The sequence below is a fragment of the Bacillus sp. MM09(2025) genome (assembly GCF_050496725.1).
In the GTDB taxonomy this organism is placed as follows: Bacteria; Bacillota; Bacilli; order Bacillales; family Bacillaceae; genus Bacillus; species Bacillus pumilus.
On record NZ_JBNWEN010000001.1, the window covers coordinates 692,058 to 748,199 of the forward strand.

66 protein-coding genes, 1 other RNA gene and 1 pseudogene (2 of these 68 running past the window's edge) are annotated in these 56,142 nt (G+C 40.8%); 20 read left to right on the top strand and 48 right to left on the bottom strand.

What is annotated here, in order from left to right:
- The 4 genes from prpB to ACQYAC_RS03485 all read right to left on the bottom strand — a co-directional run.
- Positions 1–429, bottom strand: the 5' portion of a protein-coding gene (prpB, locus tag ACQYAC_RS03470) for a methylisocitrate lyase (protein WP_058014912.1). Its footprint begins 489 nt before the window's first position; 429 of the gene's 918 nt are visible here — the first part of the coding sequence; it begins with the start codon at positions 427–429; the stop codon falls past the left edge of the window.
- 14 nt (positions 430–443) lie between these two features.
- The gene (locus tag ACQYAC_RS03475) at positions 444–1,880 is read right to left on the bottom strand and encodes a bifunctional 2-methylcitrate dehydratase/aconitate hydratase (RefSeq protein ID WP_169057168.1); all 1,437 of its coding nucleotides are present in this window, start codon (positions 1,878–1,880) and stop codon (positions 444–446) included.
- A gap of 2 nt (positions 1,881–1,882) precedes the next feature.
- Positions 1,883–3,025 carry a citrate synthase gene (mmgD, locus tag ACQYAC_RS03480; protein ID WP_429942729.1) on the bottom strand — a complete coding sequence of 381 codons (1,143 nt, stop codon included), beginning with the start codon at positions 3,023–3,025 and terminating at the stop codon, positions 1,883–1,885.
- Positions 3,026–3,193: 168 nt separating this feature from the next.
- Entirely contained in the window at positions 3,194–3,733 is a 540-nt protein-coding gene (locus ACQYAC_RS03485; RefSeq protein WP_012010243.1) for a DUF420 domain-containing protein, read from the bottom strand.
- A 198-nt stretch (positions 3,734–3,931) separates the two neighbouring features.
- Between ACQYAC_RS03485 and ACQYAC_RS03490 the strand changes: the two genes are divergently transcribed.
- Complete coding sequence (locus tag ACQYAC_RS03490) at positions 3,932–4,444, top strand: hypothetical protein (protein ID WP_257474632.1); 513 nt, start codon at positions 3,932–3,934, stop codon at positions 4,442–4,444.
- A 152-nt stretch (positions 4,445–4,596) separates the two neighbouring features.
- On the opposite strand, the gene ACQYAC_RS03495 is transcribed toward ACQYAC_RS03490, so the two are convergent.
- From ACQYAC_RS03495 to ACQYAC_RS03530, 8 genes and pseudogenes are all read right to left on the bottom strand, one after another.
- Positions 4,597–5,388 (bottom strand): LysM peptidoglycan-binding and 3D domain-containing protein, encoded by a 792-nt coding sequence (locus ACQYAC_RS03495; RefSeq protein ID WP_007500712.1) that lies wholly within the window; start codon positions 5,386–5,388, stop codon positions 4,597–4,599.
- 256 nt (positions 5,389–5,644) lie between these two features.
- Positions 5,645–7,426 carry a DNA helicase RecQ gene (gene recQ / locus ACQYAC_RS03500; RefSeq protein WP_144462892.1) on the bottom strand — a complete coding sequence of 594 codons (1,782 nt, stop codon included), beginning with the start codon at positions 7,424–7,426 and terminating at the stop codon, positions 5,645–5,647.
- Between the two features lie 133 nt (positions 7,427–7,559).
- Positions 7,560–7,745, bottom strand: a non-coding RNA gene (gene ssrS, locus ACQYAC_RS03505) — 6S RNA.
- 132 nt (positions 7,746–7,877) lie between these two features.
- Positions 7,878–8,378: a TraR/DksA family transcriptional regulator gene (locus ACQYAC_RS03510; protein ID WP_429942730.1), complete on the bottom strand. Its 501-nt coding sequence runs from the start codon at positions 8,376–8,378 to the stop codon at positions 7,878–7,880.
- Between the two features lie 92 nt (positions 8,379–8,470).
- Positions 8,471–9,117 (bottom strand): annotated as a pseudogene (locus ACQYAC_RS03515) (SDR family oxidoreductase).
- Between the two features lie 177 nt (positions 9,118–9,294).
- The gene (locus ACQYAC_RS03520) at positions 9,295–9,633 is read right to left on the bottom strand and encodes a PH domain-containing protein (protein ID WP_024422682.1); all 339 of its coding nucleotides are present in this window, start codon (positions 9,631–9,633) and stop codon (positions 9,295–9,297) included.
- A 277-nt stretch (positions 9,634–9,910) separates the two neighbouring features.
- Entirely contained in the window at positions 9,911–10,048 is a 138-nt protein-coding gene (locus ACQYAC_RS03525; RefSeq protein WP_223250615.1) for a DUF4025 domain-containing protein, read from the bottom strand.
- Between the two features lie 49 nt (positions 10,049–10,097).
- A complete protein-coding gene (locus ACQYAC_RS03530) occupies positions 10,098–10,310 on the bottom strand; it encodes a DUF6501 family protein (protein WP_429942731.1) in 213 nt (70 codons plus the stop codon).
- Between the two features lie 212 nt (positions 10,311–10,522).
- Between ACQYAC_RS03530 and ACQYAC_RS03535 the strand changes: the two genes are divergently transcribed.
- The 4 genes from ACQYAC_RS03535 (at position 10,523) to ACQYAC_RS03550 (ending at position 15,895) form a co-directional block, all read left to right on the top strand.
- Positions 10,523–12,007, top strand: coding sequence for an aldehyde dehydrogenase family protein (locus tag ACQYAC_RS03535; RefSeq protein ID WP_058014905.1), 1,485 nt, complete (start codon positions 10,523–10,525; stop codon positions 12,005–12,007).
- A 102-nt stretch (positions 12,008–12,109) separates the two neighbouring features.
- On the top strand, positions 12,110–13,984 hold the full coding sequence (locus ACQYAC_RS03540; protein WP_429942732.1) for a terpene cyclase/mutase family protein: 1,875 nt from the start codon (positions 12,110–12,112) through the stop codon (positions 13,982–13,984).
- Positions 13,977–14,798, top strand: coding sequence for a superoxide dismutase (locus ACQYAC_RS03545; protein WP_429942733.1), 822 nt, complete (start codon positions 13,977–13,979; stop codon positions 14,796–14,798). Before ACQYAC_RS03540 ends, ACQYAC_RS03545 begins: the two co-directional genes overlap by 8 nt.
- A 146-nt stretch (positions 14,799–14,944) precedes the next feature.
- Positions 14,945–15,895: a bile acid:sodium symporter family protein gene (locus tag ACQYAC_RS03550; RefSeq protein ID WP_061408216.1), complete on the top strand. Its 951-nt coding sequence runs from the start codon at positions 14,945–14,947 to the stop codon at positions 15,893–15,895.
- A gap of 34 nt (positions 15,896–15,929) precedes the next feature.
- Here ACQYAC_RS03550 and odhB read toward each other — a convergent pair whose 3' ends face one another.
- The 7 genes from odhB to cdaS form a co-directional block, all read right to left on the bottom strand.
- Positions 15,930–17,186, bottom strand: coding sequence for a 2-oxoglutarate dehydrogenase complex dihydrolipoyllysine-residue succinyltransferase (gene odhB / locus ACQYAC_RS03555; RefSeq protein ID WP_058014901.1), 1,257 nt, complete (start codon positions 17,184–17,186; stop codon positions 15,930–15,932).
- Positions 17,187–17,200: 14 nt separating this feature from the next.
- Complete coding sequence (gene sucA, locus ACQYAC_RS03560) at positions 17,201–20,035, bottom strand: 2-oxoglutarate dehydrogenase E1 component (protein WP_058014900.1); 2,835 nt, start codon at positions 20,033–20,035, stop codon at positions 17,201–17,203.
- 224 nt (positions 20,036–20,259) lie between these two features.
- A complete protein-coding gene (locus tag ACQYAC_RS03565; protein ID WP_429942734.1) occupies positions 20,260–22,176 on the bottom strand; it encodes a vWA domain-containing protein in 1,917 nt (638 codons plus the stop codon).
- Positions 22,177–22,187: 11 nt separating this feature from the next.
- The gene (locus ACQYAC_RS03570; protein WP_306010761.1) at positions 22,188–23,066 is read right to left on the bottom strand and encodes an ATP-binding protein; all 879 of its coding nucleotides are present in this window, start codon (positions 23,064–23,066) and stop codon (positions 22,188–22,190) included.
- Positions 23,067–23,155: 89 nt separating this feature from the next.
- The gene (locus ACQYAC_RS03575) at positions 23,156–23,734 is read right to left on the bottom strand and encodes a superoxide dismutase family protein (RefSeq protein ID WP_058014898.1); all 579 of its coding nucleotides are present in this window, start codon (positions 23,732–23,734) and stop codon (positions 23,156–23,158) included.
- A 76-nt stretch (positions 23,735–23,810) separates the two neighbouring features.
- Positions 23,811–25,136 (bottom strand): LysM peptidoglycan-binding domain-containing protein, encoded by a 1,326-nt coding sequence (locus ACQYAC_RS03580; protein WP_429942735.1) that lies wholly within the window; start codon positions 25,134–25,136, stop codon positions 23,811–23,813.
- 405 nt (positions 25,137–25,541) lie between these two features.
- Positions 25,542–26,168 (bottom strand): sporulation-specific diadenylate cyclase CdaS, encoded by a 627-nt coding sequence (cdaS, locus tag ACQYAC_RS03585; RefSeq protein ID WP_058014897.1) that lies wholly within the window; start codon positions 26,166–26,168, stop codon positions 25,542–25,544.
- Between the two features lie 78 nt (positions 26,169–26,246).
- Here cdaS and ACQYAC_RS03590 point away from each other — a divergent pair, with 78 nt between their 5' ends.
- Complete coding sequence (locus ACQYAC_RS03590) at positions 26,247–26,372, top strand: hypothetical protein (protein ID WP_003215647.1); 126 nt, start codon at positions 26,247–26,249, stop codon at positions 26,370–26,372.
- Between the two features lie 58 nt (positions 26,373–26,430).
- Positions 26,431–27,792, top strand: a complete 1,362-nt coding sequence (locus ACQYAC_RS03595) for an MATE family efflux transporter (RefSeq protein WP_429942736.1) — start codon at positions 26,431–26,433, stop codon at positions 27,790–27,792.
- 45 nt (positions 27,793–27,837) lie between these two features.
- Here the strand turns inward: ACQYAC_RS03595 and bshB2 are convergent, their stop codons facing one another.
- The 4 genes from bshB2 to rarD all read right to left on the bottom strand — a co-directional run bounded on the left by bshB2 (position 27,838) and on the right by rarD (position 30,134).
- Entirely contained in the window at positions 27,838–28,503 is a 666-nt protein-coding gene (gene bshB2, locus ACQYAC_RS03600) for a bacillithiol biosynthesis deacetylase BshB2 (RefSeq protein ID WP_012010261.1), read from the bottom strand.
- Positions 28,504–28,521: 18 nt separating this feature from the next.
- Positions 28,522–28,872: a YojF family protein gene (locus ACQYAC_RS03605; protein WP_012010262.1), complete on the bottom strand. Its 351-nt coding sequence runs from the start codon at positions 28,870–28,872 to the stop codon at positions 28,522–28,524.
- Positions 28,869–29,150, bottom strand: coding sequence for a hypothetical protein (locus tag ACQYAC_RS03610; protein ID WP_058014895.1), 282 nt, complete (start codon positions 29,148–29,150; stop codon positions 28,869–28,871). Before ACQYAC_RS03610 ends, ACQYAC_RS03605 begins: the two co-directional genes overlap by 4 nt.
- A 78-nt stretch (positions 29,151–29,228) precedes the next feature.
- Positions 29,229–30,134, bottom strand: coding sequence for an EamA family transporter RarD (rarD, locus tag ACQYAC_RS03615; RefSeq protein WP_081106454.1), 906 nt, complete (start codon positions 30,132–30,134; stop codon positions 29,229–29,231).
- Positions 30,135–30,229: 95 nt separating this feature from the next.
- Here rarD and ACQYAC_RS03620 point away from each other — a divergent pair, with 95 nt between their 5' ends.
- A complete protein-coding gene (locus tag ACQYAC_RS03620) occupies positions 30,230–30,703 on the top strand; it encodes an Hsp20/alpha crystallin family protein (protein WP_034660938.1) in 474 nt (157 codons plus the stop codon).
- Positions 30,704–30,743: 40 nt separating this feature from the next.
- Here ACQYAC_RS03620 and ACQYAC_RS03625 read toward each other — a convergent pair whose 3' ends face one another.
- A complete protein-coding gene (locus ACQYAC_RS03625; RefSeq protein ID WP_003215921.1) occupies positions 30,744–30,962 on the bottom strand; it encodes a hypothetical protein in 219 nt (72 codons plus the stop codon).
- A gap of 75 nt (positions 30,963–31,037) precedes the next feature.
- Positions 31,038–31,370, bottom strand: a complete 333-nt coding sequence (locus ACQYAC_RS03630) for a winged helix-turn-helix transcriptional regulator (RefSeq protein ID WP_169057149.1) — start codon at positions 31,368–31,370, stop codon at positions 31,038–31,040.
- Between the two features lie 139 nt (positions 31,371–31,509).
- On the opposite strand from ACQYAC_RS03630, the gene ACQYAC_RS03635 reads away from it, so the two are divergent.
- The 3 genes from ACQYAC_RS03635 (at position 31,510) to ACQYAC_RS03645 (ending at position 34,061) form a co-directional block, all read left to right on the top strand.
- Positions 31,510–32,127 (top strand): nitroreductase family protein, encoded by a 618-nt coding sequence (locus ACQYAC_RS03635; protein ID WP_058014891.1) that lies wholly within the window; start codon positions 31,510–31,512, stop codon positions 32,125–32,127.
- A 237-nt stretch (positions 32,128–32,364) separates the two neighbouring features.
- A complete protein-coding gene (locus ACQYAC_RS03640) occupies positions 32,365–32,568 on the top strand; it encodes a DUF3311 domain-containing protein (protein ID WP_003215965.1) in 204 nt (67 codons plus the stop codon).
- Positions 32,568–34,061, top strand: a complete 1,494-nt coding sequence (locus tag ACQYAC_RS03645) for a sodium:solute symporter family protein (protein ID WP_180310640.1) — start codon at positions 32,568–32,570, stop codon at positions 34,059–34,061. The genes ACQYAC_RS03640 and ACQYAC_RS03645 overlap by 1 nt, the downstream gene beginning before the upstream one ends.
- A 40-nt stretch (positions 34,062–34,101) precedes the next feature.
- Here the strand turns inward: ACQYAC_RS03645 and ACQYAC_RS03650 are convergent, their stop codons facing one another.
- Positions 34,102–35,487 (bottom strand): S41 family peptidase, encoded by a 1,386-nt coding sequence (locus ACQYAC_RS03650; RefSeq protein ID WP_144462872.1) that lies wholly within the window; start codon positions 35,485–35,487, stop codon positions 34,102–34,104.
- Between the two features lie 151 nt (positions 35,488–35,638).
- Between ACQYAC_RS03650 and ACQYAC_RS03655 the strand changes: the two genes are divergently transcribed.
- Positions 35,639–36,337, top strand: coding sequence for a class I SAM-dependent methyltransferase (locus tag ACQYAC_RS03655; RefSeq protein ID WP_180310638.1), 699 nt, complete (start codon positions 35,639–35,641; stop codon positions 36,335–36,337).
- Between the two features lie 92 nt (positions 36,338–36,429).
- Positions 36,430–36,681 (top strand): hypothetical protein, encoded by a 252-nt coding sequence (locus ACQYAC_RS03660; protein ID WP_003216113.1) that lies wholly within the window; start codon positions 36,430–36,432, stop codon positions 36,679–36,681.
- 50 nt (positions 36,682–36,731) lie between these two features.
- Here ACQYAC_RS03660 and ACQYAC_RS03665 read toward each other — a convergent pair whose 3' ends face one another.
- The 5 genes from ACQYAC_RS03665 to ACQYAC_RS03685 all read right to left on the bottom strand — a co-directional run bounded on the left by ACQYAC_RS03665 (position 36,732) and on the right by ACQYAC_RS03685 (position 39,640).
- Positions 36,732–37,562 (bottom strand): M15 family metallopeptidase, encoded by an 831-nt coding sequence (locus tag ACQYAC_RS03665; RefSeq protein WP_429942737.1) that lies wholly within the window; start codon positions 37,560–37,562, stop codon positions 36,732–36,734.
- Between the two features lie 68 nt (positions 37,563–37,630).
- A complete protein-coding gene (deoD, locus tag ACQYAC_RS03670; RefSeq protein WP_429942738.1) occupies positions 37,631–38,326 on the bottom strand; it encodes a purine-nucleoside phosphorylase in 696 nt (231 codons plus the stop codon).
- A 113-nt stretch (positions 38,327–38,439) separates the two neighbouring features.
- Positions 38,440–38,757: a YodL domain-containing protein gene (locus tag ACQYAC_RS03675; protein WP_058014886.1), complete on the bottom strand. Its 318-nt coding sequence runs from the start codon at positions 38,755–38,757 to the stop codon at positions 38,440–38,442.
- Positions 38,758–38,812: 55 nt separating this feature from the next.
- A complete protein-coding gene (locus ACQYAC_RS03680; RefSeq protein ID WP_429942739.1) occupies positions 38,813–39,421 on the bottom strand; it encodes a phosphatase PAP2 family protein in 609 nt (202 codons plus the stop codon).
- Positions 39,422–39,469: 48 nt separating this feature from the next.
- Positions 39,470–39,640, bottom strand: coding sequence for a YozD family protein (locus ACQYAC_RS03685; protein ID WP_012010277.1), 171 nt, complete (start codon positions 39,638–39,640; stop codon positions 39,470–39,472).
- A 119-nt stretch (positions 39,641–39,759) separates the two neighbouring features.
- On the opposite strand from ACQYAC_RS03685, the gene ACQYAC_RS03690 reads away from it, so the two are divergent.
- Entirely contained in the window at positions 39,760–39,894 is a 135-nt protein-coding gene (locus ACQYAC_RS03690) for a hypothetical protein (RefSeq protein ID WP_429942740.1), read from the top strand.
- On the opposite strand, the gene ACQYAC_RS03695 is transcribed toward ACQYAC_RS03690, so the two are convergent.
- From ACQYAC_RS03695 to cgeC, 7 genes are all read right to left on the bottom strand, one after another.
- On the bottom strand, positions 39,891–40,571 hold the full coding sequence (locus ACQYAC_RS03695) for a hypothetical protein (RefSeq protein WP_012010279.1): 681 nt from the start codon (positions 40,569–40,571) through the stop codon (positions 39,891–39,893). The two genes, ACQYAC_RS03690 and ACQYAC_RS03695, sit on opposite strands and share 4 nt — an antisense overlap.
- Before the next feature lie 144 nt (positions 40,572–40,715).
- The gene (locus ACQYAC_RS03700) at positions 40,716–40,940 is read right to left on the bottom strand and encodes a YozE family protein (RefSeq protein WP_044141194.1); all 225 of its coding nucleotides are present in this window, start codon (positions 40,938–40,940) and stop codon (positions 40,716–40,718) included.
- A gap of 79 nt (positions 40,941–41,019) precedes the next feature.
- The gene (locus ACQYAC_RS03705; protein WP_012010281.1) at positions 41,020–41,301 is read right to left on the bottom strand and encodes a YokU family protein; all 282 of its coding nucleotides are present in this window, start codon (positions 41,299–41,301) and stop codon (positions 41,020–41,022) included.
- A gap of 2 nt (positions 41,302–41,303) precedes the next feature.
- Complete coding sequence (gene ablA / locus ACQYAC_RS03710; RefSeq protein ID WP_058014884.1) at positions 41,304–42,704, bottom strand: lysine 2,3-aminomutase; 1,401 nt, start codon at positions 42,702–42,704, stop codon at positions 41,304–41,306.
- A gap of 117 nt (positions 42,705–42,821) precedes the next feature.
- A complete protein-coding gene (locus tag ACQYAC_RS03715; RefSeq protein WP_429942741.1) occupies positions 42,822–44,198 on the bottom strand; it encodes a sigma-54 interaction domain-containing protein in 1,377 nt (458 codons plus the stop codon).
- Between the two features lie 158 nt (positions 44,199–44,356).
- Positions 44,357–45,652 (bottom strand): glycosyltransferase family A protein, encoded by a 1,296-nt coding sequence (locus tag ACQYAC_RS03720; RefSeq protein WP_429942742.1) that lies wholly within the window; start codon positions 45,650–45,652, stop codon positions 44,357–44,359.
- Positions 45,653–45,669: 17 nt separating this feature from the next.
- Positions 45,670–45,990 carry a spore maturation protein CgeC gene (cgeC, locus tag ACQYAC_RS03725; protein WP_429942743.1) on the bottom strand — a complete coding sequence of 107 codons (321 nt, stop codon included), beginning with the start codon at positions 45,988–45,990 and terminating at the stop codon, positions 45,670–45,672.
- 207 nt (positions 45,991–46,197) lie between these two features.
- On the opposite strand from cgeC, the gene ACQYAC_RS03730 reads away from it, so the two are divergent.
- Positions 46,198–46,599: a hypothetical protein gene (locus ACQYAC_RS03730; RefSeq protein ID WP_065098203.1), complete on the top strand. Its 402-nt coding sequence runs from the start codon at positions 46,198–46,200 to the stop codon at positions 46,597–46,599.
- A 15-nt stretch (positions 46,600–46,614) separates the two neighbouring features.
- Complete coding sequence (locus ACQYAC_RS03735; protein ID WP_429942744.1) at positions 46,615–47,577, top strand: CgeB family protein; 963 nt, start codon at positions 46,615–46,617, stop codon at positions 47,575–47,577.
- Between the two features lie 34 nt (positions 47,578–47,611).
- Here ACQYAC_RS03735 and ACQYAC_RS03740 read toward each other — a convergent pair whose 3' ends face one another.
- Complete coding sequence (locus ACQYAC_RS03740; protein WP_429942745.1) at positions 47,612–48,328, bottom strand: cytidylyltransferase domain-containing protein; 717 nt, start codon at positions 48,326–48,328, stop codon at positions 47,612–47,614.
- Between the two features lie 244 nt (positions 48,329–48,572).
- Here ACQYAC_RS03740 and ACQYAC_RS03745 point away from each other — a divergent pair, with 244 nt between their 5' ends.
- Positions 48,573–49,601: an SDR family NAD(P)-dependent oxidoreductase gene (locus ACQYAC_RS03745; RefSeq protein ID WP_169057136.1), complete on the top strand. Its 1,029-nt coding sequence runs from the start codon at positions 48,573–48,575 to the stop codon at positions 49,599–49,601.
- Positions 49,602–49,652: 51 nt separating this feature from the next.
- Here ACQYAC_RS03745 and msrB read toward each other — a convergent pair whose 3' ends face one another.
- Positions 49,653–50,084 (bottom strand): peptide-methionine (R)-S-oxide reductase MsrB, encoded by a 432-nt coding sequence (msrB, locus tag ACQYAC_RS03750; protein WP_012010290.1) that lies wholly within the window; start codon positions 50,082–50,084, stop codon positions 49,653–49,655.
- Complete coding sequence (gene msrA / locus ACQYAC_RS03755) at positions 50,081–50,617, bottom strand: peptide-methionine (S)-S-oxide reductase MsrA (RefSeq protein WP_044141185.1); 537 nt, start codon at positions 50,615–50,617, stop codon at positions 50,081–50,083. The genes msrB and msrA overlap by 4 nt, the downstream gene beginning before the upstream one ends.
- Positions 50,618–50,772: 155 nt before the next feature.
- Between msrA and ACQYAC_RS03760 the strand changes: the two genes are divergently transcribed.
- The 3 genes from ACQYAC_RS03760 (at position 50,773) to ACQYAC_RS03770 (ending at position 52,285) form a co-directional block, all read left to right on the top strand.
- The gene (locus ACQYAC_RS03760) at positions 50,773–51,186 is read left to right on the top strand and encodes a MarR family transcriptional regulator (RefSeq protein ID WP_370339267.1); all 414 of its coding nucleotides are present in this window, start codon (positions 50,773–50,775) and stop codon (positions 51,184–51,186) included.
- A gap of 54 nt (positions 51,187–51,240) precedes the next feature.
- Entirely contained in the window at positions 51,241–51,501 is a 261-nt protein-coding gene (locus ACQYAC_RS03765) for a hypothetical protein (protein WP_061408261.1), read from the top strand.
- Positions 51,502–51,619: 118 nt separating this feature from the next.
- Positions 51,620–52,285, top strand: coding sequence for a DUF4397 domain-containing protein (locus ACQYAC_RS03770; protein ID WP_429942746.1), 666 nt, complete (start codon positions 51,620–51,622; stop codon positions 52,283–52,285).
- A gap of 31 nt (positions 52,286–52,316) precedes the next feature.
- On the opposite strand, the gene ypmT is transcribed toward ACQYAC_RS03770, so the two are convergent.
- The 7 genes from ypmT to ilvA form a co-directional block, all read right to left on the bottom strand.
- Positions 52,317–52,514 (bottom strand): protein YpmT, encoded by a 198-nt coding sequence (gene ypmT, locus ACQYAC_RS03775; RefSeq protein ID WP_144462855.1) that lies wholly within the window; start codon positions 52,512–52,514, stop codon positions 52,317–52,319.
- Positions 52,515–52,536: 22 nt separating this feature from the next.
- Complete coding sequence (locus ACQYAC_RS03780; RefSeq protein ID WP_044141181.1) at positions 52,537–53,103, bottom strand: YpmS family protein; 567 nt, start codon at positions 53,101–53,103, stop codon at positions 52,537–52,539.
- A gap of 9 nt (positions 53,104–53,112) precedes the next feature.
- Complete coding sequence (locus tag ACQYAC_RS03785) at positions 53,113–53,874, bottom strand: SGNH/GDSL hydrolase family protein (RefSeq protein WP_306010771.1); 762 nt, start codon at positions 53,872–53,874, stop codon at positions 53,113–53,115.
- Between the two features lie 69 nt (positions 53,875–53,943).
- Complete coding sequence (locus tag ACQYAC_RS03790; RefSeq protein ID WP_058014966.1) at positions 53,944–54,498, bottom strand: SCO family protein; 555 nt, start codon at positions 54,496–54,498, stop codon at positions 53,944–53,946.
- A gap of 60 nt (positions 54,499–54,558) precedes the next feature.
- Positions 54,559–55,401: a DegV family protein gene (locus ACQYAC_RS03795; protein ID WP_012010299.1), complete on the bottom strand. Its 843-nt coding sequence runs from the start codon at positions 55,399–55,401 to the stop codon at positions 54,559–54,561.
- Positions 55,402–55,590: 189 nt separating this feature from the next.
- On the bottom strand, positions 55,591–55,842 hold the full coding sequence (locus ACQYAC_RS03800) for a YpmP family protein (protein WP_058014872.1): 252 nt from the start codon (positions 55,840–55,842) through the stop codon (positions 55,591–55,593).
- 36 nt (positions 55,843–55,878) lie between these two features.
- Positions 55,879–56,142: the 3' portion of a threonine ammonia-lyase IlvA gene (gene ilvA, locus ACQYAC_RS03805; RefSeq protein ID WP_003215464.1), read on the bottom strand. Its footprint extends 1,005 nt past the window's final position; only the last 264 of its 1,269 coding nucleotides appear in the window; its start codon lies off the right edge, out of view; it ends in the stop codon at positions 55,879–55,881.

The following is a 56,142-nucleotide window of genomic DNA, read 5'->3' on the forward strand; positions in this document are numbered from 1 at the left end:
GACCATTTCTTCTACTGGAACGAGTGATTTTCCGTTTAAATGCCCGCATTTTTTCGGCATTTGCTGATCTTCAATTTGAACAGCTGCCACCTTACTTTCTACCATTTCCTTTGCCGCTCTTGCAGCATTCAATACACCGCCATAGCCAGTATCCATATCGACCAAAAGCGGCAGCTGAGAAGCTCGAATGATTTCCTTCGCTTTTTCAGCCATTTCCGTTGAATGAATCATGCCGAGATCAGGCAATCCTTTGCTGGCACAAAAAGCGGCGCCGGATAAATAGAGCCCTTGGAAGCCCATTTTTTTTGCATAGAGCGCAGACATTCCATCGTGAACGCCTGGGATTTGGAATAAAGCTGATTTGTGCATTTGTTCTTGAAAGGCTGCGGCTAAATCTGCTTGACTTGATTCATCATTCACGATCCACACACTAGTTCCCTCCCTTATATGACGAATAGGTCCATAAATGCTGGTACGGTTGTTGTTTTTAATTGATTTGGGTTTTGACAGAGTGACACAATTTGATCCACTTGTTTTTGTGGAAATCTTGTCTTCAAATGATAAAGCCATTTCTTTTCAAGCAGAGGAATGCCTTCCTGCCTTCTTCTGCGATGACCAAGTGGATATTCAATTTCAATTCGGTCTGTCATCGTCCCGTCTTTAAAGAAGATCTGCACACTGTTTGCAATAGATCTCTTTTTCGGATCTAAATAATCCGCTGTATATTGTTTATCTTCTTTGACAACCATTTGATCCCGGAGACGATCAATGGCCGGATTTTGCGCCGTTTCTTCTTCATAATGGTCAGCAGTAAGCTCACCATAGATCAATCCAACCGCAGTAATATATTGCAAGCAATGATCTCGGTCTGCTGGGTTATACAGCGGTCCCTTCTTATCGATAATCCGAATCGCTGATTCATGTGTTGTAATCTCTACTCGGTCAATTTCATCTAATCGACCTTTTACAGCGTCATGCAGGATCATAGCGGCCTCTGCAGCCGTCTGGGCATGAAACTCAGCAGGATAAGCAATTTTGAAAAGCACATTTTCGATGACGTATGATCCTAGCGGCTGAGCAAGTGTGAGAGATTTCCCTTTCATCAGAACATCTTCAAAGCCCCACTTCTCTGCACTAAGCGGCGTTTGATAGCCCATTTCCCCTTTTAGCGTCATCATTGCCAGTCTCACCCCGCGGCTTGTTGCATCACCCGCTGCCCACGATTTCCTAGATCCTGTGTTTGGGGCGTGGCGATATGTCCTAAGCGGTGAATTATCAACAAACGCTTGTGATAAAACATGCTGGACTTCTTCCTTTGTTCCGCCAAGCAATGCACACACAACAGCGCTAGTTGCTACTTTGACAAATAGCACATGATCCAAGCCATTGCGGTTCAGACAATTTTCTAAAGCCAGCACGCCTTGAATTTCATGTGCTTTGACAATCGCATGCAATACGTCATTCATCGAAAGCGGCTCTTCTCCGTTTGCAAGACGTGTTCTGCTGATGTAATCACTCACAGCTAATATTCCGCCTAAGTTATCTGACGGATGCCCCCACTCCTCTGCAAGCCATGTGTCATTATAATCTAACCAGCGAATCATACAGCCTATATCAAAAGCTGCTTGAACAGGATCTAGCACAAAGGAAGTGCCTGGAACTCTTGCTCCGTTAGGTACAACGGTTCCAGGTACGATCGGTCCAAGATGTTTCGTACATTCAGGAAAATTGAGCGCCAGCATTCCGCAGCCAAGTGTATCTATGAGCACATATCGTGCCGTTTCAATGGCTTCTTTACTCGTAATTTCCCCATCTACTGCATAGGCTGCGATTTCTTCTAATAGCTGATCTGTTTGATTGGCGACTGCTGTTTTATTCATGATCATTCCCCCGTTTTTCTATCATCATCTGAAACTTTTAATCCTCTTGGCCCTAAATACCGGACTCTCGGTCTGAAAATACGATTATACAAATGCTGTTCAATGACATGAGCAGCTAATCCACTTGCCCTTGCAGCAAAGAAAATCGGTGTATAAAGTGAAATTGGAATCCCGAGCACGTAATAAATAGGTGCGGCGTAATAATCAAGGTTCGGATAGAGGTTTTTCTTCTCTTTCATGTATGCCTCTCCTGCTACACACATGTCATAAAGCGTTGTATCTCCCTTTGATTCCGTAAGCGTTTTCAATGATCGCTTTAAAAGAGCAGCTCTTGGGTCCATTTTTCTCATGTATACCCTATGGCCAAAGCCCATCATTTTTTCCTTTGCGGCTAATTTTCGCTCAATCAGCGCAAGGAAGCCTTCCGTTGTTTTTCCTTCGAGAAGCATATGCATGACAGCTTCATTCGCTCCCCCGTGCAAGTCACCTTTTAATGAAGAAATCGCTCCAGTAAAAGCACCATACATGTCAGAATGTGTGGATGCGATGACTCTAGCAGCAAACGTTGAATTAGGCAGCTCATGTTCACTATATAATGTGAGTGTTTGGTCAAAAGCGGTGATTTCGTCTTGGGTTGGCGTGCGTCCGGTTAGCATGGTTAAAAAGGTTTCAGTGTAGGATTTGGTCTGATCTGGAGAAATAGCGGCGTCTTTTGTGAGAATATGATAGCTTCCAGCGACAATCGCCGGCAGCTGGCCGAGTAATCGAACAGCACGCTTTTGCTGGCACGCTTCTGATCGATCTTGTAATGCATCATCGTACCCACTAAGAGCAGATATGCACGTTCTCATGGCATCCATCGGATGAGTGGTTTTTGGCAGTTTTGTTAAAATGGTTTGAATGGTTGGATGTAAGTTGGTTTGTGAGGAAATGTCTTGCTGAAATTGGTGATATTCCATGGCATCTGGTAATCTTCCATAAATAAGCAGATAGGCTGTTTCTAAATAGGTCTTTTTTTGTGCCAACTCGATGAGGTCATACCCGCGAATTACAATCTCTTCTTGCTGCACATCTAAGTATGAGATAGACGTTTCGCTTGCCACAATGTCTTCAAGCCCCGGTTTATACTGCATTTGTTCAGTCATCATATAACCCCCGTTTCGTTCAATTGTTGTTCTCCAAACGAGCAAACGGCCAGAAATGATGTGAGTCTATAGATGGGAAGATACCGTGCAAGTCGGATACCCAATTCCCATTTTATCCAAAGCACTGCATCTTGTAAATAAAAGAACGTATGTCCAGTTGGACATACGTTAGCTGTAGTATGGAGAAATCATCATATACACAATGACGCCAGTGAGACTGACATAAAGCCATAGAGGCATTGTCCAGCGAGCAATTTTACGGTGGCGCTCGACTTGCATCTGTGCGCCTCTAAACAGCGTAATCAAGGCAAGCGGTACAATGACTGCTGATAAGACGATATGTGTGATTAAAATAAAGAAGTAAATCGGGCGGATGATCCCTTCTCCTCCGAAATGAGTATCAGCTGCCATTGAATGATAGGTGACATACGAAATTAAAAAGACAAGTGTCGTTGAAAATGCAGCAAAGATAAATCGTCTATGCGCTTTAATGTTCTTTTGTTTAATCATGATAAGTGCTGAAAGTAAAAAGATAAACGTAAAGCTGTTCATCACGGCATTAAGTAACGGCAAAAATGTAATATCCAGATGACTAAATTTATCTGATTTTGGCATTAAAAATAATAAAGCGATTAATCCGTTTATGGCAATTGTTAAAATGATCACAATACCAGTGAAATTTTTCGGTTTTTGATTCTGTTCTTTCATGTTTGAAAACCTCTCTTTATTAGTTCCGACTAAGAGTATGTTATTTAAATTTCTCTATAAAGTCAATGAATTCGCTGTCTTCGTCGAATTTTAGACAAACTTGCAGGTTACAGGTGTTTTAACGGCTTGAAAGATCCATCCACTTCCTTTAAAATTGGAATTTATGTGATTTTTATCATTTCTGATAGGAAAGGAGTAATGGACTTGTCAATCTTACAAGAAACAGCCAAAGATGTGAAGACATTAGAGCAAGAATTACAGCAATTGCAGTTCCAAATGTATCGAATGCAAGAAAATATGAAAGATATTTCGAAAAAAGCAAAAATCATTGGCATCGATCAAGCGAAAGAAGATGAGTGGCTGATCGTCTCTGCCATTGAAAGTGCAGATACATGTAAAATAATGCTCAGCGATTGTGAAAAAGCTTTTCGCGGACAATCTGATTTTTCCTTAATTGCGGAATATCCTGAAGAAGGAAAGATTCATATTGCCGATATTAAAGGCCCGCCAGATAATGGGTACGGCTCTATCTGCATGAAGCATTTAAAAGAAATTGCAAGAGAGCAGAACATCCCAGTGATTACTGGCGACCTCGTCAAAAGAGACTGGGATCACGTGGACCGCTTAATTCATTTTTATGAAAAGCATCAATTTGATGTCCAGATCAATTGGAAAGAACAAAGCGGAGAAATTTATTGGGTTGACAGCTAACGACACAAAAACCAGCGTTGTATGGGCTTATACGCTGGTTTTTGTCGAAAATGCGAATTTTTCAGAAAAATATGTGTATTTCTGACCAAAAAAAGGTATAATAAAAGCATCAGGCCGCCACCTGATGCTTTCTTCCAAAAAACAATAGACTACTAGTTAAGTACTTTAACTTTAACTGATTTTACGCCCCAATTTTTCGCTTGGGATTTGCTTGGTACATGTACATCAATTTTATTACCTTTAATTGCGCCGCCAGTATCTGCTGCGATGGCTTCACCGTAGCCTTCAACATAAACCTTACTTCCTAATGGAATGACGTTAGGATCTACTGCAATCACTTTTGCATTTGGGTTTTTGTTTAAGTTTACCCCTGTTGCAGTGATACCTGAGATGCCACCATCATTTGCTGTATAGGCCGTAGCCGTTACAGTCATTTCTTTTTGTACACTTTGACTAGCAGAAGATGATTCTGCTTTAGCTGTTTCCTTTTTAGGAGCAGCTTTTTTCGTTGTTTGCTCTTTTTGGACAGGTGCCTGTTTTTGAACAGGTTCTGAGCTTACCGGAGCTGAGCTTTGACCAGCAACACTTAATGTTGAACCAATCATAATTATATCTGAGTTTAAGTTATTCCAAGACTTAATATCGCTAATTGACACATTGAATTTTTGAGCGATTTTCCAGAGGCTGTCCCCCTTCTGGACTTTGTACTGCTCCTGAGTTTTCTCTTTTGAAGAGATTGTCAATTTATCTCCTACATAGATCATGTCTGTAGATAAATTGTTCCAACCCTTTAGGTCCTTTAGAGACACATCATTTTTTTGAGAGATTCCCCAAAGTGTATCACCTTTCTGTACAGTGATTTCCTTTGCAGAAGCTTGCTGTGCTCCTAATGCTGTTGTTGAGATTGCTGCAACAGCAACCAAGGACATAATAGTCTTCTTCATAAAGTAAATCCTCCCTTGTTAGCTTTTTATGGCGGCTAACGAGTGCTATCGTAACATATGTAAATGTCATTTCAATAACAAAACGATATGTTTTAGATTACAGTTCCTTTACATGAAACATCTCTCTCCATTGGTAAATCAGACCACAAAATGGCTTGATTCCCCGCCATATCAAGGTTTTAAAAGGATCAAAAACAGCCTGATGAAAACGTGTCCAAGTGCAGCGAAAAAAATTTATTTTTCTTCTTCAAACCTTTTATTTTTTCTCTTTTTCTATAAATAAACGAATTTCTTCTAAAAAAACATCTCCGTATTTCTCTCTTTTTTGAGCGCCAATCCCCTTAATTTGGAGTAATTCTTCATCTGTTTGAGGCTCTACCGCTGACATTTCCTTCAATGTTTGATCAGAAAAAACAACAAACGGCGGGACACCTTGCTCTCTAGCTAGCTTCATTCTCAGTGATCTCAATTGCTCAAATAATGCATCATTTTCTTGAATGGCTTCTGCTTTGATCGCCTGCTTTTTATACACTGCCTCTTGTCCAACTAGCACTTTCTTCCCTTTATGGGTCACCTTGAGTGTTGGATAAGTACCTTCAGACATGTGCAAATACTCTTCTGTAATTAAAAATTCAATGAAGTCACTGATTTGCTGAGTCGAATGTTGTTTCATTAAAGCATATGTAGGGAGACGGTCAAAACCTAGCTCTAGCACTTTTTTGTTTTTAGAGCCTGCCAGTACTTGGGCGATCATCATTTTACCGAATCGCTCATTCATTCTCACTGTACAAGATAACACCATCTGTGCTTCTCTTGTGACCTCTTCACGCTCTCTTTCATCAAGGCAGTTGCTGCATTTACCGCAAGGCGAACTAGCTGTTTGATCAAAATAGTCCATCACAAATTGCTGCAAACATTGCTCAGTATGACAGTAATCCACCATTTGCCTTAATTTAAGCAGCTCATGCTGGTAGCGCGTCTCATCTTCTATTGACTGCTCAATGAGAAAGCGCTGCACTCTTACACCTTGAGGTGAAAACAGTAAGATGCATTCACTTTCAAGCCCATCTCTGCCGGCACGGCCAGCTTCTTGATAGTAGCTTTCAATATCCCTAGGAATTTGATGATGGATCACAAAACGCACATTCGACTTATTGATTCCCATGCCAAATGCTGATGTTGCGACCATCACCTGGATGTCATCATTTAAAAAGAGGTTTTGCTGCTCTTCTCTCGTATGATCATCCAATCCCCCATGATAAACGCCAACTTTGATCTTTTGTTTTTTTAGACGATGATAAATATTATCCGCTTCTTTACGAGTGGCGGTATAAATAATGCCAGACTCAAGACTGTTTTTCTTCATATATTGTGTGATAAAACGTTCACTGTTTTCTCCTTTGATCACTTGAAAGGACAAATTTTCTCTAGCAAACCCAGTAAAGATGGTTTCTTCTCCGTTTATACCAAGCTGTTCACATATATCTTGATGGACCTTTTTCGTAGCTGTAGCTGTTAATGCGACAATCACCGGTCTTTTTGACAGCTTGTTCAAGCATTCTTGAATGAAGCGATAACTTGGCCTAAAATCATGTCCCCACTCAGATATACAGTGCGCTTCATCAATCGCAATTAAAGGAATCGTTAACCGATCTAGTAGCTGAAAAAAACGTTCATTTTGTAAGCGTTCAGGTGTGATATAAAGCAGTTCATATTCCCCATTTTCGCATTTTTTCAGCCTTTCATTCATTTCAGCTGCGGACAGGGTGCTGTTTAAAAAGGAAGAACGTATGCCCATCTCATTTAACGCATCAACCTGATCCTTCATTAATGAAATAAGCGGAGATACGACGATCGTTGTACCTTCCATCATTAGTGCAGGAATCTGATAGCAAACTGACTTCCCTCCGCCTGTCGGCATAATGCAGACAGTATCCTTTTGTTTATTTACAATTGCTTCAATGGCTTGTTTCTGTCCTTTTCTAAAGGCATCAAAGCCATAATATTGTTTCAGGAGTGCTTCTGCTTGTTCTAACATCCAATTCCCTCTCCGTCATTTGTTTTGTCCATTTTAACACAGATTCTTGCCTTTACAGGCGATCAGTCTAATTTCGTCTTTTCACAAAATAAAAAGCCATTTTCCGAAATGGAAAATGGCTTGAATCATCCTAGGAAAAGCTGCGGATGCCGTAATCTAAGTAAGAAAGTTTTAAACCACCACTCCTCAAAGTGGGTGTTTGCAGAAACGTTCCTGTCTTCCTCTCTAAGGAGGCATGACATTCCGGCTTCAATATAAAACTCCCTATTACAGCTTAAAGGTTAAAACTTAATTAACATTACGCGCATCGCAGCCTTTAAACTATATTACACGAAAGTTTATTAAATTTCAAGAGATCTTTTTTCTATGAAAGACTCGTGTATACAAGAGATTTGTCCTTGTACATATAAGAAAAAATTATTCTGAAAAAATGTAAAGTTCACTAATTATCCTATTTTTCTTCGTCTATGTCAACATCCTGCTCTTCCTCTAATCGTTCATACGTATCTGAATGCATCTGATCCATTGTTTGTCTATTTGTTAAATCACGCATTTGATCAGAGAAATTACGATCAAACTCGTTTGGATCTTGAGTGGTTTCTTCGTTTTTCTTCGCATCGATTGAATAACGTGTATAGGGAACTGCTTTTAAACGTTCATATGGAATGTCTTTCCCTGTTTTCTCACAAATCCCATATGTTCCGTCTTCCATTCGTTTCAGTGCTGCATCAATTTCAGCTTCAAGCTGGCCATCAACTTGGTCCAGCGTTTGTTCGGTCATGCGGTCTAAATAGATGCTCCCATGATCAGCGATATGGTTCCCAACACCATTTGAAATCTCGCTCGATTCACTTAGCATAGATTCTTCTTTCTTTTTTGACCCTTTTACATCTTCCTTTAATTGATTCAATCTTTCGTATAAATCAACTTTTTGTTCTTTCGTTAAGCCCACGGTCAATCACTCCTTTCTTATTACCTTCCCGATGCTAACGAAATGAAAACATCAAAAAAGCCGCTACCTGATTGGCAGCAGCCTTTCTTCTCTTACAGGATGCGAAGTGCTTCTTCTACTGGCTTATCCCCTTTAATTAAGTCAAAGGATTTATTTTTCACATTGGATTCTGTTAAGCTTTCCACAAGTACAGCGGCTACGTCCTCTCTTGAAATCTCAATGTTTTGATCATCTGGAATATGCTCTGCAGCTTCGATCTTTCCTGTCTTTTCCTCATGCAGCAAGGCACCTGGACGGACAATGGTATAGGAAAGCCCAGACTGTTTTAAGTGTTCATCTGCTTTTCTTTTTGCCTCATAATAAATTTCCATACTTCCTTGCCCTTTTCCCTGGTTTGGATCATCGGCATTATAGGAACTCAGCATCACAAAATGCTGAATATTTTCTTTTTTCGCTGTGTCAACAAGACGTTTTGCTCCTTCTTGATCCACTGCAATCGTCTTATCTGCACCTGTTTTTGAGCCTGAACCAGCTGCAAAAATGACAGCATCTGCTTGTTTCACAGCATCTGTCACATCCTGTTCAAGATCACCGATGACAGGCGCTGCACCAAGTTCTTTTAGCGCATCCGCTTGTTTTCATCTCGAATGAGAGCAAGCGGCTCATGTCCTTTTTCTTTTAAATAACGAATAACGAGTCTACCTGTATGTCCATTTGCTCCTGCAACTAATACTTTCATTGTTCATTCTCCTTTCTGTATCTGTTTCATCTTTATCCTTTTTTGCTATCATTCAAACACCTAAACAAAAAAGCCCTTCCCAGAAAATATGGGGAAGGGTACAGGAAATGTGCGATCTATGAAAATAAATACGAAGAATGAGAAAAGTGCATGTGATCTATGTAATCGCAAGGTTGATCAGCAAAGATGTTTTGTCAAAATGGCTTGCACATCACTCAAATCCGTCTCTTTCGAAAAATCGAGTTCAAATACTTTTGAGCTTGTGACAAGCAGCATACCTGTGTCCTGATCAAACACGCCAGCTTCTTGAATGGCAAAACTTTCAATTGATCGATACGGCAAGGAGACCCTGACTTTCTTCTTAGAAAATACGCGGTTATCGCCAAAGATCAGTCGTTTATTGGTGAAACAAATTTGGTCGTGACGCAGTCTGTAAACAGCTTCAATTCTCTCCCCTTCAATTAGTAAGGATTCGAATTTCTTATCATTTTGTTTACTGACAGAAAAAATACCCACGTAAACCCCCTCTTCCTCCATCAAATTCCTTTATGAAAAAACGGCCACACGCTCTGTGGATACGTTTTGTTCTCACTTATAGAATACGCTATAAATGGTCGTTATTCCATTACGAATAGATTAAATTTCATTTAACTTTTTCTTTTTGATTCGATGCTCTTTCCTCTACTTATTTAGACAGTTAAAGCAGGAAAAAAGTTTCAGTTCTTTTTGAGAAAAATGGTTGAATTGTGACCAAAAAAAAACAGTGATTTTTTCAAATCACTGTTTAAAATGACTATTCGTCTTTTGGTGTTTCAATGGTTCCCTCGGCATATACATCGGAAATCTGCTCAAGCGTAATTGCCATATCAGCATCTTCGTTATCATGCCAAGCATTTTGTTGATTCTGCTCATCTGTTTGCTTCTTTTTCATCATCATCACCCTTTACTGTTTTTCTTAGTATGAGTGATGATCACCAAAATCATTCAGCAGAAATGGCTTCGAAATACTCTTTATAATACCCGCCTACTTTACCTGTATTATCAACGACAAACAGGAATTCTTCTGTTTCATTTTTCACTTCATATGTGATTCCAGCCGTTAGTGCACGGTCGACCATATATTTTTTCGCATTCGTATGTATACATTTTACTTGTTTTAACGTTTGAGCTGTTTGCCAGTTTTGATGGATCATGATTTAAAAACTCCTTTTTTCATCTATACATTTATTGTAGCCAATTTTTCATGAAATGCAATGAGTGTTATGGATTGCTTTCAAACATGTGGTGTAATATGATGAATGTATACGTTTACATCCATGTGCGTATACTAGATCATTTACTCAAATCCGCTTTTTCACCTAGAACTCGCAGAACAACCCATATCTTTAAGGAGGTTTGTTTATTTATGAGCTCTACAACACTTCAAATTAGTTCAAAACTCGAATCTTTTCTCCAAGGGACGAAAAAACTCTACATTAATGGTCAGTTTGTCACAAGTCACGATAACAAAACCTTTTCAACTCCTAACCCAGCCACAGGTGAAACCCTTATTGATGTATATGAAGCAGGTGCAAAAGACATTGATGAGGCAGTAAAAGCAGCCAAAAAAGCCTTTCATGGTCCTTGGCGCTCCATGTCTGCCGCAGAACGCGCCCGCCTCATGTTTAAGCTTGCCGATTTAATGGAAGAAAACCAAGAAGAGCTCGCTCAGCTCGAAACTTTAGATAACGGAAAGCCAATTAATGAAACAACCAATGCAGACATCCCTCTCGCAATCGAGCATATGCGCTATTATGCGGGCTGGACAACCAAAATAAGCGGACAAACCATTCCTGTCAGCCAAGGATATTTTAATTATACCCGTCATGAGCCTGTTGGCGTTGTAGGACAAATCATTCCTTGGAACTTCCCGCTGCTTATGGCCATGTGGAAAATGGGTGCTGCACTTGCGACTGGCTGCACCATCGTGTTAAAACCAGCAGAACAAACACCCCTCTCTGCGCTTTATTTAGCTGAATTAGTAGATAAAGCCGGCTTCCCAGAAGGTGTGATTAACATCGTTCCTGGATTCGGTGAAACAGCTGGGAACGCCTTAACTGATCACCCTGATGTAAATAAGCTTGCCTTCACGGGGTCAACAAGTGTTGGGAAACTCATCATGGAGAAAGCAGCCAAATCCATTAAGAGAGTCACATTAGAACTAGGCGGAAAATCACCAAACATTATTTTGCCAGATGCCGATTTAAAGAAAGCCATTCCAGGTGCTTTAAATGGAGTTATGTTTAACCAAGGTCAGGTATGCTGTGCAGGTTCTAGGGTTTTCGTTCACCGGAGCCAATATGATGAGGTTGTCGATCAAATGGCTGAATATGCGACATCCCTCAAACAAGGAGCTGGCCTTCATCAAGATACGCAAATCGGACCTCTTGTCAGTAAAGAACAGCATGAGCGCGTGTTAGGCTATATTGAAAAAGGTAAATCAGAAGGTGCAACAGCCGTTGTCGGTGGCGATTGCCCTTATGAGGCTGGTTATTTTGTCTCCCCTACTGTTTTTAAAGATGTAGAAGATGACATGACCATCGCAAAAGAAGAAATCTTTGGACCTGTCCTATCTGCAATTCCTTACGATTCCATTGAAGAAGTGGTCGAAAGAGCCAACCAGTCTGACTATGGATTAGCAGCAGGACTTTGGACAGAAAACTTAAAACATGCCCATGATATTGCTGCACGTCTTGAAGCAGGCACAATTTGGGTCAACTGCTATAACGTCTTTGATGCTGCCTCCCCGTTTGGAGGATACAAGCAATCAGGTCTTGGCAGAGAAATGGGATCATACGCCCTTAACAACTATACAGAGGTCAAAAGTGTGTGGATTAATCTCCAAGACTAATGATGCCTTTAAAGCCGGTGACCATGTCATCGGCTTTTTTGTAATTGCATGTGACAGGCAGGCTCCTGAATATAGTAATAAAGGAAAGGAGCATGGCCGAATATGCAAGATTTCAAAATGAAAGTAAACGAATATATTGATGAATTGCACATGCAACTGCAGCACAGACAACGAGAAGATGGCGCTTTTGTCTTCTGCTTTGAAGGGCCAATGATGACAAATGCTTTTTTGATTATGCTCTTAAAGGCGGTCGGCGATTCGGATCAGGCTTTGGTTCATCAATTAGCAGAAGCAATTCACGAAAAGCAAAATGAGGATGGTTCTTTTTCTTTGTATCATGATCAGGCGGGGCATGTAACCGCAACTGTGCAAGGCTACTGCGGGATGCTTGTGTCAGGCAGGTATCAACAAGATGAGCCGCATATGGAAAAAGCAGCACATTTTATTCGATCAAATGGCGGTTTGAAGGACGTTCATTTTATGACAAAGTGGATGCTTGCCGTCAATGACATGCACCCTTGGCCATACTTCTATGCACCACTTTCATTTTTACTCATCCCTACATACTTCCCGCTTCACTTCTATCATCTTAGTGCATATGCAAGAATTCATTTTGTCCCAATGATGATTGCACTCAACAAACGATATACCTCACATGAACAGTTTCCAAGCTTAGCACATCTTGATGAAAACATGTCTAAAAATCCTTTTGACTGGTTTATGGCAAGAGAAGAACGTTCCACTCACCAATTTCTAGCATACATGCGGTCGTATACAGCACTCGACAGACGGTTCGACTTTTTCGGGTATGAGGCAGCGAAGAAGTATATGTTTGACCGCCTTGAAAAAGATGGAACGCTGTACAGCTATTTAAGTGCCAGTATTTTTATGGTCTATGCACTCATGAGTCTTGGATACTCTCCGGGACATCATCTCATTTTAAAAGCAGTCAAAGGGATGAAACAGCTAGTCACTGACTGTGGGGGCATGAAATATGCTGAGAATTCTACATCCACTGTTTGGGATACAGCCCTTGTCAGTTATGCTTCTCAGCGGGCAGGCAGAGCACAAGGTGATCCAGTAATCAAAAAGTCTTTTACGTACTTACTGAACAGGCAGCAAATGAAGAAAGCAGATTGGGCGGTCCATAACCGGCATGCGGCTCCGGGAGGCTTTGGTTTTTCAGATTTGAACACAAATAACCCAGATTGTGATGATACGCAGATTGTATTAAAAGCCATTCCTCAAACTTACGCTCCCGTTCAGTGGAAACGAGGATTTGATTGGCTTCTTTCCATGCAAAACCGGGATGGCGGCTTCTCAGCTTTTGAAAAAAATCAAGATCACTTCTTGCTTCGTCATCTCCCGCTCGAATCTGCTGAGGATGCGGCCATTGACCCTTCTACTCCTGATATTACAGGGCGTGTGCTCCAGCTTATCGCTCTTGAAGATAGCAGCAAGTCACCACTCATGCAAAAGCAAAAAGATCATTGTGTGAAATGGCTGCTTGATCATCAAGAGAAAAACGGATCATGGTTCGGCAGATGGGGCGTTTGCTATATTTATGGTACTTGGGCTGCGTTAACAGGACTAAAGGCTGCTGGCATCCCCTCATCGCATCCTGCTGTTCAAAAAGCATGTCGATTTTTAAAAACAAGTCAATTAGAAGATGGCAGCTTCGGAGAATCGTGTAAAAGTGCAGAGGTTAAAAGATACGTCCCGCTTCCATTTGGAACAGTGGTTCAAACAGCTTGGGCCGCTGAGGCACTTTTACAATACGTGCAGCCAGATGACAAAGCGATTTTAAAAGCCATCTCATTTTTGATTCAACATCAGCACTCGAGTGAAGCCTTACACTATCCAGTAGGCATTGGTCTTCCAAAGCAATTTTACATCACCTATCATAGCTATCCATATGTCTTTCCAATGATGGCTTGTTCCACATTTTTAGAGGAAATGAGGCGTAAAAATGAATAAGGAAGAATATCGCATGCAGCTTAAAGATTGGCTTAGCTCCATTCAAGATGCAATTCAAGATGACAACCTCCGTCAGAAAGCAGAACATTTATTGTTCATCATGAATGATGAACATTCCAGTGAAGGAGAGTGGTATGAAATAGCCGAGAGTATTGCAGAAGATATCATCCCTCAAGATGCTACTCGGGATGTGGCAGCTGGCGGCCACAAATTACCCCCTCTCCCTTACCGGTATGATGCACTAGAACCGTTTATTTCAAAAGAGATTATGTATTTACATCACCAGAAGCATCATCAATCATATGTTGATGGTCTGAACCAAGCTGAGCTTGCCTTAAAAAGAGCGAGAAGAACCAATGATTTTAAAATGATCAAGCATTGGGAACGGGAGCTTGCCTTCAATGGTGCGGGACACTATTTACATTGCATTTTTTGGTTTTCTATGAGCCCTTCAGGCAAACGAAAGCCAACTGGGCAAATGCTTCGACTTATTGAACAATCATTTGAAAGCTATGATGCATTCAAATCTCAATTTTCTGCTGCAGCCAAACAAGTAGAAGGTGTTGGCTGGGCGATTCTTGTTTGGGCGCCCAGATCTCAGCGATTAGAGATTTTACAAGCAGAGCGCCATCAATTTTTATCACAATGGGATGTAATCCCTCTTCTAGTTCTTGACGTATGGGAGCACGCCTACTATCTGCAATATCTGAATGAAAAAGCGACATATGTAGATCGCTGGTGGAATGTCGTTGACTGGCGTGAGCCAGAAGCACGACTTAAGCAAGCTCAGCAAGTGAAATGGACCCCATTTTAAAACGCTACTCCATGTAGGCATTTGCTTATATGGAGTATTTATAGTTTACATAATATTATTATCAGCACTAAAAGAATGGGGTTGTTTTTTCAGAAAATTCATTTAAAATAGAAAAGATATGTAAAGAAAGAGAGTTGAAGCAATATATGAAGATTCTTTTAACTATTAGTCACTTTGCAGGTAGGACCTTTGCGATTTGGGTTCTTGTCTTTGCGTTTCTTGGATTTGCCTTTCCTGCGGAATTTTCAAAAATCGGACCTTATATTCCTTTTTTACTCGGTATCATAATGTTTGGGATGGGGCTGACATTATCCGCTGAAGACTTCAAAGAACTGTTTCGAAAACCTCTTTATGTTCTGATCGGGGTACTGACGCAGTACACACTCATGCCGCTTCTCGCCTTTTTATTAGCGTACGGGCTAAGGCTCCCGTCCGAAATCGCAGTAGGAGTTGTTCTCGTAGGCTGTTGCCCAGGCGGTACAGCATCGAACGTTATGACCTTTTTGGCGAAAGGAAATACGGCATTATCTGTAGCCGTCACCACCATATCGACCCTTCTTGCTCCCTTTTTAACACCTGTCTTTATTTTACTCTTTGCAAGATCATGGCTACCTGTATCGCCGGAAGCACTATTTTTGTCAATTGTACAAGTTGTATTGATCCCTATTATCTTAGGCGTCATCGTTAAATTATTTTTCAAAAAACAAGTAACCTATGCGGTTCAAGCATTACCGCTTGTGTCTGTCGCCGGAATTGTAGTGATCATTGCAGCGGTTGTCAGTGCAAATAAAGAACAGATTCTTCAATCTGGGCTGCTAATATTGGCCGTTGTGATCTTACATAATGGACTTGGTCTTTTATTTGGTTACCTTATTGCAAAGTGGTGCAAAATGGATATCCCTTCTCGAAGAGCCATCTCGATTGAAGTAGGCATGCAAAACTCTGGACTTGGTGCAGCTTTAGCAACAGCACACTTCTCTCCACTTGCAGCCGTACCAAGTGCCATTTTTAGTGTGTGGCATAATTTATCCGGTTCCTGGCTTGCGACATATTGGTCAAAAAGAGGAAATGCTGAAAATGAAAAGAAAAAAAGCTAGCACCCATTAAGGTGCTAGCTTTTCAAATGAAAGATTATCCTTCAAGCAATAGCTGCTCTGGATCTTCAAGTAAGTTTTTAATCGTGACAAGGAATCCAACTGCTTCTTTACCATCGACAATCCGGTGATCGTAAGAAAGAGCTAAATACATCATCGGGCGGTTCTCAAAACGTTCTTCATCAATTGCCACAGGTCGAAGCTGAATTTTGTGCATCCCTAAAATTCCAACTTGAGGACTGTTTAAAATTGGTGTTGAAAGCAGTGAACCGAATGTTCCGCCGTTTGTGATCGTGAATGATCCACCTTGTAGCTCATTTAGAGACAATTTGTTATCTCTAGCTTTTTTCGCAAGATGACCAATTTCCTTTTCAATCCCTGCAAACGACAATCTGTCTGCATCACGAACAACCGGTACGACAAGTCCTTCATTAGCAGCAACAGCGATGCCGATGTCATAGAATTTCTTCAAGACAAGCTCATCACCTTGAATTTCTGCGTTAAGCAGCGGATATTTCTTCAGTGCTGCTACAACGGCTTTTGTGAAGAAAGACATGAAGCCAAGTTTTACATCATTTTGTTCAAGGAAGGCATCTTTACGGCGTTTTCTTAAGTCCATCACAGCCGTCATATCTACTTCATTAAATGTCGTCAGCATTGCAGCCGTTTGCTGAACCTCAACTAAACGTTTAGCAATCGTTTGTCTGCGGCGCGACATTCTCTCACGTTCAACTGGCTTTCCTTGTTGTTCATTTTGCACCGCAGCATTTGCTTTTGGCGCGGCTTTTGGTGCACTTGCAGGTGCTTCATTCTTTTGATAGGAAGCGACATCCTGCTTTCGTACCCTGCCCAGCGGATCTACGGTTGGAATTTCAGATAAGTCTAGTCCCTTCTCTCTCGCTAGTTTTCTAGCTGCAGGAGAAGCGATGGTTCTGCCATTACCAGATTTCGGCTCTTCTTTCACTGCTTCTTCTTTTTGAGCAGCTGCCGGTTCATCTTTCGGAGCTGGTGCAGACTCTTGCTCAGGTGCTGGAGCTGCGGACTCGCTTCCGCCAGCTTCACCCGCTGCAATTGTTCCGATGACTTCTCCAACTTGTACAGTGTCACCAGAATCTTTCAGTACTTCTTTGAGTACACCAGATTCTTCGGCTGTCAGTTCGACATTGACTTTATCTGTTTCAAGTTCTAACAGGTATTCTCCCTGCTCCACATAATCGCCCGGCTGCTTGAGCCATTGAGCTATCGTTCCTTCCGAGATCGATTCCGCTAATTCAGGTACTTTAATTTCCGCCATTTTTCATTTCCCCCTTAGTTTTTGCGAGTCAAGCTATCAGATACAATTCGTTCTTGTTCTTTTTTATGCACAGTTGGATCACCCTCAGCCGTACTTGAACGTCTTCTTCGGCCGATGTAACGTACTTTTACTTTTTCAGGCGCAATTTCACGTAAATATGGCTCAATGTATCCCCAAGCCCCCATATTTTGTGGCTCTTCTTGTGCCCATACGATTTCTTCTAAGTTTGTTAGTTTTGATAATATCGCTTTAATATCTTTGGCTGGGAATGGATATAGCTGTTCCACTCTCGCAATGTGAAGCCAATCTTTCGGCTCTTCCATTTGAGTAAAGCGATCACTAATATCGATTGATACCTTCCCGCTTGATAGCACGAGGCGCGATACTTTTTCATGATCATGCACAAGGCCTGGCTGTTCAAGAACTGGTTGGAACTGTCCATCCGTTAATTCCTGGACTTCAGACAATGTGTTCGGGTTACGAAGCAGACTCTTCGGTGTCATGATGACAAGCGGACGAATCTCTTCACGAAGCAGCATTTTCGCCTGTCTTCTAAGAATGTGGAAGTATTGCGCTGCACTTGTGAGGTTCGCCACTGTCCAGTTATTCTCAGCAGCTGATTGCAGGAATCGCTCTGTTCTTCCACTTGAATGCTCAGGACCTTGTCCTTCATATCCATGAGGCAAGAGCATCACTAGACCTGATTTTTGTCCCCATTTTGCGCGTCCAGCTGAAATAAATTGATCGAAATACACTTGAGCCGCATTTGCGAAGTCTCCAAATTGAGCCTCCCAAATGACTAACGTTTCAGGAGAATAGACATTATAACCATATTCAAACCCGATGACTGAGCCCTCTGACAGTGGACTATTATGAACTGTAAATGATGCGTTTGCATCACTCAGCTCATGAAGAGCAATAAATTCATTTCCAGTTTGACTGTCGTGAAGAACAAGGTTTCTTTGAGCAAAAGTACCGCGCTCTGAATCCTGTCCGGTCATTCGAATTGGCGTACCGTCTTTTAATATAGATGCAAATGCAAGTGCTTCCCCAAGTGACCATTCTACTTTACGGTCATCTGTAAACACTTTTGCACGTTTTTCAAGGATCCGTTTAAGTTTACCAAATACTTGGAAATCGTCCGGCCAGCTGATCAATTCTTCATTCAGCTTTCGTAATACATCAAACTCTACGGATGTATCCACTGCTGGGAAGCCATTTGATACTGGTTCTGGCAGTTCAATTTCATGAATCGTATGCTCTTTCTTTGAAGGCACCTTTTGATAGGCTTCTTCTATTCTTGTCGCTACAGCCTGCTCGATTTCTTCACGCTGCTCCTTCGTTAGAAGACCTTCTGTGACAAGTTTATCTGCAAAGATATTCTTGACCGTTTTGTGCTTTCTGACGGCATCGTACAGCATCGGCTGAGTCGTAGAAGGCTCATCCATTTCGTTATGACCGTACCTGCGGTAACCGATCAAATCAATTAAGAAATCCTTCTTAAAGCGTTTGCGATATTCTACAGCTAATTGAACAGCTGCTAAACATGCTTCTGGATCATCTGCATTGACGTGAACAATTGGAATCTCAAACCCTTTTGCAAGGTCACTTGCATATTTCGTTGAGCGAGATTCATTACTTTCCGTCGTAAATCCGATCATATTGTTTGCAATGATATGGATTGTTCCGCCCACTTGATAGCCTACAAGTTGACTTAAATTTAATGTTTCTGCCACAATTCCTTCTCCAGGAAATGCCGCATCACCATGAATTAAGATGGCTAGAGCCTTTTCAACGTCTTGTACTGGATAGCCCTTTTGAGTACGTAATTCCTGAGCGGCACGTGTGCTTCCTTCAATGATTGGATCAATGAATTCCAAGTGACTTGGGTTATTAGCAAGCGTGACTCTCGCACTCTTTGTATCTTCGTCTTTAATTTGACGATCTGCTCCAAGATGGTACTTTACATCACCTGTCCACCCGTAGCTGATGCCAATAGAGCCTTCTGATGGAACAAGCTCTTTATTTGGCGCATGCTGGAATTCCGAAAAAATAATCTCATATGGTTTTCCTAACACATGTGCTAATACATTTAAACGGCCTCTGTGTGCCATTCCAATGTTAATATTTGAAGTCCCTTGTGTAACAGACTCTGAAATAATTTCATCAAGTACTGGGACAAGTGCGTCTAATCCTTCTATCGAGAAGCGCTTTTGCCCAACAAATGTTTTATGAAGAAACTGTTCGAACTGCTCAACTTCTGTTAATCTCTTGAATACAGAAACTAGTTTATCGGCTGGTTTTTTCTTAAATAGTTCACCAGACTCGATTGATTTTGAGAGCCAGTTGCGTTCTTCGAAATCATGTACGTGATCAAACTCAAATGAAATGGTACGCTTATACGTATTTCTCAAATGGTTAATGGCTTCTATGCCGTTTGAAATGTGTTTTGGTGCGTCAGGACTAATAATAGATATTGGTATATTCTTGACGTCTTCTTCTGTTAAACCGTACTCCTTTAAAGGAAACAGCTCTTGTAATTCCTTTTCTTTGCGAAGAGGATTGACGGAAGCATTTAAATGGCCATACGTTCTGATGTCTTCTGCCAGTTTAACGACTGATGCTATCTTTTGGATTTGTTCAGAAGTAACTACGCTATTTTCTTTTTTCCCAATTTCCTCCTTCATTTCACTCGGTGGTGCACCAAGTTCATCAAATATGCCTCTTAGATCTTCATCAACACTAGTAGGATCCTGGACATACTGATCGTAGAGCTCGAGCACATAGCCGAGGTTCGGACCATGAAATTCTTCCCAACTCAACGGTTGTTTCACATCATTTTGAAACATTTTGAACACTACCCCCAACTTTGATCATCAAGTGATTGAACACTATCTCGATATAACTTCCAGAACACAATGACCAAATTTATGTAATAAAACGCTTCCAATAATATTCTACCACTGTTTCGGATTACTTTCTACATTCTTTGTTCAATTAAAGATAAAAAATTCACAGAAAAACAAAAAATTTAAATCATTCCGAAAAATATTTTGAAGAAAGGGGCAAAACCTTATGCCCCAATGCTTTTATGCAGTAATTTCTTCAGTAACGGATATAAAACATCTGGCAATGTATCGACATCTGGTACAAAAATGCTGAACTTGCCATACATATCTTGAATCGTTTTCATCTGTGCTTCTTCGATCGGTGAATTGGATAAAAACACATTGATTACCTCAATGCCTTTTTTCCTCGCCTCAAGAACTGCTTCATGTGTATCGACAATCCCATTTTGTTCGTAGCTGAATGCAGCTGGCTCTCCGTCGGAAAAAACAATGAGAAACTTTTGCTCTTCTCTTCGTTTTAATATCATTTTTGTCATTTGGCGAATCGCATAGCCGTCCCGGTTATCCTCTTCTGGTTCAAGAGACATAATGGAAGGACCTGCATCAAATAAAGAATCTTTGAACGACACGACTGTGTTGAAATAGTTCGGCTGACTTGTTTCTGATGCATCGTTTGTATCTTCCCAAAAACCCACAATTTGATGTGGGACTTGAACTGACTTTAAGGCTTCATGGAATAGAACAATGCCTTTTTTCGTTTCATCCATCTTGTCAAACATGCTGGCAGAACAATCCACTAATAAAGTGAAAACAGCATCAATCTCCGAAGAAGGTGCCTGTTTTTTATAGAAAAGACGCGGATTTGACTCTGTAAAATAACGAATGAGCTTTTTACTCAGACGTCCTGCATGAAGGTCCGTTTTTGGCCATGTTTTTTTGTGTTCAAGTGTTTTTTGAATCATTTGTTTTAAGCGTTTCTGATAAGGCTCAATCTCCTTGGCGTGCTGCTTGTATACGTCGATTTGTTCTGGCGCGGGAGGATCTGGTGAAACCATGACTGGAAATGCATATTTGTTCTCTTTTCCATTCTCATGAGCATCCGCCCCGCTTTCTTCGCCTTCAGCCTCTTCCAGCGCTTCAAGCTTTGAATAATCTTTTCGGTGAGTCTGCTTGGCAGAGCCTTGGACAGTGCCAAGTGCTTGATCTCCGTCATCGCCTTCTCTTGCTGCATCCTTCCCGAGATCACTTTTCCCTCCGTGCTCTAAATCAAATTGAAGGAAGCTTTTTGACGGCGCTTCTGTTTCTCGGTGCCACACTTCCATATACTCTTGATGGATGTCTTCATCGCCCTCTTTTTCCCTGTCTACTTTGATGTCTTCACTTAATTTAGGTTTTCTTTTTAAGTCATGAAACAGCGGTTCTTTTGCCGCTTTTTCATAGTCCAATTCTGGGAAGAAAAAGTACGTATTCAGCATATCTTTATCAAGAAGCTCTTCAAAGCCTTCCATTAATTCTTTGACGATGACTGCGATATCTCCGGTTGAACGCGCTTCATATACACGCTCAAGACTTGATTCAATAAACGGAATCATTGGGTTGATCCGCTCGTGAAGAGGCGGAACTTCTTCCAGCGGCGAATCCGCTGTCAGCTTCACATACATTGCACAATAGAGTGCATCGGTTAAAATGCTCCGCTCTTGGTTAATCGTTAATTGCGTCTTAAAATGACGCCGGTAAAGTTCTCTTCTTCGTTTAAATACCTTTTTTGTTCCTGGGCGGTCACGTTTAATCCGCTCTTCAATCCGGATATCTTCAAAGAGCATGAACAGTTGTTTACATAGGTCAGGAATGGACAATGTATGAGCATAGCGAATGATTTCCTGAAAGACAGTCAGATCACTATAAACGGTTCCTACTGCACGGAGGAATACATCACTTTTCAGTCCGGCTGTCATGTCTTCTTGTTTGCGGTCATCCCAAAAATGACTGATGAAAATTTTCTTTTCAAAAGGATCATAGTAGGACTGCACACCGTATTCAAGCTCGACATCATCACTTTTTGCTAACGTTTTGGCTAAATCCGTTAATTCCATAAATAAAAATGAATCGATTCTGCTGTCATTAAATTTGATGAATTTCAAAACTCAGAACCTCACTCGAATAATGTTTGGGCAATATTTCTTACCGCTGCTTTTTCCCGGTCATCTTCTAGCTTTTCAACAATCCCTCGTTCAACTGCACGAAGCGGCGGGATGTATTGCGCAAGATCACATGTGTCTAGGAGTGCGCGAATGGATGCTGCTTCTTCACTTACCTGCCCGTTGTGCGCCTGTGTAATGAGGTCTGATGAGAGCTGCACGAATTGATCGATTAATCGTTCATCCTTTAATACAGATTGAGATTGCAGTACATCCTTTAAGATGCCGCCGCCGATATATGGAACGTCAATGACAACAAAACGGTTTTTTAACGCTTCATTTAGAGGCACTGTACCGACATAGCCTTCATTGATAGCCGCAATCACGCCAAAGCCTTCATCTGCTCGAACGACCTCGCCTGTAAATGGATTTGTCATCATTTTTCTGTAGTCGAGTACACCGTTTAAAATAGGCAGAGTTTCTGGCTTCGCCATGTTGATTTCATCAATATATAAAAGATGGCCTTTTTTCATTGCTTTCGTTACAGGTCCTTCAATAAATTCAATAGAAGCAACTTGACCATCATTGTGAATGGTTTTATAGCCAATCAAGCTTTCTGCATCAAGATCAACTGAGCAGTTCACACTATGCATCGGCTGCTGAAAGAAAGCAGATAAAGTTTCTGCTAGTTTTGTTTTACCTGAACCGGTCGGCCCTTTTAAAAGAACGTTTTTGCCGAGTGCTAGTGCAATCATCGCATCTTGTATGATAGTCGTGTCCTGTGATTCATAGCCGCCTGTTCCAATAAGCGGACGGAATTCTTCTTCTAGTCCTTTTGCTTTTGCTTCAATCATTGCTTGAATTTCTTCTGGGAGTGATTGTTCGTTAAACATGTATGATTAATTCCTCTCTTCGATCATTTTCCTCACCAAGTATACTAAAAAAACCTTTATGCACTCAATACATAAAGGCTAGACATCTGTTATTTTACCATTTCTTTTGTGATTGCTCCGCAGGCGATGCGTTTCCCTGAGTTTCCAGAAGGGTTGCTTAAGTAATCATCTGCTTCTGCATGAATGATAAAGCTCCGCCCATTTTGATCAATTAATTGGGTTGGTCCTCCCTTTAACGTCACATCTGGTACATTTACGACAACATCAATCTGTCCATCTGCCCCAACTTCTAAATTAGGCATATCTCCAGCATGATGACCCTTTGGGTTGTCAAAGCCATGCTCCCGGTGTGTTGGATTAAAGTGAGCCCCTGCCGTTTCAAAATCTGGCGCTTCACATCTTCCAGTTTCGTGAATATGGAAGCCATGAGGACCTGGCGGCAGGTTTTTCGCTTTCACATGTAAATCCAGCCCGTTTTCTGAGGATTCTCTTACTTCGATGCTCCCTATTTTTTGCCCGTTTTCATTGATGAGTGACGTGGTAACTAGTGCTTGTTTAGGTGCTGCAACTTCAATGGTTTCTTCTGTCGTTTCTTTTTTCGGCGGTGCATGACAAGCTGTTGCAACAAAGACCAGACTCATCATGATCAACCACACTGACTTTTTCATATGATTGCCCCCTTTTGATATCAGTATGGACAACCTGATCAATAGGCAAACAAAAAAAGCCGAAAATCGGCTTTTTTTAGAAGAAACGTTTTGCACCTAAATAGGCTTTTTTCCAATATGGGTTGCTCAAGTTCGAGATCCCCACACCGCTGTCACTTGCATGAAGGAAATCTCCTCCGCCAAGATATAGTCCCATATGAGATGGACCCGCTTTGTACGTTGTGAAATAAACAAAATCGCCAACTTGAGGTGTGCTCACAGGTGTCATCATACTCCAGTAGCCTGCTGTGCTTAATCTCGATACAGATGAAACCTTGTTAATGAGATAATAAACAAAGCCGCTGCAGTCAAATCCAGATGGTGTATTGCCGCCCCATCTGTAAGGAATGCCTGTCAGTTTTTTGCCTTCTTGGATCATCGTCGTGATTTTTGCATTCATCGGCACATCGTTTTTGTTATTGTTCACTGGAGTTGTCGAGCCGTTAGACGTAGAACCATTCGATCCAGTTGAGCCTGAAGCTGCACCATTAATTTTGAGAACTTGTCCAATTCTAAGCACATCGCTTTTTAAGCTGTTAGCTGTACGGATGGATTGAACTTGCACTTTAAATTGATTCGCAATCTTCCATAAAGAATCGCCTGATTTTACGGTATAAGATGTCGCTTTCCCGCTTGAAGACTGGTTACCGTTTGAAGACGGGTTGCTTGGTTTTGCAGGTGCTTGGGGCTGACTTGGTTTTGATGCAACCGTCCCTTTTACTTTCAATACTTGATTCGGATAAATCGTATCAGATTTTAGCCCATTCAATGTTTTGATTTCACCAATCGTCGTATTGAGCGAATTCGCAATTTTCCAGAGAGAATCCCCTAATTTGACCTTGTATGTACTTGATGAAGATGAACTATTTGAGTTCGTTGTCTTATTGTTTGAGCTGGAATTTGAAGAGGAGTTTGATGACTGGCTCCCGCTTGTCTTCGTGCTTCCAGATACCTTTAGCTTTTGTCCAGGACGAATCAAGTCACTGTTTAAGCTGTTTAGACTCTTTAAACTTGCAACTGACATTTTATGATTGTTTGCAATGAGCCATAAAGAATCTCCAAGCTTTACAGTGTAGCTTGATGTCGTTGAAGCATTTGATTTTGTTGCTTTTGAACCTGTTGAAGAGCTGGATTTTGTGCTTTTTGCGGCAGGAATTTTCAAGCTTTGTCCTGCAAAAATCATCGTCGTTTTTAGTTGATTAAGAGATTGCAGCTCCGAAATACTTGTATTGTACTGTTCGGCAATCTTCCAAAGTGAGTCACCGCTTTTCACCTTGATCGTCTGTGCTTCTGCCGGTGCAGCAAACACAGCTGAGCCAGCGATCGCTGAAACTGTGAGGCCGGTTACTACTTTTTTCTTCATAGATAAATCTCCGCCTTTCATGATTTCATCCAATAAGACTTATGTACTAGTTTTAAGTTTCGCATTAAATGATTCTGCTTCTCTTGCACTATTTTATCTTTATTTCTATTATATTACTCGACATGTAGACGTTGGGCAATAACAAATAGGCTAAAGCAGTCAACTCAAAATGCTAAAACTAAGCCATATCGTTTGTATCGGCAGTTTACTGTATTTATAAACATTTTTTAAGGAATTTTTAAGTTGACGTTTAGAAATTTGTCAAAACAAGCACGCTGCTAGTTTCATAGTTCTATTCTACATGACAAATTTTTCTGTATCAAATGACTTTTTACTTAATTGCCTGTTTTTTCTCCTCGAATGAAAAAAGCATCCTTCCGAATGAAGAATGCAGCGATTGATTTTTTATTTTCTGATTTCAGGTTCTTTTACAGTGAGCGGATAAAGGACTCCTTCTTTCGCAAATGACATTTTCCCTGTTTCCTCTGAAACGACGAGAACAAGTGCATCGGTCATGCCAGAGAGTCCAATTGCAGCCCTGTGTCTTGTCCCGAGAGAAGGACTGACTTTTTTTGAAGTAAGCGGCAGCACATTTGCCGCAGATACGAGCGTATTTTCTTTGACTAAAAGCGCACCATCATGAAGTGGATTTCCTGGGTAGAAAATGCTTTCGATTAATGAAGCACTTATTTTCGCATGAAGATTTGTCCCTCTTTGAATAAAATCCTCAACCTCATCCCGCCTTTGAATCACAATCAGTGCCCCGTGCTTTTGTTTTGATAAGTTCTCAATGGCTAAAGAAAATTGAGCAAATCCGGGTGTGTATTCTTCCATATACGATTGTAAATAAAACGAGGAAGCCTCTGCATGCATTGCATTAAACTCATCATGTAATGACTCGAGATCACAAAGTAGACATTGCTCAATCTCATCAAGGGAATCAATAATGTCACTTGCATCCTTCATAATTTTCATCAAGTGTGTTCTCATGCCCACTTTAAATTGCACTTCTTCATTCGTACGATTGATCATTTGATCTTTCCCCTCCTCTTTTTCGTTGTCATAAAATAACAAATGATGCGCATGCTATTGTTATGGAGGTGACTTAATATGACCATTCAGAAAGTGATTCAATATGCTTGCAGCATTTTAGGTGTTGTCAGTCTTTCCTTTATTTATGCCCAAATGTTTAAAAAAACGAAGCCATCTAAGAAAAATAATCCGACAGAGAATTGATTTTTTTACATAGCATGATATAATCCTCTCGTTATTTCTGTTCAGAGAGGAACTTATGATGAGAGAAACAAATAGCATTCGAGCTAAGGTGACACTATTTTTAACCATTTTGATTCCGATTTTAATCACTCAAGCGGGTCTTTCACTTATTACGTTTTTAGACACCGTGATGTCTGGAAAAGTGAGTGCAGAAGACCTTGCGGGTGTTGCGATCGGTTCAAGTATTTGGACACCCGTTTATACAGGGCTTGCTGGTATATTAATGGCCGTTACGCCAATTGTCGCTCAGCTGATGGGCGCAGGGCATAAAAAAAATGTTCCCAAGGCTGTCTTTCAGGCGATTTATTTATCCCTTCTTTTAAGTATTTGTGTGATTGCGATTGGGTCAATTAGCATCCCTTACGTATTAGGAGGACTTGGACTTGAGCAATCCGTAGAGGATATTGCGCAGCATTTCTTACGTTTTCTTGCTTTTGGTATCATTCCGCTATTTGGTTATTCGGTGCTCAGGTCATTTATTGATTCATTAGGGAAAACACGAGTGACGATGTTTATCACGTTAACAGCACTTCCGATTAACTTTGTGTTAAACTATGTATTTATTTTTGGGAATTTTGGCTTTCCAAAGCTTGGCGGCGCGGGAGCTGGCCTTGCTTCTGCGATGACGTATTGGGCAATTTTCATCATGAGTATTTGTATTGTCATAAAAGCAGAACCATTTGCCTCATTTCGTTTGTTTCAAAAACTGCCTCGACTTAATATCTCCCGTATGGGGCAAATACTGAAAATCGGTCTTCCTATCGGGTTTGCGATCTTTTTTGAAACGAGTATCTTTGCAGCAGTTACCTTATTAATGGGTCACTTTGATACTGTGACGATTGCAAGTCACCAGGCTGCGATGAACTTTGCTTCTATCTTATATATTTTACCGCTCAGTATCTCAATGGCTTTAACGATTGTCGTTGGGTTTGAAGCCGGTGCCAAGCGTTATAAAGATGCGCAAAGCTATAGCTATATCGGAATTGGAACGGCGATATTATTCTCCTTGTTTACGGCAGCACTCATTTTATTATTTAGACCAGAGATTGCTGGTTTATACACAACTGAATCGGCTGTTTTACAGATGACACAGCACTTTTTGATTTATGCGATCTTTTTCCAACTATCAGATGCCATTGCTGCACCTATTCAAGGAGCGCTGCGCGGCTATAAAGATGTCAACTATACACTCATTGCCGCATTTGTTTCATACTGGGTGATCGGCCTTCCTTCCGGCTATCTGATCGGCACCTATACCTCATTTGGAGCATTTGGTTATTGGATTGGTCTGATTGCAGGACTTGCCGCTGGTGCCATTGTCCTCTTTATCCGTCTCAGATTGATGGAAAAACGACTGCTTCAGAAAGCGCCCAACCACTAAATACGAGACAAAAAAGCAGCTGATCGATGTCAGCTGCTTTTTTATTTAGTCATTCCATTGGTATGTCCAGAAAATTTCTTCATCGAACCATTTTTGGACAACAGGTTCTTTGTTTTTCAGCTTCTGTTCAAGTTCTCTCAGCATGCCTTCTGTTTGCGTTCTATGTGCTCTTAGTGCATTTAATTTGATATCTGCTACATCTGTAATGTCGATCGTAATATCTGCATTTCCAAGCACTTCTTCTCTATTTTTGGTAATAGCCATGCAGTATGTGACAGGACGGTCTTCTTTTTTCTTACGGTAAAGAGCACGAATCACCGCTTCCCCTGTCGCATCATGATCAGGATGTACACCATGTCCAGGATAAAACGTGACAATCAGTGTAGGTTTGACTTCATCAATGATGGTTTCCATCACATCAGCTAAATACTCGTCATCCTCAAATTCCAAAGTTTTATCACGCAGTCCAAGCATACGTAAGTCTGTGATATCCATTTCTTTGCAGGCATTGATTAATTCCTGTTTTCTTAACTCAGGAAGTGTTTCGCGATTGGCATATGTTGGGCTGCCCATATTTCTACCCATTTCCCCAAGTGTCCCGCATGCATACGTGACTGGGATGCCGCGTTTTCTGCTTTGTGCAATGAGACCTGCAACCCCAAACGATTCATCATCTGGGTGAGGCAGCATCACTAGTACATGTTCGTTCATGACTTGTCACCCTTTCTTCTACACCTGAAATGGTGTTTCGCTAATTTGTAATGAGATCGCTAGTTTCCCGTCTGGCAAGTGCCCTGCTAACAGCAGGCGGCCTTGGTCATCAAACTCATAATCGGTTAAGCCTTCTGCGTAAATCCAGCCATCTTCTGTTTTCATTCCAACACGGTACGGACCTTGTCCTTTTATTTTCGCCTGAGAATAGACAACTTTGGCATTGCGGATATAGGCAACGACCGTCATATTTTGTTCATTTACATGAGCTGAATAAGAACCAGTAGTCGTTTCAAGATGAACGAAGACTGGACGATTTAAAAACGATTCAAGATGTGCTGTGACATCTTCCGTTTGAATTGGTTTCATGAGTGGTTCCTTCCTTCATTTTGAATTAATTCGCGCAGCTTTTTTGTATGTAAGCTGATCAGCTGCAGTTGATGATCATGCTCAAGCTCACTTTCTAATATTCTTTCTACAGCGAGCACATATTTTTGATGAAATGATTTTCTCGCCCTCGGATGAGTCCGCGCATCGCTTAAATCATCACATATTGCTCCGAGTAAAGAAGACATATCATCGACATCAAGCTGACGATTTTTCCATAAAGATTGATAAGCAGCTGTAAGCTCATTGGCTGATGACATGTAATCACCTCTACAGTTTTGGTAACAACTTATTATGACATGATCCGCCTTCAAAAAAAAGCAAACTGCTCGTAGGACTTAATGAGAATTCGCTGTTTTTTTCATGCGTAATTGAGAGGTCGTAAACAATAAAATCGCCACCCAGATACAAAGAAACGTCACAATTTTAGCTGAAGTTAAGTGCTCGTGATACACAAACAACCCCAAAAACAGCGTAATCGTTGGTGCTATGTACTGTAAAATGCCCACTTGATAAAGAGGGATTCTTTTTGCGCCTTCAGAGAATAAAAGAAGCGGGACCGCAGTAAAGACCCCTGCAAAGAATAAGAGACCAAGCGATCCGAAACTGTTAGGATTCATTGTCACCACAGGTTCTTTTAAGAAGAACAATAAGTACACAAGAGCTGCCGGGGCGAGAAGCAGCGTTTCAATTGTCAAACCAATGGCACTCGTGAAGCTCATTCTTTTTTTTATCAATCCATAAAAACCGAAGCTAAAGGCAAGTAATATTGCAACGACAGGAAATGAACCGTACTGGATCGTAGAAAGAATCACCCCAGCGGCGGCAATTAAAATCGCAATGGTTTGTATTTTATTGAGCCGCTCTTTCAAGAAAATGATCCCTAGTAAAACAGAGACAAGCGGATTAATATAATACCCTAAACTAGCTTCTAGCATAAGATGATGGTTGACTGCCCAAATGTACACATACCAGTTAACCGATATTAATATAGCAGATAATAGTAATGAAAAAAGTGCTTTACCATCGAGCATGAGACCCTTCACGGTCTGCATGGCTGGCCGAACTTGTTTTAAATACAAAAGAATACCGCACATAAAAACAAATGACCATAAAATTCTGTGCGCTAAAATTTCGCCTGACGAAATATGTTCCATCAGTTTCCAATATAATGGGAATAATCCCCATAATGTAAAAGATGCTGCCGTGTAGAGAACACCTTTTGATTGCTGTTGTTCGTTCAATCTAACCATTCCTTTCTAAACCTATCGTATATTATAGCACGCACTCAAGTGAATGGGCATATACTAATTCAGGGCATTTAGAAAGGATGATTTTCATGTTTGACTGGAACCGATTATTCCCTTTTCAAAAGCAATTTTCAAAAGAAGCCTTAAAGAATTCAGACCCTAAAGACGTCGAGCAGTACGTCAATCAAGTGATGGAAAGTGTATTCGGCTCCAATTATCCTGCTCAGTTCCCTTTTCAGGACCCACTCTCTCAACATCAAAAAACGAGAGAAACAGATGTCAAAAAAGAAAAAGAACCCGAAGTAGAAGTGTTTGAAACAACTGATCACGTGTTTGTTAAGATTGAGCTTGCTCGGCCGAACACAGAAAAAGTAAAAATCAAACATACCGCCAACCTGCTATTTATTGATCATTTTCCTGAGGAAGGCACGCAGAAGAAAGTCGTCCTCCCTGCTGCTGTCAAAAGAAAAGGAACGAAGGCTTCGTATCAGGACGGTATTTTGGAGATTATGTTTTTAAAGCATGATGATCCGGGGATTTCTGAAATCGATATTCCATTATAAAAAGCCTGCTTTGATATAGAAGCAGGCTTACTCTTTTTTCTTAATAGTATGGTGGATATCCTCCGCCATAAGGTGGTGGAACAGGCGGTGGTGGTGGCGGGTAATATGGACGGGGATAATTAAAAATCGCACTTCCTAAAAATCCGCCAAGCAGTCCGCCGACTAAAGGAGCGCCAAAACCAAAAAACAAAGGGACTCTGGATTCATATGGCGGAATGCCAGGGGCGCCGCCTCGGAAATACGGAGTATGAGGGTACATGCATTTCTCCTCCTTTGTCATGTGCCTAAGATCAGCATATTCATCAGGAGTCAAAACGTTTGGGCAAACCTGAAACTAGGCTTGCTCCTTTTTTTCATGAGATTCTGAATATTCCCCTGCCCACCTAGATACCTCATGAAACACATCATGTAGCGCATTTCCTTTTTCAGTTAAACAATAAATGACTTTAACAGGCGTCTCAGGAAGTACAGTTCGCTTTATAATCCCTTCTTGCTCAAGTTCTTTTAAACGCTCTGCGAGCATTTTCTGACTGATAGATGGGATAATGTCCGTCATGTCTTTAAATCGCTTTGGACCATCAAGCAATACATGAATAATGAGACCATTCCACCTTTTGCCTAGCAGTAAAAAAGCTTGCTGAATGTGTGGACATAATTGAAATTCCATAAATTTCAGCCTTTCTTTTCATGATTGTTTGACAAACTAACGGTATACAATTTAAAATATCTCTAGTTACAATAAGTAAGTTTCTCACTTTTTTAGTTATTGTACCATACTATTTGCAAAAACGGGAGGAAATATCCATATGGCGACTGATCAAAAAACGATTGACATTTTAAAACAAAGAGCTTCAGTAAAAGAGTATGATACGACTCATGAAATGACAAAAGAAGAGCTAACAGAGCTACTTGATATCACAACAAAAGCACCATCTGCGTGGAACCTTCAGCATTGGCATTTTACTGTTTTCCACAGTGCTGAATCCAAAGCAAAGTTACTTCCAATCGCTTATAACCAAAAGCAAATCTCACAAGCATCGGCTGTTATTGCTGTACTAGGTGATCTTGAAGCCAATCAAAATGGAGAAAAAATCTATGGTGAGCTGGCAGAACAAGGGTTCATTACTGAAGACATCAAAGAAACATTGATGACTCAAATCAATGGCGCATACCAAAGCGAGCAGTATGCACGTGAAGCTGCGTATTCAAATGCTTCATTAGCTGCTATGCAATTAATGATTGCTGCAAAAGCAATGGGCTATGATACATGTGCAATGGGTGGTTTCAGTAAAGAAGCCTTTATCAAAGAATTCAATGTAAGCGGCCGTTATGAGCCAGTTATGCTGATTTCAGTTGGTAAAGCAGCGAAGGAAGCTCATAAAAGCAACCGCTTCGACATCGAAGAAGTATCTGATTTTCTTTAAAAAATGGCAAGGCCTCAGCTTTCATGCTGAGGCTTTTTTTATTTGGTTTAAATATTATTTCTACATATTTTCTTTTCACTTCCCCCCTTTTCATCTACACTTTTTCTCCTTTTTAAGAATGAAAGCGTTATATTAGGATGATATTCTGCAAAATGATTGTTTTTTCTGAAAATGGTCTTGTGATCTAATCTGACAACTGCTATTATTATGAAATTACAAAAAATTCAGGAGGGAATCATGAATAAAAAATTGATACTGGCACTACTTATAGCGATTCCATTCATCGGACAGCTCGCACTGCTGCCCTTTGCGAATCGTATTCATCCATTTGTGATCGGCCTGCCTTTTTTCCACTTCTGGCTCTTACTATGGATTGTTCTCACACCAGTCTGTACATTTATCATTTATCGGATGCAACATTCAAATGGAGGAACTGACTAATGCAAGGAAATTTGACAGCTTTATTGATTACAGCAAGTATCATTTTCATCGTCGTGGTCATTGGATTTGCCGCTGGCCGTGATAAATCATCCAGACAGTCAGTAGAGGAATGGTCTGTTGGCGGGAGGAAATTTGGCGGGCTGCTCGTTTGGTTCCTTGTTGGTGCAGATTTATACACAGCTTATACCTTTTTAGGACTCACTAGTACAGCCTATACAGCTGGAAGTGTCGCTTTTTTCGCTATCCCCTATTCAGTTCTAGCGTATTTTATTGCTTATTTCTTCTTACCAAAGCTATGGACGGTTGCGAAAAATCACAATCTCACAACGCTCGCTGATTATGCACGTGAGCGCTTTGACAGCAAGCTGTTATCCAGTCTCATTGCGATTATTGGAGTACTTATGCTCATTCCGTATATTTGTCTTCAACTGAGCGGGATTCAAGATACGTTAACTGTCGCTGGAACTAGTTATATTAATGTGAATGCAGTTGTTATTATTTCATTTATTTTAGTTGCACTTTATACATTTTTCAGCGGGATTAAAGGTCCTACCTATACAGCCATTATTAAGGATATTCTCGTTTGGGTCATCATGCTGTTTATGGTGGTTTCACTGCCAATCATTCATTTTAACGGCTGGACCCCGATGATGAATACGTTAGCGAAGGAAGCGCCACAGCTTCTGACAATTCCTGACGGGGGTCCTAAAGGCATTTTATGGTTCATTACCGCTTCAGGCGTTTCTGCCCTTGCTTTGTTTATGTGGGCACATGCAGCAACAGGGGTTTTCACAGCCAAAAGTGCAGATGCTATCCGTAAAAACAGCATGTTTTTGCCTCTTTATAACATCGTATTGATTTTGGTCATCTTCCTTGGATTTATTGCCTTTTTAGTCTTACCAGAAGATACGAATCCAAGATTTGCACTTCTTCATTTAATTCAAACGTCATATGGCGGCGTGATGCAAGGTCTTGCTTACTCAACGATTGCACTGGCTTCCCTCATTCCATGCTCAATCATGGCCATTGGTGCATCGAATTTATTTGCCAATAATTTATATCGTGACTTAATTCATCCGAATGTATCACCTAAACGGTTGACCATCATCACTCGTTCAATGGTGTTTATCGTTATCGGACTGGCTCTATTATTCGGAATGCTCTTCCCAACAGCACTTGTAACGCTTCAGCTTATTGGTGTTTCAGGAATGGTTCAAATCTTCCCAGCCATTGCGATCAGCTTATTCTGGAAAAAACAATCGAGAGAAGCAACGATTGCGGGGTTAGTTGTTGGCATTATCGTCACCTTTACAGCCAATATCTCACAAGTCACGTTCGGTCTTTATGAAGGGTTTCTTGGTTTACTAGCAAACGTTGTGGTCATCCTGATGTTGAATCCATTCTTCCAGAAGAAGGTCACATCTAATTCTGTCATGAATGATCTATTTGAAAAAGATCAAGAAAAAACAGAAGCAATTGTAAACAACGCGTAAGTATAAAAAGAGCAGTCCCCCTAAGAGGACTGCTCTTTCTTTATTTCATTTCTTTTTTCAAGACTTCAATCGCTTTTTTCATTTGAGTATCATTATTCTTTAGCTTATCTTGGATCTTTGTCATCAGTACTGTCGTTGTATCTCCCGTCAGAATTCCGTCTGCTTTCAGATCGTTGTCTGTTTGGAAGCTTTTGACGATCGTCTGGAAGGCTTGATCGTACTCACCATTTGCTTTTGCTTTGTAACCAAGCGCTTGGAACATTTTTTGAGCCGCTTTGACTTCATCTCCATTGTCATTCAGCTGATACGTTTTTTTCGGGCTTAAGTATGGCAGCTTTGCATAACTTGGGAGTGATGCTTTGACCTGTGGTTCAATTCCTTTTTTGTGAATCCATGAACCATCCGGCGTCAGCCACTTGGCAATGGTTAACTTGACACTAGAACCATCATTATAGCTTTGCGCATTTTGCACAGTTCCTTTACCAAATGTCTTTTCACCAATAATTTTGATACCTGAAGATTGGTGCAGAGCCGCCGCCATGATTTCTGCAGCGCTGGCTGAGCCGCCATTTACAAGGACAACTGCCGGCTGATGAACTTTACGTTCTTTTTCAGCCTTGTACTCTTCTTTCTTCCCTTTTTCTTCAACTTGCATGATGACTTTCCCTTTATCGATAAAGTCATTACTCATTTCAATCGCTTCTGTCATGATGCCGCCTGGATTATCTCTCAGGTCAATGACAAACCCTTTTGCCCCTTTTTTCTCGAGGTCATCAATGGCTTTATCTAACTCTTTCGATGTTGTTTCAGCAAAGGACGTAATTTGGATTTCTCCTATTTTGTCTTTTGTGAGTTTTGCATACACTGTTTCAACTGGAATGGTGTCTCTTGTGATGGTCACATCAACATTTCCCACTCCTTGGCGGTTAAGGTGAAGCTTGACATCCGTTCCTTTTTTCCCTCTGATTAGAGAGACTGCTTGATTGACCGACATGCCTTTTGTGCTTTTTCCATCCACCTTTAAAATACGATCATGAGGTTTCAACCCGGCTTTTTCAGCAGGAGAGCCTTTAATCGGTGCGACAATTAAAATTTGTCCATCCTTCTCTTCTACTTGTGCACCAATTCCTTCAAATGATGAAGAAATGGTGTTGTTAAATCCTTCGGCTTCCTCCTGATCCATATATGTAGAGTATGGATCATCAAGTGATGCGATCATTCCTTGAATCGCACCATCTACTAGTTTTTGATCATCCGTTTTTTCGTAATACTCATCTTTTACCTTCGTATACGCAGCCATGAGTTTACTAAACTTCTCATCTCCTGAGACATTGACGGCCCCTTGTTTTGTGATCACAAATGTAATCGCTGAGGACAGTGCCGCTGTCACCAGAATAGCGATGACGATCTTAAATTGTTTTCTCAAAAAAACACCACCTTTATCTCCTTTCATTATTATCAAGGACGATGCATCATCCGTCAACCAAAGGATCGAAGTTCTCTTTGAAAAGATAAGCCATTTGACCTTACATTGCATAATCTTTAAAGAGGAACTTGATAAGGAAAGAAGGGATTTTATGAGTGATTATGTAGAAATGCTTGCCTATTTTGGCGTATCTAGTGCCCATCCTGGTGGAATTGAGTTAACAAAAACGATGCTTGAGCATATAAAATTGACGCCGGATGCACGCATACTGGATGCGGGATGCGGGACTGGACAAACGGCAGCATATTTAGGCAATATCGGTTATCAGGTGGAGGCGATTGATACACACCCTTTGATGATTGAAAAGGCCAATCTGCGATTTGAGCGAGAAGAACTGCCGATCCGCGCATTGCAAGCATCGATCGAACAGCTGCCATTTCCAGATGAAGCGTTCTCTCTTCTGATCAGTGAATCTGTTTTGAGCTTTACCAACCTTCCAGCGGCACTTGCTGAGATCAAACGCGTGCTTGCCCCTGGAAGTCAAATGATTGCAAATGAAGCAGTATTAAAAGAACCCCTTACACAGAAGGAGCTTGCCGACGTTCGAGATTTTTACGGGTTTCACGCACTCTTTTCACTTGAAGAATGGAAGGAGCAGTTAAAAGCAGCAGGATTTCATGACGTTCGCATTCTCTCATTTGATGAACACATGGTACAAGAGGAGCCGACAGAAATGGAATTATCTGAATATATCCCGCCTTCTCTTTACGAAACGATGCAAACACACTACGATCTCATTCAAGCGCACCGAAAGCAGCTAAGCCACATTCTATTTGAATGTACGGTATAAAATGAGCGAATCTCCTATATGTTTTGTCCAAACTCTATGAGGTCTCTCGCATAGGATAAGAGTGAAAAGAGTTTGTCATAAGGAGGAAAAATATGGAGCGCTATCAAAAGCTTTGTCAGCAGCATATGGGGAAAGTCGCTAGAATCACAGATCGTAATGGCAGAGTACATGTCGGACGCATTGAGCGGGTGACAAACCGCAAAGTGTATATTCGTCCAGTCGGCGGTTCTCGCGGCGGCTTTGGCTTTGGTTATTACGGAGGGTATTACGGCTGGGGTGCCGCTTATGGCATCGGGCTTGGTTTCATTACAGGTTTCGCATTAGCAGGATTGTTCTTTTTTTAAAAGAAGAATAAAGAAGGCCCCCCGAATAGCTGGGAGGCCTTTTACTTTGATTAAATTTTCTTCACTTTGTTCATGTACTCTTCAAATGTTAAATCGTGATCATGCATCGCTTTTGCCGCTTCTTTTCCAACATAGCGCAGATGCCACGGCTCATATTCATATTTCGTAATGTCTTCTTTTCCTTTTGGATAACGAATGATAAAACCATATTTATAGGCGTTTTTAGCCACCCATTTGCCATCAGGTGTTTCACCAAACTTTTCAGAGATGTCAAAGCCGGCACTTTTTGAGGAAATGTCCATTGCAAGACCTGTTTGATGTTCACTTTCGCCTGGTAAAGCGACTGCTTCTTGGGCTTTGTCTTTGCCTTTTAACTTGACTTCATTATCAAAAATGACCTTTTGACGGTCATAGGAGCGATAGCCAGATACGGCAGCCAGCTCAAAGTTTTTCTTTTTCGCATCTTTGAATAATGTTTCAAGTGCTTCCGCTGCTTCTTTACGAATATATCGTTTTTCAATATCCTCTGAAAAAGAGAATTCTACTTTTGGTACAACGAGATCAGAAGGTTTATAGGTTCCTGGTAATGCGTATTCTTTGTTGACAAGTGCTAGCACGTTTGCAGGATTTTGAATGGTTTTCAGCCCGCTTACCACTTTGATGTCATTGAAATATTCACTCTTTAACGTCAGCTCTTGATCCGATGAACCTGCTGTATTGTTTGAGTTTTGCTGGGTAGATGAATTTGCTGCGCTCTTTTGTTCGTTTGTTTTGTTCGATTCAGATGTACCGCTCTTTTGATCCAGCAACTGGCAGCCCGATAGTGCGGCTGTCAAACCAAGAATCGATGCGATTGAGAGTATTTTATAGCTTTTCTTCATGACATACCTTCCTTTTGCTCTTCTAAAAAAATAAAGATGCGCTACATCGTAGCACACCCTTTATACTATTATAAAACGGAGTCTAGTGCAATTAAGATCATTTCGTCAAATGTCGTTTGACGCTCTTCAGCCGTTGTTTCTTCTCCTGTGAGAACATGATCACTCACTGTCAGAATGGATAACGCTTTACGATCAAATTTTGCTGCAAGCGAATATAGAGCTGTTGTCTCCATTTCAATGGCTAGAATTCCGTATTGAGCCATGAGCTCAAGTGGTTTTTCATTGTAAAATTGGTCTGCTGTAAATACATTTCCGACACGTACAGCAACATTTTTTGCTTCTGCTGTGCCATAGGCTTTCTTAAGCAGTCCAAAATCAGCGCAAGGTGCGTAATCAATCGGTCCAAACGCCACACGATTCATTTGTGAATCTGTTGAAGATGTTTGAGCTAAAATGACATCACGTACGTTGACATCCCTTTTAATAGCCCCACAAGATCCGACGCGGATTAAGTTTTGAACATCATAGCTTTGAATGAGTTCATTCACATAAATCGAAATAGAAGGTACGCCCATTCCGGTACCTTGTACAGAAACGCGCTTTCCTTTGTAGGTTCCCGTATAACCATACATTCCGCGCACTTCGTTATAGCATTCGACATCTTCTAAATATGTATCTGCAATATATTTCGCACGAAGCGGATCGCCTGGCAGCAATACCGTTTCTGCAATTTGTCCTTTTTCTGCTCCAATATGTACACTCATTTTTTTAGCCTCCACTTACGTTTACTATGTGATTTGTCCTATTTAGTATAAACGATTGAGTCCAAAAAAGAAAATACCAGCTGAAGCTCAAGCTGGCATCGTCTATCATCTATTTAACTCATTGTCATCAGCCGCTTACTGCGTTTCCATCCTGCCGGAAAAAGCTGATAATAGCACTTTCCTTTTTTCTTATCATCAATCACAACAATATCGCCTGTTGTCATAAAGCGTGCATTGTAATCACTAGGGACTGTATCATGTACATTAAATGTCGAGAATGCTTTTTCCAGAACATCCAGGTGTGTTCTGCCGCCAATCTTTGTTCGGTACACAGGTTGATGCCCGCTTGCAGCGCCATATTCAGGTGTCTGATAAATGGTTAAGTGAAATGCTGAAGGTTTTTTTTGAAAAAATCTCAACGTCAATTGCATTCAAATCCCCTCCCCTTTTATATAAAATTGGCTGGGATCTGTCAATTTCCTTCTTCTATTTTTGTCGAATGACAGACAACTTTTCGTCAATCTTTTTACAAATGAGAAATAAAGCAAGTCCTATCGCAAAACCGCCCGCAACATCTGTCAAAAAATGAACGCCGATATACATTCTGCTGATTCCAATCATAAGAACACAGACCCCTGTGATCAAGTAGACGATTTTTTGTCTTTTTTTCAGCCATGGAATCATTTCAACGAGTAGATAAGCTATAAACGGATAGATTGTGGCCGCATTCATGGAATGTCCGCTCGGAAAGCTGTAATACGTTTCATTGACAAGATGATCAAAGGCCGGACGCTCTCTAGCAAACAGCCCCTTTAGTTCATGATTGATGGTTTTTTCTGTGAGGTATAATAGAAAAAGCATCATGATAGAGTAATAGCGCTTATACATGAATAAAGCGGTACTAAAAATGAGCATGATGGGCACGAGCAGCACACTAATGCCAAAATCCGTCAAAGTCAGCATGACATCATTTAAAAAAGGGAGTCTGATGCTCTCAAACCATAAGATGATCTGGTTGTCCAATGCTTGAGCCGCTCTAGATACCATGAGCGCAGCAATGGCGCCAAATAAAATCAAAAGAAATAGGATATACACGCCAAAGATTCTCCTCCCTCTCTTTAGAATCTCTTCAAAGTATAGTGCCTACCACGCCTCTTCTTCAACTATCATTGTTTTTTTCAGCATATATTCAAACGTAATGTCAGCCAGCTCAAACGTTTCCAGCTCAGCAGGTATGTACCCTCTTTTGATCAGCTCCATGTAGAAGAATTCCGCAATTTCCTCTGTATCGATCACCAAATCTGCTTCTTTCATTCCATTCCGCCTCCTTTTTTATGATGTATGAACGACGCCTGTTTTTTATTACAGTTTGTCATAATGGCTCATTCCATACATATAAATGCAGTAAACAAAAAGAAAAGGGGTTTGAGGCAATGAAATGGTTAAGCATATTAGATGAAGAAACGTTTGATCAGATGATGGGCCGTATCTTGAGGGGATGGTTTTATGTGATTGTTTTTTTCTGTGTACCTTATTTTTTATTCGTGTTAGGACAAGTCTTTCTTTAACCAAAATGCTCGTGTAAACTTTCCAATATAAAATCCATCATATCTTTGTATTCTGGATCTTCGAAAAATTCGTAGAGAATTTTATAGTCATTATAAATATCAAGAAGCTCATCCACTATAGATACAGCGAGAAATTCTAGTGATGCTTCGCTTTCTTGTTTCTCTTCTAATTGTAATAGAGCCGTTTGCACCATATCTTCTTCCATTTCTTTAGAGGTTTCACCCACGTAATGCACAAAAAGAAGCTGATGAACAAACTGGTCCATTTCATATTTCCTCAGGACAAGCGTTAAGTCTTCCTCTTCTGTTTCCAGCCACTCTCCATCCTTTAGCCTTGTGAGTTCGTAAATGACATCTTCCCATCCGTCATCAAGGTATCGCCATATTTCAGTCCGATGACCAATAATTTTAAATAGCTCTTTTCCGTAATCTTTTACATATACAACATCGCCAATGAGGAACTCATATTCAATGTCCAGCTTTTCTGTATCCACAATCACCCCGTCGTACTCATCGTAAAGCTGGAGTGATGTTTCAAAATAAAGCACCTCATTATGATTGACCTCATACAAATAGTGCTGGTCAATTTGATGGACTTTTGTAATCGTTCCGACTGTGCCGTACATGACAACGACGACAATATCCCCTACTTGATATTTTGGTGCTTTCGCCTTCATTCTGTCTCCCCCTTGCCCGACTTTTGGTCTTAACGTATCGTATGCCGGCGCAAGGAATTCTGCATGGGCAACCACACCATGCAAAACGCCATTTTATTTCTCATCAAAAAACCGCTTCTCCCATCTGGAAAAAGCGGTTGTGTGTTATTTTTTTTTGACTTCTACATCATATTGCTCAAACGCTTCGTCAAATGTTGTCATTGAGCTTAAATAATCGCCGTTTAATTCTAAATAGGCACACAGCTCATGATAATCAGTGGACGCTTTCGGGAAGCTGTGATCCTCATAAGCAGCATTTGCAAAATGGCTGATTTCATCTTTCGGTTTTGGATGTCTGTACTTCATTAAATAATGGTAAAACGACTTCACCTGTTTTTCCCTCCGCGACACTCTATTTTGTTGTTATATTATACAGCAATTTGATGACTTGTATAGGCGGAGGTACAACTTATGATGAAAAGTCAAAGTAATTTCGCTTTAATAGCCGCTCCATGCTCATTAATTCTTCGTATGAAATTTTTTCTGGAAGTTTTGTCTGATCCACTAAAATTAATTGATCTTCTATCTCTTTGACCGTCTCATCCTTTTGATATGTCATACCGCAGTGCGTGCAGGAAATGGACGGTGTTTCGATGATTTCAATGGATTGTGTGCCAGTGATCAGTTCCCAATAGACTGTTGTCTGCTCTGCGTTTGCTTTATTTTCCTCACACCAGTCACATGTCAGCACGGTTATTTCTCCTCCTTTACAGTTTGATCTTTTTTGAGCTGCGCTTGATATTTTTTCTCTTTTAATTCATCTCGTTTTTCACGTTTGTTTTTGAGTGTGTCATGCTCAGGATTTGTCTCATATGCTTCTCTTCGTTTCATCCGGCTTAAATTCTCTGGCGTAAACGATTTCGCTTCATCCTGAAATAGTGCGGTAATACCAATCGCCGGATCTTGTTTCTCTTCATAAATTTCATTAAAATACGCATCTGCCTGACCTGCAACGTAATGCTCCGGTTCAGGGTAAGAGGTGATGACACCTTCAAAGTTACGAAGGACGACTTTGTCAGGGCTTTGCGATAATAAATAATTTGGCTGCAAGGCGATCTTTCCTCCGCCTCCTGGTGCATCCACAACAAAGCTTGGCACGGCATAGCCGCTCGTATGCCCTCTTAAGCCTTCTATGATTTCAAGACCTTTTGATACTGGTGTTCTAAAGTGGCCAATGCCCTCAGATAAATCACACTGATAAATATAATAAGGTCTGACCCGTATCATCACGAGATCGTGCATCAGCTTCTTCATAATCGGTACACTGTCGTTAATACCTGCGAGGATGACGGCCTGATTACCTACAGGCACGCCGGCATTTACAAGACGTTCACACGCTTCTTTTGCTTCTTTCGTAATTTCAATGCTTGTATTGAAATGGGTATTCAGCCAAACCGGGTGATATTTTTTCAAAATCTCGCACAGCTCATCTGTAATGCGCTGCGGAAAGACGACCGGCGCACGTGTGCCTATGCGAATGATTTCAACGTGCGGAATGTCTCGTAAGTTTTTCAAAATGTATTCAAGCACTTGATCGTTGATTAAGAGCCCATCTCCGCCGGAAATTAACACATCCCGCACCTCAGGTGTTTCTCTAATATATCCAATGGCAGCATCTAACTGCTTTTTTGGCACACCCATACCGATCTGTCCGGAAAAACGTCTTCTCGTACAATAGCGGCAGTACATGGAGCACTGATTTGTTACAAGAAAGAGCACACGATCTGGGTACCGATGCGTTAACCCTGGGACAGGTGAGTCTTCATCTTCGTGCAAAGGATCTTCCAGATCATATTTTGTTTTATGAAGCTCTTCAGCAATTGGCACAGATTGCATACGTACTGGACATCTTGGATCGTCTGGATTCATCAATGAGGCATAGTAAGGTGTAATGTTGAGTGGAATGGTTTTGGTGGAGATCTTCACCCCTTCTCTTTCCTCTTCTGTTAAGTTTACGACTTTCTCTAAATCTTCAAGCGTTTTCACGGTATGCGTCAGCTGCCAAATCCAGTCGTTCCATTTTTCTTCAGGTACATCTTTCCAAAGCTCAATGTCCTTCCAATGACGCGCCGGTTCATATAGTTTTTGATTCATATCCATTCCCCCTATCAGCATTCACCTTATACTATGCAAGTTATGTGCCAACATGGGAAAATGCCCCTATTCTTTATAAAAGGAGCTTTACCCGTGATATTCAATGGATGGTGGTGCCTATATTTCGGCATCTGCAAATTTCTTCAGTTTATATTGCAGCGTTTGTCGAGGGATTTTTAAGGCGGCGGCGGTTTTTTGAATATTGCCATGATGCTTGTTTAAAGCTTCCTGAATAAGTGTTTGTTCAAATGAAGAAACCTGATTTTTTAAGGACGCATCGGTTGTTTCTTCCTCAAGCTTCTGCGTACGTAAATGAGCAGGAAGGTATGAAGGTGTGATGTCTTCCGCTTCCTTTGGCATCATCAATACAGCATGCTCAATGGTATGTTTTAATTCTCGAACGTTCCCCGGCCAGTGGTGAGCCATAAACATTTGCTTTGTTTCTTCAGAAAGGCGTTTGACGTTTTTTGAAAACTGCTGATGATAGGTTTGAATGAAATGGCGAGAAAGCAGCGGGATGTCTTGTTTTCTCTCACGAAGCGGCGGGATATGAAAAGATGACACATGCAGTCTATAAAATAAGTCTTCTCTTAAAATTTGCTTTTTCACCGCTTCAAATGGGTCCATATTAAGTGCAGTAATGAGTCTGACATCTACTTGAATTGCTTTTGCATCCCCAATGCGGCGCACCACACCATCCTCTAACACACGTAATAATTTCGTCTGCAGCGTGAGCGGCATTGCTTGCAGTTCATCAAGAAAAAGCGTGCCTCCATCAGCCAATTCAAAGAGCCCCTTACGATCAATTGCGCCTGTATAGCTCCCTTTTACAGATCCGAACAATAGGCTCTCAAGTAGCGATTCTGGGAGTGCTGCACAGTTTTGCGGAATGAACACTTGGTTTTTTCGGTCAGATTCATGAACAATGGCTTGAACGAGCACTTCTTTCCCTGTCCCTGTTTCCCCGTAGACAACAACTGATGACGGATAAGCAGCAGCTTTTTTTGCCTTTTCAAGCATTTCTTTTAAGAGCGGATCATTTGTTAAAAATGAAGAAAAATCATGCATTTGTTCTGCCCCAGCCGCATCATGTATTCGTTTTTTTTGATCTAAACGATTTGAAAGGGCTGACAGCTTCGATACATCTTTTGCGACTTCGACCGCACCTATTAACTGGCTGTCTTCAATTATAGGCAATGTCGTGTTGACGGTCTCAATTCTTTCGCCGTTTTTATTCAAATAGGTTTGCAGCGAATGATAAATGGGCTTCCCTGTTCTCAAAACATGCATAAGCGTACTTGTTTTTTCTGTTAAAGAGGGATACACATCAAGGATGTACTTGCCAATCACTTCTTCTTTTTGTAAACAGTCAAACTTAGCGGCATTATGATTGTAAAAGATCGTCATTCCTTGATCATCTACAACATGGATCGCTTCATCAATGGCTTCTAAAATTAATTCAAACCAATCCGCTCTTTCGACAACCTTCCCCATTCTTTCCCCCTCACTTTCAGTGCCGGAAAACCGGCATCCATTGCCGGGTTTTCAGCGGCTTGATCATCTTCATCACACGATCTCCTGTCCTTTCATGTTTCGCTTTTTCCTTGCAACTTCCTGCTTTTTTTGTCAATAGCATCAAAAAAGCACTCCTCTTATGAGGAGTGCTTTCGCCCTGATGTTTGATAAAGAGACATATCGAATTCTTGCAGCGATTCCATATACAGCGGCACGATCGGCTTCCCTTCTTGAAATAACGTAAATTGGGAAGGGTATAAATTAATGGGCTGATGATAAAAAGCAAATCGCTTTACAATCTCAGGATCAATACGGCAAAAGGTATGATGCATCAGTAAATACACATCTTGTTTCCATTTAAAGAGCCGCCTGTTTGGCGGATGAAATGCTGGAGACACTTGAATCATTCCTCCATCTTTAAACATCTGAAGCCGTTCATTTGAAATCGTATAGATCTCCTTAGGGTGAAACTGAAAATATTGCACGTCACGCTTTGAAGCAAATAGCCTTTTTTTCTGATCTTCAATATAATAGAACGTTTTCCCATGATCTGCCGTGACAACTGTATAATTGGGGACTGTCAGCATATCTTTTATCTCATATTTCATCACACATAACGACGGAACCCGAATCGCACGCCTGTTTTTTTCGTTCACCCAGCACCTTTCAATTCTATGAAGATTCCCGCTTGCGATTTGGAAGTAATCCCCTTCCTTTTCAATCACCGTTCCGTCAATGAGATCATACGGCATACTCGAAAACAAATGATGAAAGGAATGAGGCGTTTTATACGTTGTATCAAGTACATCTCTTAATGGAAAGAACGCAGCAAATTGATTCAGCCTCATCCAAAAAACGGAATCTGCATGATGCCAGTGTTTTGGCTCATCAGCCCAATATTGTCCGTATTTTTCATGAATTAGCGGAAGCAAACGCCTTCTGTGCATGACCGAACAATGATCCACTTGAAAGGACGCATGCTCCAATATTTGGTCCGCTTCACGCACAAAACTCATCGTCTCGACTAATTGCTTATTCACATGCACGACCCGCTGCGAGGAATACACAATATCTATATGAGGCTTCGACTGAAAAACATCCACCATTTTCTGCAAACGATCTTGATGATACACGGTATCATCTGTTAAATAACAAATGAGCTCACCTGTTATACGAGCTAACGCTTCATTAATAAGCGTCGCATACCGTACGGTTAACAGCCGTTTTGCAGGATGAACCGAGCGTGAATACAGATGAATGCGTTCATCGTCTAAATAAGGCTGGATCTTTTGGATGGTGCCTTGTTCTGAGCCATCATCCATAATGAGAAGCTCCCAATTTGAATACGTTTGTTCCACCATACTTTTTAACACACGATCAATGAAATCAGGTTTATTGTAGCTTGTTAAAATCACCGATACTTTCATGATCATTATCCTTTTTAATTAGATTAAAAAGCCCCCCAGCTGACGATGTTCACGTAAGGAACATTCACTCTTAGCTGATTTGTCGCGTTTTTAAAGACCCCTACTGTATCAAAGAGCTGCACAACAACTACGTTTTGAAGGACATCTCCATTGACTAAATGAACGCGCGGCAGCGGAATGCCAAGTTCAAGCCATGGACGAAGTAATTCTTTGATGTTTGACACACTCTCCTCCTCACTTTCTTCTAATAGACGAAGAAGAAGTAAAATCAAGATGACTTCAAGTACTCCTTCTGTTTCTAGTAATTCTTCGTTCCAACCATTTAATAATTGATCAAATTCCATTCATAATCCCTCTCTCTTCGCATTTAATCTTTACTAGAGTATGAGATTCACTTCATTTAGCCTCAACATTTGAAAACATTTTTTAAATTGTGTGAAGTGATTAAATGATAAAAAGAGCAAGGAATCAGCGTTCTGCTTATACCAAAAAAAATGAACGGCATATACATAGGGGTGAGTTTGAATTGATGAAGAAAGGATGGGGAACAAATGAGCGACAAGCGTGCCGAATTAAAAAAAGAACTATTGAAAGTGTTTTTCAAACCACTTACTCGCACATTAACAGTTAATCTTGAAGAAGGAGGAGTTCAAATGGAAGAAAAATTGAATGATTTATTAAGTGAAGTGGCAGCCGAGGCATCACCTTCAGATTCTGCTACAACACTCGATGTATCGCAGCCGGCAAGATGGATTTTTGCAAGACTTGCACCAGGAACCGTCATTAGCATTGTCACTGATTCAGGAGACTTAATCGGGCCAGTTCAATTTGTAGCATTCAATGCTTTAACGGGTGTTGTATTTGTTACACAAGAAAGCTCAGTCACACCAACAGGCTCTGCAACGACTTTATTAGATGTAGATAAAGTTGAAAGTGTTACATTCACGTCTTAATGTGAGAGGGCCATCATGAAGCTTCTTTATATCAGCTCTGGCTACGGCGGAATCTATCACATGTTTGATCAATGGGTAGAAGAGAGCTTCATTGATTCCCCCTTTTCATGTGTAAAGATTGATAAAGAATCTCTACCCGCTCACATGCACAAAATCCGGACATTTTCTCCGGATTTTGTTTTGATGATGATCGGTGATCAAGTTCCGAGTGAAGTGCTTCATCAATTCAAACAAGAAAAGATTCCGATCGTTTTGTGGATGACAGAAGATCCTTTTTATACAGATGTGTCAGCTGCTTGCACGCGTGATGCGCTGCTCATATTAACGATTGATGAAGGAGCTTTGCCATTTTACAAGGAATTGGGCATAGGTCACGCCCACTACTTTCCCATTCCGGCAAATACACGTATTTTTCAAAGAAACGAATCGGCTGAAAAGATGTGCATCTACGACATCGCACTCATTGGCTACCCTTATCCCAACCGTACGAAAGCCATTGATACACTCTTACAACAGAAAAAATGGCGAATTCTCGTTGCAGGTAAGGAATGGCATCGTCATTTAAATAAGTCACGAAGACAATATCGAGATCTCACATTAATGACCAATTGGCTAAGCCCTCAGCAAATGGCGGACATCTATCAACAATCAGCGATTGTCCTTAATCCGCATAGACCGGCACAATTTGCGTATAACAAAAACAAAGCCATGATTCAAAATGTAAGCCTAAACAACAGAGCGTTTGATATCGCTGCAGCTGGAAGCTTTCAATTGACGGATCTACAACCGCCTCAAGCTTTTTCAAGCTTCGCTTTTTATAAAGATGAGGACGATTTGCTGAAGCAGGTTGAATATTATGGATCAAATGCCGAGAAAAGAAAAGCAATCGCACGAAACAATTACGAACAAGTCGTTTCCTGGAATACATTTGAAACATTTCCACACAGACTTTATGAGATCGTAAAAAGCGCCCTATGATTGGGCGCTTTTCTTGTTAAAATTTTTCTTATGCCTAATCCTCCGCATCTCTGCGAGCCAATAAAACTTTCTCCGCTTTCTCAAGATCTTCTTCCAGTTTCACCACAAGTGATTTTTGGGGATCCATGATATACGCTCCAACAGATCCTTCTAAAAAGGAATGAATGCATTCCTTTGCATATGGAACATGAAAAGCATACACTGCTCCATTTAAACGACCATACGTATATGGCTGCTCTTTCTTTGGCATGAAAAAGTAATGATTGTCCTTATATAAAGTGGCTTCATTATTCTCATGCAATGTCCATGTCTCATTTGGGTTTTCTAGCGCCTCTGTAAAAGATGCCATGCAGTCATAACTTCCTTCTACTAGAAACTGCAAGCATTTCTCTATATCTTCCGGCTGTCTTAAAGGAGACGATGGATGCAAATATAGAACAATATCAAAGGTCTTCCCCTCACGCTCTAAATAAGCAAGCGCATGCTTCACTGCTATGAGTGACGGTGTTTGTTCTGTTACATGACTGTCTGGCAGTTCAATCACACGGGCTCCGTAGTGTGAAGAAATGATTTGCGTATTGACATCCTCTGTAGAGACGATGATTTCGTCTAACTCAATCATTTGCAGTAACGGTTGAATGGTCCAATAGATGAGTGGCCGCTCCGCCAATATGCGGATATGTTCATCATGCTGATCGCGCCTGCTTCTAAAAGCTGGTATCAAGGCTAAAATACGATTTCCCCTATACATATATTCCCCTTCTCCCCTCGCGCGCAGCTCTCTTCATTTTCTCCTGAGCTGATCGCAGTAATGAAGTGTTCAGGTCTCTCGTTTTTCTACTTATTCTCTTATCTCTCCATATTCTATTAAGACGTCAAGCAGATGGTTATAATGTGTTCACCTAATTTATATAGAAAGTGGTTCTTTTCCTCAAACGGATACCACTCTTTCACATATGATGCAAAGTAGAGAAATGAGAGTTGGGGGATTAGATATGTCCAAAAAGATAGAAAAGAATTTGAAGGCTTTTTTTCGTGACAAAACGATATTAGTCACAGGCGGTACAGGTTCAATCGGCCGTCAAATTGTGAAAAAATTAACAGCATGCTTTCCAAAGAAGATTATCGTCTTCAGCAAAGATGACAGCAAACAATACATGATGAAAAATGAGTATGCAGATCACCCAGAAGTTGTCTTCGCTTTAGGGGATGTGCGAGATGCAAGCCGCGTGAGACAGCTCGTCAAAGGCGTTGATATCATCTTTCATGCAGCCGCCTTAAAACAAGTACCTACTTGTGAAGACAATCCGTTTGAAGCCGTACAAACAAATATTATCGGCGGGCAGCACGTCATTGAGGCTGCGATTGAACATGAAGTCAGTCATGTTGTCAACATCTCCACTGACAAAGCTGTTTCTCCGACAAATGCCATGGGTGCAACAAAATTAATTTCAGAAAAACTATTTTTCCAAGCAAACGAAAGTATTCCGAACCAAAAAACAATGTTTTGCTCTGTGCGTTTTGGCAATGTGCTTGGATCAAGAGGTTCCGTCATTCCCATCATGCTCCAGCAGTTGTTAAATGAAAAACCTTTGACCGTAACTGATCCTCATATGACACGTTTTTTTATGTCCATCGAAGAGGCTGTCTCCCTCACACTTCAAGCAGCCATCATGATGAAAGGCGGCGAAACGTTCATTCTCAAGATGGAGTCATTACAGCTTGCTGATCTCTTAAAAGCGTTTCATGAATATGCTGCTCAAATCAATGTCGCATCTCCGGAAATTCTCGTTGTCGGGAAAAGACCTGGAGAAAAGCTTCACGAAGAGCTTACATTTCCGCACGAAGCAGATGCACTATTTGAGCATGAACAATTTTATGCCATTTTACCAAGACCAAAACGGCATCCTGCCTTTCAAAAAGTCGACTTAACCAATTACACATCTAATGAAGCGCCTCTCATTACAAAAGAAAAGCTATTTCACATCATTGAACAATTACATCACACGCATCATAAAAAATAAAAAATCGTCACACGGAAGCAGATGCTTTCCATGTGACGATTTTTCAATAGATCAATCAAAGAGATGTTTCAAATCCCCATAGCCTTCTTTTTCAAGATCATCTTTTGGAATAAACTTCAAAGCGGCTGAGTTAATACAATACCGAAGACCATTTGGTCCTGGTCCATCAGGAAAGACATGACCTAGATGAGAATCAGCTGTCTTGCTACGCACCTCTGTCCGCACCATCCCATGGCTTTTATCCACCTTTTCCGCTACTTCTTCATCTTCAAGCGGCTTTGTGAAACTCGGCCAGCCGCAATGGGCATCAAACTTATCTAAAGAAGAAAAAAGCGGCTTGCCTGAGATGATATCTACATAAATACCTTCTTCTTTATGATCCCAAAATTCATTTTGAAATGGCGGCTCAGTGCCATTATTTTGTGTGACTTCGTACTGCATTCGGTTTAATTCTTTTAATCGTTTTTCTTTATCGTTTGTCATGATTTATCACTCCAATGGGACTCAATAAAACCCGCTCTGCCAGAACCGACATGATATCGTTCATAGTGCATTTTGTTCTTTTTATAATAGTGCTGATGATACTCCTCTGCGGGATAAAAAGGAGCAGCATCTAATATTTCTGTCACAATTGGCTTTTGGAAAGTACCGCTTTCGTTCAGCTTCTCTTTCGATGCCTCTGCAAGCTTTCTTTGCTCGTCATGATGAACATAAATACCTGTGCGGTAGGACTCTCCTCTATCACCAAACTGCCCGCCATCATCTGTTGGGTCAATTTGCTGCCAATACAGTTCTAATAGCTTTTCATACGGGAAAACGTCTGGATCAAACGTAATTTGAACCGCTTCTCTATGTCCAGTTGTATTAGTACATACTTCTTCATAGGTCGGATTCACTGTATGTCCGCCAGTATACCCTGATTCAACTTTGATAATGCCCGGCTGTTCATCAAAAGGTTTAACCATACACCAGAAGCAGCCTCCTGCAAATGTGGCTAATTCTTGTTTTTCAGACATATTAGTGCCCCCTTCATTTAAAAAATGGTATCATCATATTATAACATGATGAAAAATAATGAAAATGATACGACTTGTCTACCTAAATGATCAAAAAGCATTTTGTCGTATTTTAAAATATAATGGGGGTTTAATGATTGGAACAAAGAAAAAAAATGATGTATGAAATGGATACTTTACTGAGAACCGTATTTAAGCAGATCCGTTATGAGATTAACAGCCTGCTCGAAAACGAATTATCTCGGAATGAATTTCTCATTTTAAATCTGCTTCGTGAGCAAGGTGCAAAAAAAGTAACGGAATTTGCGTCCATTCTAGGGGTGTCAGCAAGCCATATCACAGCTGTGACCGACACACTCGTAGAAAAGGGCTGGATCACCCGTATCCGTTCTAAAGAGGATCGCCGCATCATCAAAATCCACTTAACCGATAAGGGTAAGGAAATTACTGAGCATTTTGAGAAAAAGAAAACAGAATACTTTATGGAGCGATTTGAGTCATTCGACGACGAAGAACTGAAAACAATGATCAAATTATTTAAAAAGCTGGATAAAAGTCAAAAGGATTAAGCATAGAATTTAGCGCACTGGACATGCTACGGATAAAAAGAGGAGGAATAAACCATGACAAGCCCTTATCTTTGTCCAAACTGTAAAACGAACAGAACGCGCTTTAATCTGATTGAGCAGCTTTCAGAACCTGTGAAACTTGACCCTGCGACCGGAGCAGTTGTCGAAAGATACGATGGAGAGCAGCTTTCTCCTTTTCACATGAGCTATCAAGGTCCACAAATAAAAGTTCAGTGCGGTGTTTGTGGTCTCATTGAGGATGAAAAAACGTTCATTAAGCTAGCTGAATATCATCAATATTCTTCTCCTTCTTAACATGCGGGCCTGACGGAAAACGTCAGGCTTTTTTCTATGCTTCGTTTGCCTATACAGATCGCCTTTTTCATGCATACGCTACAAAAAACACCTTCCATAAGAAAGTAGGGATTAATACATGCAGCAGCTCTTTTATCATGACTATTTATACCGTTCACACGCTGCGGGTTTCGAGCATCCTCAAAGCAGCGTTTCATCCAAAGCCTTTATTCGGCTCTTTCACGCTGCCCCAGATCTTAGTGAGCTTGCTGTTTATGTGAACCGGAATGAGGTCTTGAAAAAAATGCCTTACAGCCAGTTAACAGCCTATATGGAGTGGGATGAGGGAATGTATGAGATAGAAGTGTTCAAGCTAGCTACAAAACAAAGAGTTCTTCATTCTCGTATGAAAATTAAACGTGACGAGATTTACACCCTATGTATCACGGGTGCACATGCAGGTTTTGCGCTGCTGACAGAGCGGCAAGACCCTCTGATTCAACACGAAGACCTGTCAGCTCTTACCTTTGTCCACCTTTCTCCAGACCTTCCTTCCATTGATATATATGAACGTGATCAAGGGGTGTTAGCAAAGGAGCTTCACTATGTAAACAGCACTCACATTCATCATTTCTCCCCGAATAAATATCATTTTGAATTGAAAGCCGCCGGCACTCAAAGCATACTGCTTGATATCCCAAAAGTTCATCTGCAAGCAAATCGCGCATACCTCATTCTGCTTCATGGATTTGCTAATGGAGAGCCAGAGCTTATGGCGAAGGTGGTCTTGTCTCAGCAAAGATAAAAAAGAGCCTTTTCCATAGAGGAAAGGCTCTTTACGAGACATCTTCAGCTTTTTCTTGCTTTTGAAAATCAAAAGCAAGAATCATGATACCTAGAAATAATGCACAATAGGCAATATTTAAGTAAAACTGATCGATATTTTCTGCTCTTAAATCAGTGGCAGCTGTAATACCAAAGTATGCAGCAAATAAAAACGACAGTAAACTAAAATATTGATAGACTCGCCTCATGATTTCACTCCTGACTTACTTTCTATTGCTTTGGATGATAATATGAGAACTCAATTTCATCGTTCTCTAAATCAATTTTGTTTGCTTTCACATACATATCATTCGTCAGTGGCATTTCTGAAAGGCGCACTTCAACCGTTTTTTGATCCGGTTTCACATGAACGAATTCTGGCAGTTCATAGAACTGACCCATGTAGCTTAGTACAAAACTAATCGGAATGCTCAATTGTCCAATTGAAAGGCCATCCACTTTCAAAAGCACATCACCATTATCTTCGACAGTTGGCGTAAATGAGACGTTAGCATCAATCGTCGAAGAGAAAGCTTTTATGGCGCCTGTTACTTTCACATCTTGATCGATCGCCACATGAAAGTCTGGCATATCACTTGACCCTTGATTTTTCAAGTAATCATTGATAAAGCTGGTGAGTGATTCCTTTGAACTAGATATATTAAAAGAATACTCACTTTTCAATTCTTTAGTTGAAGCGGATTGACCGCCTGGCAGTAACATCAAAATACCGCAGGCAAGTACAATCAATAGATTGATTGCAAGTAAAATAAAAAATAAGCTTTTCCACTTTTTCATACGTTCACCCTATTCCTTCGGCAGTCCTTCTTTTTTCACTTTGGAGAATAAACGATTTGCCATAAGAGAGTATCCCTTTTGGTTTGGGTGGAAATCATCATCTGCCAGTAATTTTTCATCAGAATCTTCCTCAAATAAATCTGCTACATTGACCATATCAGCATTGCCGTCTTTTTTCAGTTCTTTTTTGGCGACGGCATTCCAGTCTTTGACGACTTCATCAATGTCTTTCAGCTCAGTGAGACTGAATTTAAAAGGATTATACATGCTTACATACATGATCTTCGCGTGGTCATTATGTTCTCTCAGTTGAGAAAGAATGGTTTTAAACCGCTCCTCAAAAGGACCCTGCTCTTTTTGAAAAGGAGCAAACGTCAAATTGAGCACATTTTGACGGACGACATGCATTAAGTCATTGCCGCCGATCGTAAAGAAAATATAGTCAGCATCTTTCAGACCGTCTTGCACCTTTTTTTCTTTTAATCTTTTTAATAAATCTACCGTTCTACTGCCTTTAATGGCATAGTTTTTTAATGTGACAGATTGCACGCCGTCCACCGCCTCTAACTTGTCACGGGTTATGCCTGCATATCCTTTTTTTTGTTGATCTCCGATTCCTTCTGTTAAGGAATCTCCAACCGCTGCGATCGTAATATGTTCTTTTACGTTTTGTGTGTCTTCTAGTTTATCCTTTATGCCAGCCTCTTGTGCGGAACATGCAGAAAGAACAAAAGCTAGAGACATCACAATCAAAATCAAACGAGCCTTCAAACGATGATGTCCCTCCTTTTTCTGATTAAAAAAGTGTATCATGTTTTTGCTCATTTGAACATCTTTATGCTAGCTTCGGATCAGCGTTTTGATGTCCTTGATGATGTCATCATATGGCGTGTTTTGTACACCATCATAATTTTTCATCACTTTTCCTTCTTGATCAACTAGGAAAAACAATGACTGATGGATCACTTGGTCTTCATCTTCGGGTTTCTTCACAATGGTTTTAAAGCTTTTCATTGCGAATTTTTCAATCGCAGACTGTGAATAGCCAGTGAGGAAATCCCAATTTTTAAAGGATAAAGGATATGCTTTTGCAAATTCTTTTAGCTTTTTCGGTGAGTCTACCTCCGGGTCCACGCTAAAGGAAATGATATGTGCATCCAATTTTTCTTCTTTTAACCGTTTTTGCAGCTCTGTCATATGTGCAGTCATCGGCGGACAGATCGTTTCACAGCTTGTGAAAATAAAATCTGCCACCCATACTTTCCCCTTCAAATCATCTAATGACACCTTTTTCCCATCCTGATTTTCATATTCAAACGGCTGTATTTGATAATTTAACGCATCTTTGATTTGTCCATTTGAACATGAGACTAAAAGAAGCACGCTTATGATCATAAGCGCACCAAGTGAGGCTCTCCTTTTTTTAAGCACGGTACGTCCATCCCCTTTTTCAAGTCAATCGGTATAAAAAGTAAAGCCTATTGCGCCTTTTCCAGTGTGACACGAAATAATCGGTGTTGTGTAGGCGATGTCAACAAGTGCTTCAGGTGTATGATCAAGCAGCGCTGATTTGAGCTTTTCAGCGAGTTCTAATGCATCTGCATGCGCTATCCCAATGGCTTGAACTGTTTTTCCTTTCACCGCCTGTACATACTGTTTGGTTAAATAGCGGACAAGAGCAGAATAGCTTCTCACATTCGCTTCAGGCGTATATACCCCGTCTGTTAAGCTGGCAATTGGTTTGATGTGAAGAAGTGAGCCGATCAGCGCCTTCCCTCTCCCAATTCTTCCACCTTTCACGAGATTTTCTAATGTATCGATTGTGACAAATAGCTTTGTTTCAAGACGGATTTTATCCATTTCTTTGATAATATCTTCACGGCTTGCACCATTTTGTGCAAGTTCGGCTGCTTTGGTGACTTGAAACCCTAATCCATAGGAAATAAAGTTTGAATCAATCACGGTGATGTTTCCGTCTACCATTTTCGAAGCGCTTTCAGCAGTTTGAACTGTACCACTCATTCCGCCCGTTAAATGGATACTAATGACTTCGCTTCCATCTGCCGTTAGTTTTTCATATAATTCGACGAATTGACCGATCGCAGGTTGAGACGTTTTCGGCAATTCTTCAGCGGCCTCCATTTTTTCGATAAATTCATCTGGCTGTATATTCACTCGGTCAATATAATCAACCCCAGAAATGGAGATATTGAGCGGAATCACGTGAATTGAAAGATCATTGATTTTTTCTTGCGGAAGATCCACAGTAGAATCTGTTACAATTTTAATTTGTTTCACTATCGTCTCATCCTTGCTGTCTTAGTCTTTACTTATGATATTACCTTATTTCGTGCGTACTTGAAAACAACTGTCAGAACGTTTTTGAAATTGTCACATTTGCTTGTTTGCATGAAAAAAATCCTTGCCAAATCTGAGCAACAGCCATTTTAAAACAGCCGCTCACTCCCTTTGACAAAGATTCCTTTTTTACGCATTGTGTTTCAGTGTAGGCTTCTGATAGATCTGCTCATATGTGCTCCACTTGACGTTACGTTTCACATCCTCTCTGAAAGAGTACACAGCTCTCTTTCCTTTAGATACATAGACTTTTTTCAAGAAAGCTTCAAGTCTAAAGGTGAGCATGAAACGATACGGCTCATCTCCCTTTAGTACAGGAACTTCTGTTACCTTGATCTGAGCTCCATCCATCCGTCTAAAACATATTGTTTTGAGCAGCACAAACGATCAATCCTCTTTTCCGATGTTCTGTTACGCCTAAATAAATAGGTGGAATAAATCTTGATCTTTATTCACTTCAACATAATGGAATCCTTTTTTATTCATCCGTTCAATGAGCGCCGCATAGTCATCTCTTTCTTTCAATTCGATGCCAACAAGCGCCGGTCCTTTGCTTCGGTTATTCTTTTTCGTATATTCAAAGCGGGAGATATCATCATTTGGCCCTAATACTTCATCTAAAAACTCCCGAAGCGCACCTGCTCTTTGCGGAAAATTGACAATGAAATAATGTTGCAGCCC

Coding starts and splice junctions, on each gene's coding strand:
- ACQYAC_RS03475 (WP_169057168.1), bottom strand. CDS start 1,880: ATGAATAAAACAGCAGTCGCCAATCAAACAGATCAGCTATTAGAAGAA.
- mmgD (WP_429942729.1), bottom strand. CDS start 3,025: ATGACTGAACAAATGCAGTATAAACCGGGGCTTGAAGACATTGTGGCA.
- ACQYAC_RS03485 (WP_012010243.1), bottom strand. CDS start 3,733: ATGAAAGAACAGAATCAAAAACCGAAAAATTTCACTGGTATTGTGATC.
- ACQYAC_RS03490 (WP_257474632.1), top strand. CDS start 3,932: ATGGACTTGTCAATCTTACAAGAAACAGCCAAAGATGTGAAGACATTA.
- ACQYAC_RS03495 (WP_007500712.1), bottom strand. CDS start 5,388: ATGAAGAAGACTATTATGTCCTTGGTTGCTGTTGCAGCAATCTCAACA.
- recQ (WP_144462892.1), bottom strand. CDS start 7,426: ATGTTAGAACAAGCAGAAGCACTCCTGAAACAATATTATGGCTTTGAT.
- ACQYAC_RS03525 (WP_223250615.1), bottom strand. CDS start 10,048: ATGAAAAAGAAGCAAACAGATGAGCAGAATCAACAAAATGCTTGGCAT.
- ACQYAC_RS03530 (WP_429942731.1), bottom strand. CDS start 10,310: ATGATCCATCAAAACTGGCAAACAGCTCAAACGTTAAAACAAGTAAAA.
- ACQYAC_RS03535 (WP_058014905.1), top strand. CDS start 10,523: ATGAGCTCTACAACACTTCAAATTAGTTCAAAACTCGAATCTTTTCTC.
- ACQYAC_RS03540 (WP_429942732.1), top strand. CDS start 12,110: ATGCAAGATTTCAAAATGAAAGTAAACGAATATATTGATGAATTGCAC.
- ACQYAC_RS03545 (WP_429942733.1), top strand. CDS start 13,977: ATGAATAAGGAAGAATATCGCATGCAGCTTAAAGATTGGCTTAGCTCC.
- ACQYAC_RS03550 (WP_061408216.1), top strand. CDS start 14,945: ATGAAGATTCTTTTAACTATTAGTCACTTTGCAGGTAGGACCTTTGCG.
- odhB (WP_058014901.1), bottom strand. CDS start 17,186: ATGGCGGAAATTAAAGTACCTGAATTAGCGGAATCGATCTCGGAAGGA.
- sucA (WP_058014900.1), bottom strand. CDS start 20,035: ATGTTTCAAAATGATGTGAAACAACCGTTGAGTTGGGAAGAATTTCAT.
- ACQYAC_RS03570 (WP_306010761.1), bottom strand. CDS start 23,066: ATGTTTAACGAACAATCACTCCCAGAAGAAATTCAAGCAATGATTGAA.
- ACQYAC_RS03575 (WP_058014898.1), bottom strand. CDS start 23,734: ATGAAAAAGTCAGTGTGGTTGATCATGATGAGTCTGGTCTTTGTTGCA.
- ACQYAC_RS03580 (WP_429942735.1), bottom strand. CDS start 25,136: ATGAAGAAAAAAGTAGTAACCGGCCTCACAGTTTCAGCGATCGCTGGC.
- cdaS (WP_058014897.1), bottom strand. CDS start 26,168: ATGATCAATCGTACGAATGAAGAAGTGCAATTTAAAGTGGGCATGAGA.
- ACQYAC_RS03590 (WP_003215647.1), top strand. CDS start 26,247: ATGACCATTCAGAAAGTGATTCAATATGCTTGCAGCATTTTAGGTGTT.
- ACQYAC_RS03595 (WP_429942736.1), top strand. CDS start 26,431: ATGAGAGAAACAAATAGCATTCGAGCTAAGGTGACACTATTTTTAACC.
- bshB2 (WP_012010261.1), bottom strand. CDS start 28,503: ATGAACGAACATGTACTAGTGATGCTGCCTCACCCAGATGATGAATCG.
- ACQYAC_RS03605 (WP_012010262.1), bottom strand. CDS start 28,872: ATGAAACCAATTCAAACGGAAGATGTCACAGCACATCTTGAATCGTTT.
- ACQYAC_RS03610 (WP_058014895.1), bottom strand. CDS start 29,150: ATGTCATCAGCCAATGAGCTTACAGCTGCTTATCAATCTTTATGGAAA.
- ACQYAC_RS03620 (WP_034660938.1), top strand. CDS start 30,230: ATGTTTGACTGGAACCGATTATTCCCTTTTCAAAAGCAATTTTCAAAA.
- ACQYAC_RS03625 (WP_003215921.1), bottom strand. CDS start 30,962: ATGTACCCTCATACTCCGTATTTCCGAGGCGGCGCCCCTGGCATTCCG.
- ACQYAC_RS03630 (WP_169057149.1), bottom strand. CDS start 31,370: ATGGAATTTCAATTATGTCCACACATTCAGCAAGCTTTTTTACTGCTA.
- ACQYAC_RS03635 (WP_058014891.1), top strand. CDS start 31,510: ATGGCGACTGATCAAAAAACGATTGACATTTTAAAACAAAGAGCTTCA.
- ACQYAC_RS03640 (WP_003215965.1), top strand. CDS start 32,365: ATGAATAAAAAATTGATACTGGCACTACTTATAGCGATTCCATTCATC.
- ACQYAC_RS03645 (WP_180310640.1), top strand. CDS start 32,568: ATGCAAGGAAATTTGACAGCTTTATTGATTACAGCAAGTATCATTTTC.
- ACQYAC_RS03655 (WP_180310638.1), top strand. CDS start 35,639: ATGAGTGATTATGTAGAAATGCTTGCCTATTTTGGCGTATCTAGTGCC.
- ACQYAC_RS03660 (WP_003216113.1), top strand. CDS start 36,430: ATGGAGCGCTATCAAAAGCTTTGTCAGCAGCATATGGGGAAAGTCGCT.
- ACQYAC_RS03665 (WP_429942737.1), bottom strand. CDS start 37,562: ATGAAGAAAAGCTATAAAATACTCTCAATCGCATCGATTCTTGGTTTG.
- deoD (WP_429942738.1), bottom strand. CDS start 38,326: ATGAGTGTACATATTGGAGCAGAAAAAGGACAAATTGCAGAAACGGTA.
- ACQYAC_RS03675 (WP_058014886.1), bottom strand. CDS start 38,757: ATGCAATTGACGTTGAGATTTTTTCAAAAAAAACCTTCAGCATTTCAC.
- ACQYAC_RS03685 (WP_012010277.1), bottom strand. CDS start 39,640: ATGAAAGAAGCAGATTTGGTGATCGATACAGAGGAAATTGCGGAATTC.
- ACQYAC_RS03690 (WP_429942740.1), top strand. CDS start 39,760: ATGAAATGGTTAAGCATATTAGATGAAGAAACGTTTGATCAGATGATG.
- ACQYAC_RS03695 (WP_012010279.1), bottom strand. CDS start 40,571: ATGAAGGCGAAAGCACCAAAATATCAAGTAGGGGATATTGTCGTCGTT.
- ablA (WP_058014884.1), bottom strand. CDS start 42,704: ATGAATCAAAAACTATATGAACCGGCGCGTCATTGGAAGGACATTGAG.
- ACQYAC_RS03715 (WP_429942741.1), bottom strand. CDS start 44,198: ATGGGGAAGGTTGTCGAAAGAGCGGATTGGTTTGAATTAATTTTAGAA.
- ACQYAC_RS03720 (WP_429942742.1), bottom strand. CDS start 45,652: ATGATCATGAAAGTATCGGTGATTTTAACAAGCTACAATAAACCTGAT.
- cgeC (WP_429942743.1), bottom strand. CDS start 45,990: ATGGAATTTGATCAATTATTAAATGGTTGGAACGAAGAATTACTAGAA.
- ACQYAC_RS03730 (WP_065098203.1), top strand. CDS start 46,198: ATGAGCGACAAGCGTGCCGAATTAAAAAAAGAACTATTGAAAGTGTTT.
- ACQYAC_RS03735 (WP_429942744.1), top strand. CDS start 46,615: ATGAAGCTTCTTTATATCAGCTCTGGCTACGGCGGAATCTATCACATG.
- ACQYAC_RS03740 (WP_429942745.1), bottom strand. CDS start 48,328: ATGTATAGGGGAAATCGTATTTTAGCCTTGATACCAGCTTTTAGAAGC.
- ACQYAC_RS03745 (WP_169057136.1), top strand. CDS start 48,573: ATGTCCAAAAAGATAGAAAAGAATTTGAAGGCTTTTTTTCGTGACAAA.
- msrB (WP_012010290.1), bottom strand. CDS start 50,084: ATGACAAACGATAAAGAAAAACGATTAAAAGAATTAAACCGAATGCAG.
- msrA (WP_044141185.1), bottom strand. CDS start 50,617: ATGTCTGAAAAACAAGAATTAGCCACATTTGCAGGAGGCTGCTTCTGG.
- ACQYAC_RS03760 (WP_370339267.1), top strand. CDS start 50,773: ATGATGTATGAAATGGATACTTTACTGAGAACCGTATTTAAGCAGATC.
- ACQYAC_RS03765 (WP_061408261.1), top strand. CDS start 51,241: ATGACAAGCCCTTATCTTTGTCCAAACTGTAAAACGAACAGAACGCGC.
- ACQYAC_RS03770 (WP_429942746.1), top strand. CDS start 51,620: ATGCAGCAGCTCTTTTATCATGACTATTTATACCGTTCACACGCTGCG.
- ypmT (WP_144462855.1), bottom strand. CDS start 52,514: ATGAGGCGAGTCTATCAATATTTTAGTTTACTGTCGTTTTTATTTGCT.
- ACQYAC_RS03780 (WP_044141181.1), bottom strand. CDS start 53,103: ATGAAAAAGTGGAAAAGCTTATTTTTTATTTTACTTGCAATCAATCTA.
- ACQYAC_RS03790 (WP_058014966.1), bottom strand. CDS start 54,498: ATGATCATAAGCGTGCTTCTTTTAGTCTCATGTTCAAATGGACAAATC.